At 69.3% G+C, this 56,232-nt stretch carries 48 protein-coding genes (2 of these 48 running past the window's edge); 19 read left to right on the top strand and 29 right to left on the bottom strand.

Annotated elements, in window-relative coordinates; translation table 11 throughout:
- A protein-coding gene (gene lptF, locus RSO68_RS14430) for an LPS export ABC transporter permease LptF (RefSeq protein WP_175535132.1) crosses the window boundary here: on the bottom strand, positions 1-786 show its 5' portion. 297 nt of this gene lie to the left of the window's left edge; only the first 786 of its 1,083 coding nucleotides appear in the window; its start codon is at positions 784-786; its stop codon lies beyond the left edge, outside the window.
- A 137-nt stretch (positions 787-923) separates the two neighbouring features.
- Here lptF and RSO68_RS14425 point away from each other — a divergent pair, with 137 nt between their 5' ends.
- From RSO68_RS14425 to RSO68_RS14410, 4 genes are all read left to right on the top strand, one after another.
- Positions 924-2,450 (top strand): leucyl aminopeptidase, encoded by a 1,527-nt coding sequence (locus RSO68_RS14425; RefSeq protein ID WP_315587092.1) that lies wholly within the window; start codon positions 924-926, stop codon positions 2,448-2,450.
- 146 nt (positions 2,451-2,596) lie between these two features.
- On the top strand, positions 2,597-3,697 hold the full coding sequence (locus tag RSO68_RS14420; RefSeq protein WP_315587091.1) for a branched-chain amino acid aminotransferase: 1,101 nt from the start codon (positions 2,597-2,599) through the stop codon (positions 3,695-3,697).
- A 192-nt stretch (positions 3,698-3,889) separates the two neighbouring features.
- On the top strand, positions 3,890-4,327 hold the full coding sequence (locus RSO68_RS14415; protein ID WP_089852027.1) for a DNA polymerase III subunit chi: 438 nt from the start codon (positions 3,890-3,892) through the stop codon (positions 4,325-4,327).
- A 125-nt stretch (positions 4,328-4,452) separates the two neighbouring features.
- Positions 4,453-7,314: a valine--tRNA ligase gene (locus tag RSO68_RS14410; protein WP_315587090.1), complete on the top strand. Its 2,862-nt coding sequence runs from the start codon at positions 4,453-4,455 to the stop codon at positions 7,312-7,314.
- A gap of 106 nt (positions 7,315-7,420) precedes the next feature.
- Here RSO68_RS14410 and RSO68_RS14405 read toward each other — a convergent pair whose 3' ends face one another.
- Both RSO68_RS14405 and RSO68_RS14400 read right to left on the bottom strand, forming a co-directional pair.
- A complete protein-coding gene (locus RSO68_RS14405) occupies positions 7,421-8,890 on the bottom strand; it encodes a DUF3360 family protein (RefSeq protein WP_315587089.1) in 1,470 nt (489 codons plus the stop codon).
- Positions 8,891-9,065: 175 nt separating this feature from the next.
- A complete protein-coding gene (locus RSO68_RS14400) occupies positions 9,066-9,518 on the bottom strand; it encodes an META domain-containing protein (protein WP_390882415.1) in 453 nt (150 codons plus the stop codon).
- Between the two features lie 95 nt (positions 9,519-9,613).
- Between RSO68_RS14400 and RSO68_RS14395 the strand changes: the two genes are divergently transcribed.
- Complete coding sequence (locus tag RSO68_RS14395; RefSeq protein WP_315587088.1) at positions 9,614-10,018, top strand: DoxX family protein; 405 nt, start codon at positions 9,614-9,616, stop codon at positions 10,016-10,018.
- Positions 10,019-10,040: 22 nt separating this feature from the next.
- On the opposite strand, the gene RSO68_RS14390 is transcribed toward RSO68_RS14395, so the two are convergent.
- Both RSO68_RS14390 and RSO68_RS14385 read right to left on the bottom strand, forming a co-directional pair.
- Positions 10,041-10,481, bottom strand: coding sequence for a VOC family protein (locus tag RSO68_RS14390; protein WP_315587087.1), 441 nt, complete (start codon positions 10,479-10,481; stop codon positions 10,041-10,043).
- Positions 10,482-10,498: 17 nt separating this feature from the next.
- Positions 10,499-10,951 carry a DUF411 domain-containing protein gene (locus tag RSO68_RS14385; RefSeq protein WP_315587086.1) on the bottom strand — a complete coding sequence of 151 codons (453 nt, stop codon included), beginning with the start codon at positions 10,949-10,951 and terminating at the stop codon, positions 10,499-10,501.
- 76 nt (positions 10,952-11,027) lie between these two features.
- On the opposite strand from RSO68_RS14385, the gene RSO68_RS14380 reads away from it, so the two are divergent.
- Entirely contained in the window at positions 11,028-11,564 is a 537-nt protein-coding gene (locus RSO68_RS14380; RefSeq protein ID WP_315587085.1) for a DNA-3-methyladenine glycosylase I, read from the top strand.
- Between the two features lie 147 nt (positions 11,565-11,711).
- Here RSO68_RS14380 and RSO68_RS14375 read toward each other — a convergent pair whose 3' ends face one another.
- Positions 11,712-12,083: a VOC family protein gene (locus RSO68_RS14375; protein WP_315587084.1), complete on the bottom strand. Its 372-nt coding sequence runs from the start codon at positions 12,081-12,083 to the stop codon at positions 11,712-11,714.
- A gap of 185 nt (positions 12,084-12,268) precedes the next feature.
- On the opposite strand from RSO68_RS14375, the gene RSO68_RS14370 reads away from it, so the two are divergent.
- On the top strand, positions 12,269-13,336 hold the full coding sequence (locus RSO68_RS14370; protein WP_089852002.1) for a metal-dependent hydrolase: 1,068 nt from the start codon (positions 12,269-12,271) through the stop codon (positions 13,334-13,336).
- A 96-nt stretch (positions 13,337-13,432) separates the two neighbouring features.
- Here the strand turns inward: RSO68_RS14370 and RSO68_RS14365 are convergent, their stop codons facing one another.
- From RSO68_RS14365 to metE, 3 genes are all read right to left on the bottom strand, one after another.
- Positions 13,433-14,041, bottom strand: a complete 609-nt coding sequence (locus RSO68_RS14365) for an FMN-dependent NADH-azoreductase (RefSeq protein WP_315587083.1) — start codon at positions 14,039-14,041, stop codon at positions 13,433-13,435.
- Positions 14,042-14,161: 120 nt separating this feature from the next.
- On the bottom strand, positions 14,162-14,917 hold the full coding sequence (locus RSO68_RS14360; protein WP_315587082.1) for a COG3650 family protein: 756 nt from the start codon (positions 14,915-14,917) through the stop codon (positions 14,162-14,164).
- Between the two features lie 183 nt (positions 14,918-15,100).
- Positions 15,101-17,407, bottom strand: coding sequence for a 5-methyltetrahydropteroyltriglutamate--homocysteine S-methyltransferase (metE, locus tag RSO68_RS14355; RefSeq protein ID WP_315587081.1), 2,307 nt, complete (start codon positions 17,405-17,407; stop codon positions 15,101-15,103).
- Positions 17,408-17,510: 103 nt separating this feature from the next.
- Between metE and RSO68_RS14350 the strand changes: the two genes are divergently transcribed.
- A complete protein-coding gene (locus RSO68_RS14350) occupies positions 17,511-18,425 on the top strand; it encodes a LysR family transcriptional regulator (protein ID WP_315587080.1) in 915 nt (304 codons plus the stop codon).
- Here RSO68_RS14350 and RSO68_RS14345 read toward each other — a convergent pair.
- Positions 18,412-20,028: an ATP-binding protein gene (locus RSO68_RS14345; RefSeq protein ID WP_089851863.1), complete on the bottom strand. Its 1,617-nt coding sequence runs from the start codon at positions 20,026-20,028 to the stop codon at positions 18,412-18,414. The two genes, RSO68_RS14350 and RSO68_RS14345, sit on opposite strands and share 14 nt — an antisense overlap.
- A gap of 3 nt (positions 20,029-20,031) precedes the next feature.
- On the bottom strand, positions 20,032-20,745 hold the full coding sequence (locus RSO68_RS14340) for a winged helix-turn-helix domain-containing protein (protein WP_315587079.1): 714 nt from the start codon (positions 20,743-20,745) through the stop codon (positions 20,032-20,034).
- 357 nt (positions 20,746-21,102) lie between these two features.
- On the opposite strand from RSO68_RS14340, the gene RSO68_RS14335 reads away from it, so the two are divergent.
- From RSO68_RS14335 to RSO68_RS14300, 8 genes are all read left to right on the top strand, one after another.
- Complete coding sequence (locus tag RSO68_RS14335; protein WP_315587078.1) at positions 21,103-24,006, top strand: ribonucleoside-diphosphate reductase subunit alpha; 2,904 nt, start codon at positions 21,103-21,105, stop codon at positions 24,004-24,006.
- A gap of 85 nt (positions 24,007-24,091) precedes the next feature.
- Positions 24,092-25,336: a ribonucleotide-diphosphate reductase subunit beta gene (locus tag RSO68_RS14330; RefSeq protein ID WP_315587077.1), complete on the top strand. Its 1,245-nt coding sequence runs from the start codon at positions 24,092-24,094 to the stop codon at positions 25,334-25,336.
- Between the two features lie 218 nt (positions 25,337-25,554).
- Positions 25,555-27,246, top strand: coding sequence for a sensor domain-containing diguanylate cyclase (locus tag RSO68_RS14325; RefSeq protein ID WP_315587076.1), 1,692 nt, complete (start codon positions 25,555-25,557; stop codon positions 27,244-27,246).
- Between the two features lie 60 nt (positions 27,247-27,306).
- Complete coding sequence (gene mgrA / locus RSO68_RS14320; protein WP_315587075.1) at positions 27,307-28,335, top strand: L-glyceraldehyde 3-phosphate reductase; 1,029 nt, start codon at positions 27,307-27,309, stop codon at positions 28,333-28,335.
- Between the two features lie 149 nt (positions 28,336-28,484).
- Complete coding sequence (locus RSO68_RS14315) at positions 28,485-29,645, top strand: efflux RND transporter periplasmic adaptor subunit (RefSeq protein ID WP_315587074.1); 1,161 nt, start codon at positions 28,485-28,487, stop codon at positions 29,643-29,645.
- A gap of 7 nt (positions 29,646-29,652) precedes the next feature.
- Positions 29,653-32,757, top strand: a complete 3,105-nt coding sequence (locus RSO68_RS14310; protein ID WP_315587073.1) for an efflux RND transporter permease subunit — start codon at positions 29,653-29,655, stop codon at positions 32,755-32,757.
- A 4-nt stretch (positions 32,758-32,761) separates the two neighbouring features.
- On the top strand, positions 32,762-33,430 hold the full coding sequence (locus RSO68_RS14305) for a CerR family C-terminal domain-containing protein (protein ID WP_315587072.1): 669 nt from the start codon (positions 32,762-32,764) through the stop codon (positions 33,428-33,430).
- A 9-nt stretch (positions 33,431-33,439) separates the two neighbouring features.
- Positions 33,440-33,655 carry a DUF3565 domain-containing protein gene (locus tag RSO68_RS14300; protein ID WP_315587071.1) on the top strand — a complete coding sequence of 72 codons (216 nt, stop codon included), beginning with the start codon at positions 33,440-33,442 and terminating at the stop codon, positions 33,653-33,655.
- A gap of 137 nt (positions 33,656-33,792) precedes the next feature.
- Here RSO68_RS14300 and RSO68_RS14295 read toward each other — a convergent pair whose 3' ends face one another.
- Positions 33,793-33,972 (bottom strand): PLDc N-terminal domain-containing protein, encoded by a 180-nt coding sequence (locus RSO68_RS14295; RefSeq protein WP_315587070.1) that lies wholly within the window; start codon positions 33,970-33,972, stop codon positions 33,793-33,795.
- Between the two features lie 181 nt (positions 33,973-34,153).
- Positions 34,154-34,819 carry a cupin domain-containing protein gene (locus RSO68_RS14290; protein ID WP_315587069.1) on the bottom strand — a complete coding sequence of 222 codons (666 nt, stop codon included), beginning with the start codon at positions 34,817-34,819 and terminating at the stop codon, positions 34,154-34,156.
- Between the two features lie 137 nt (positions 34,820-34,956).
- On the opposite strand from RSO68_RS14290, the gene RSO68_RS14285 reads away from it, so the two are divergent.
- Positions 34,957-36,783 (top strand): monovalent cation:proton antiporter-2 (CPA2) family protein, encoded by a 1,827-nt coding sequence (locus tag RSO68_RS14285; protein WP_089851092.1) that lies wholly within the window; start codon positions 34,957-34,959, stop codon positions 36,781-36,783.
- Here the strand turns inward: RSO68_RS14285 and RSO68_RS14280 are convergent.
- From RSO68_RS14280 to RSO68_RS14220, 13 genes are all read right to left on the bottom strand, one after another.
- Positions 36,734-39,085: an ATP-dependent DNA helicase gene (locus RSO68_RS14280; RefSeq protein ID WP_315587068.1), complete on the bottom strand. Its 2,352-nt coding sequence runs from the start codon at positions 39,083-39,085 to the stop codon at positions 36,734-36,736. The genes RSO68_RS14285 and RSO68_RS14280 overlap by 50 nt on opposite strands.
- The gene (locus tag RSO68_RS14275) at positions 39,078-40,892 is read right to left on the bottom strand and encodes a VRR-NUC domain-containing protein (RefSeq protein ID WP_315587067.1); all 1,815 of its coding nucleotides are present in this window, start codon (positions 40,890-40,892) and stop codon (positions 39,078-39,080) included. Before RSO68_RS14275 ends, RSO68_RS14280 begins: the two co-directional genes overlap by 8 nt.
- Positions 40,893-40,924: 32 nt before the next feature.
- A complete protein-coding gene (locus tag RSO68_RS14270; RefSeq protein ID WP_315587066.1) occupies positions 40,925-41,968 on the bottom strand; it encodes an NAD(P)H-dependent flavin oxidoreductase in 1,044 nt (347 codons plus the stop codon).
- A 32-nt stretch (positions 41,969-42,000) separates the two neighbouring features.
- Positions 42,001-42,309 carry a monooxygenase gene (locus tag RSO68_RS14265; protein WP_315587065.1) on the bottom strand — a complete coding sequence of 103 codons (309 nt, stop codon included), beginning with the start codon at positions 42,307-42,309 and terminating at the stop codon, positions 42,001-42,003.
- Positions 42,300-42,563: a hypothetical protein gene (locus tag RSO68_RS14260; protein ID WP_315587064.1), complete on the bottom strand. Its 264-nt coding sequence runs from the start codon at positions 42,561-42,563 to the stop codon at positions 42,300-42,302. Before RSO68_RS14260 ends, RSO68_RS14265 begins: the two co-directional genes overlap by 10 nt.
- Before the next feature lie 69 nt (positions 42,564-42,632).
- A complete protein-coding gene (locus RSO68_RS14255; RefSeq protein ID WP_315587063.1) occupies positions 42,633-43,658 on the bottom strand; it encodes a YihY/virulence factor BrkB family protein in 1,026 nt (341 codons plus the stop codon).
- 1 nt (position 43,659) lies between these two features.
- Positions 43,660-44,184, bottom strand: coding sequence for a retropepsin-like aspartic protease family protein (locus RSO68_RS14250; protein ID WP_089851079.1), 525 nt, complete (start codon positions 44,182-44,184; stop codon positions 43,660-43,662).
- A gap of 84 nt (positions 44,185-44,268) precedes the next feature.
- The gene (locus RSO68_RS14245; RefSeq protein ID WP_315587062.1) at positions 44,269-45,624 is read right to left on the bottom strand and encodes an MFS transporter; all 1,356 of its coding nucleotides are present in this window, start codon (positions 45,622-45,624) and stop codon (positions 44,269-44,271) included.
- Between the two features lie 50 nt (positions 45,625-45,674).
- Positions 45,675-47,708, bottom strand: a complete 2,034-nt coding sequence (locus RSO68_RS14240; protein WP_315587061.1) for a CocE/NonD family hydrolase — start codon at positions 47,706-47,708, stop codon at positions 45,675-45,677.
- A gap of 45 nt (positions 47,709-47,753) precedes the next feature.
- Positions 47,754-49,058, bottom strand: coding sequence for an ATP-grasp domain-containing protein (locus RSO68_RS14235; protein WP_089851074.1), 1,305 nt, complete (start codon positions 49,056-49,058; stop codon positions 47,754-47,756).
- 99 nt (positions 49,059-49,157) lie between these two features.
- The gene (locus RSO68_RS14230) at positions 49,158-50,342 is read right to left on the bottom strand and encodes a toxic anion resistance protein (protein WP_315587060.1); all 1,185 of its coding nucleotides are present in this window, start codon (positions 50,340-50,342) and stop codon (positions 49,158-49,160) included.
- 68 nt (positions 50,343-50,410) lie between these two features.
- Entirely contained in the window at positions 50,411-51,355 is a 945-nt protein-coding gene (locus RSO68_RS14225) for a cobyrinic acid a,c-diamide synthase (RefSeq protein ID WP_089851070.1), read from the bottom strand.
- A gap of 40 nt (positions 51,356-51,395) precedes the next feature.
- The gene (locus tag RSO68_RS14220; RefSeq protein ID WP_089851068.1) at positions 51,396-51,587 is read right to left on the bottom strand and encodes a hypothetical protein; all 192 of its coding nucleotides are present in this window, start codon (positions 51,585-51,587) and stop codon (positions 51,396-51,398) included.
- A 196-nt stretch (positions 51,588-51,783) separates the two neighbouring features.
- Between RSO68_RS14220 and RSO68_RS14215 the strand changes: the two genes are divergently transcribed.
- Together RSO68_RS14215 and RSO68_RS14210 are read left to right on the top strand one after the other, a co-directional pair.
- Positions 51,784-52,779 (top strand): LLM class flavin-dependent oxidoreductase, encoded by a 996-nt coding sequence (locus tag RSO68_RS14215; RefSeq protein WP_315587059.1) that lies wholly within the window; start codon positions 51,784-51,786, stop codon positions 52,777-52,779.
- 163 nt (positions 52,780-52,942) lie between these two features.
- Complete coding sequence (locus tag RSO68_RS14210; protein ID WP_315587058.1) at positions 52,943-53,356, top strand: hypothetical protein; 414 nt, start codon at positions 52,943-52,945, stop codon at positions 53,354-53,356.
- 57 nt (positions 53,357-53,413) lie between these two features.
- On the opposite strand, the gene RSO68_RS14205 is transcribed toward RSO68_RS14210, so the two are convergent.
- The 3 genes from RSO68_RS14205 to glnE all read right to left on the bottom strand — a co-directional run.
- Complete coding sequence (locus RSO68_RS14205; RefSeq protein ID WP_315587057.1) at positions 53,414-54,211, bottom strand: M48 family metallopeptidase; 798 nt, start codon at positions 54,209-54,211, stop codon at positions 53,414-53,416.
- 92 nt (positions 54,212-54,303) lie between these two features.
- Positions 54,304-54,735, bottom strand: a complete 432-nt coding sequence (gene aroQ, locus RSO68_RS14200; RefSeq protein ID WP_315587056.1) for a type II 3-dehydroquinate dehydratase — start codon at positions 54,733-54,735, stop codon at positions 54,304-54,306.
- 59 nt (positions 54,736-54,794) lie between these two features.
- Positions 54,795-56,232 carry the final stretch of a bifunctional [glutamate--ammonia ligase]-adenylyl-L-tyrosine phosphorylase/[glutamate--ammonia-ligase] adenylyltransferase gene (gene glnE, locus RSO68_RS14195; protein ID WP_315587055.1) on the bottom strand. 1,568 nt of this gene lie beyond the right edge of the window, so the window shows 1,438 of its 3,006 coding nt (coding positions 1,569-3,006); the start codon falls outside the window, past its right edge — the gene reads right to left on this strand; its stop codon occupies positions 54,795-54,797.

The following is a 56,232-nucleotide window of genomic DNA, read 5'->3' as shown; positions in this document are numbered from 1 at the left end:
CTCGGCGCCGAACAGTGCGGCGGTGGTGGCGTACTCGGGGGAATCGAGTTCGGGGCTCTGGGCGGCCCCGGAGAGACGCACGGCGTAGGTGCCGAACTCGAGGCGCTCGGCCTCGGCGCGGCCGGGGTCGACGCTGTAGCGCTCGCCCTCTTCCAGTACCAGGAAACGGCTGCCGGTCTCCTCATCGACGGTCTGATAGCCACTTCGCGCCCGGGTCACCACGCTTTCGGGGGTCGTGTCGCTGCGCGACTGGCGCTCGCTGATGAAGACCTCCTGCATACGCGTGCCGTCGTCGTTGAAGCCCTCGGTGTAGGCCGTGCGACCGCCGCCGAAGTCCTGGAAGCGTCCCGGCGCCAAGGCCGTGAAGTCGAGCTGGCTGCGCTGCTCCTCGAGCATTACCTCGTTGTGCAGAGCACCCGCCGGGGTCAGCCACAGGCTGCAGATGCCGACCAGAATCGCCACCAGAGTCGCCGGCACCAGGCTGACCTGCAGCAGGCGATGGGGACTCGTGCCGCAGGCCACCAGCACGGTGATCTCGCTGTTGAGATAGAGCTGCCCGTAGGCCAGCAGGATGCCCAGGAAGAAGGCCAGCGGCAGAATCAGCTCGAGAAAGCCCGGCAGGTGAAAGAGCATCAACGTGCCGAGGATGCTCACCGGGATCTCCCCTTCCGCCGCGTTAGAGAAGTAGCGGATGAAGCGGCTGCCCATGATCACCAGCAATAAAACGCCGGCCACGGCGGACATGGTCAGCAGGATTTCGCGGGTCAGGTAACGGAATATGATCAACGTTGTCTCCTGGCTGGACACCCCCTGGTGCCCGGCCATCTTCCATGCAATGACGCCTTGCCTTGGGTACACTGGAATGACTCGGCAACGTGCCGGCATTATCCAGAATCCCCCCTCGATTGTCTTGTGGAGACTCCATGGAATTCCCCGTTCAGACGGCCAATCCCGCCAAGGTCGAGACGGCCTGTCTCGTGGTCCCGGTATTCAAGGACGGTGAGCTGTTGCCCGCCGCCGCCAAGCTCGACAACGCCAGCGAGCGGCTGATCGGCCAACTGATCGAGCGCGGCGATTTCGAGGCCACGCTCGGCAATGTCCTGATGGTGCCCTTCGCCCCGGGCCTCAACACGGACCGACTGATGCTGGTGGGACTGGGCGAGCGCGGCAAGTGCCAGGAAGGCGCCTTCCGCAAGGCCGTGGACGCCGCCTTTACCGCGATCGCGCCGCTGCCCGCCGAGGACGTCGCCGTGGCCTTCACCGACGTGCCGGTCGCCGACCGCGGCTGCGACTGGAAGGCCCGCATGGTCGCCGAGGCCACCCATCGCGCCGTCTACCGCTTCGACGACTTCAAGTCCGAGAAGGCGCCCGCCCCGCGCCTGGAGAAGGTCACCCTGCTGATCAGCGAGCAGGGTGACGCCGACGCGGCCCGCCGGGGTGCGCACGTGGGTGATGCCATCGGCCAGGGCGTGGCCACCACCCGCACCCTGGGCAACCTGCCGGGCAACGTCTGCACGCCGAGCTACCTGGCCGAGCGCGCCGAGCGGCTGGCCGCCGAATCCGGCGGCGAGCTGACCGCCGAGATCCTCGACGAGGCGGCGCTGGAAGAACTCGGCGCCCACAGCCTGCTTTCCGTGGGTCGCGGCAGCGCCGAGCCCTCGCGGCTGATCGTCATGCGCTACCAGGGCGCCGAGGAGGCCGACGAGGCTCCCCACTTGCTGGTCGGCAAGGGCATCACCTTCGACACCGGCGGCATTTCGCTCAAGCCCGGCGAAGGCATGGACGAGATGAAGTTCGACATGTGCGGCGCCGCCAGCGTGTTCGGCACCGTCACCTCGGTGCTCGCCATCAAGCCCAGGATCAACCTGGTGGCCATCGTCGCCGCCGCCGAGAACATGCCCGACGGCCGCGCCACCAAGCCCGGCGACATCATCCAGACGCTCAAGGGCCTCTCCGTCGAGGTGCTCAACACCGATGCCGAGGGCCGCCTGGTGCTGTGCGACGCCCTGACCTACGCCGAGCGCTTCGAGCCGGCCAGCGTCGTCGACATCGCCACCCTGACCGGCGCGGCGATCATCGCCCTGGGCCACCACGCCACCGGCCTGCTGTCCAACGATGACGATCTGGCGCTGGACATCCTGGACGCTGGCGAGACCGCCTGGGACCGCGCCTGGCACCTGCCGCTGTGGGACGAGTACCAGGAGCAGCTCTCCTCCAACTTCGCCGACTTGGCGAACATCGGCGGCCGCCCGGCCGGCACCATCACCGCCGCCTGCTTCCTCTCGCGCTTCGCCGACAAGTTCCCCTGGGCGCACCTGGACATCGCCGGCACGGCCTGGACCTCCGGCAAGCAGAAGGGGGCCAGCGGTCGTCCCGTCGGTCTGCTGACCCAGTACCTGCTGGACCGCGAGGCCGACGGCGAGGTCGAGGTCGAGGTCGCGGACGACTGATCGCCGCCAACGGGGTTGCCTTTTCCCTACGCGGACCTTTTCATGTGAGGTGACGACTTTCATGCACCGGGCCCTTGCCGGCCCGGTTCCCTTTTTCGTGCCGAGGGCGCCCGACGGCGCCCCGCCAGAAGCGGAGACCCCTCGCCGTGTCCACCGAACGCTTTTCCGTGCTGTCCACGACCCAGCCCACCGCGCCGCAGATCCGTGAACAGATCCTCGCCAACCCCGGCTTCGGTCGCTACTTCACCGATCACATGGCCCATGTGCGCTGGACCCTCGACGACGGCTGGCATGGCCACGAGGTGCGCCCCTACGGTCCGCTGACCCTGGATCCCGCCGCCGCCGTGCTCCATTACGGCCAGGAGATCTTCGAGGGGGTCAAGGCCTACCGCCACGCCGACGGCTCTGTCTGGACCTTCCGTCCCGAGAAGAACGCCGAGCGCTTCCGGCGTAGCGCGCGTCGCCTGGCGCTGCCGGAACTCTCCGACGAGGACTTCATCGACTCGCTCAAGGCGCTGCTGGCCAAGGACCAGGCCTGGGTGCCTACCCCGACCGACGAGACCGACGAGTCGAGCCTCTACCTTCGCCCCTTCATGATCGCCAGCGAAACCTTCCTCGGCGTGCGCCCCTCCCACGAGGTCGACTACTACGTCATCGCCTCGCCGGCGGCGGCCTACTTCCAGGGCGGCGTGAAGCCGGTCTCGATCTGGCTCTCCTCGCACTACAAGCGCGCCGCCGCGGGCGGCACCGGCTTCGCCAAGTGCGGCGGCAACTACGCCGCCTCGCTGGCCGCCCAGAAGGAAGCCGCGGCGCACGACTGCAGCCAGGTGGCCTTCCTCGATGCCGCCGAGAACAAGTGGATCGAGGAGCTGGGCGGCATGAACCTGTTCTTCGTCTTCAAGGACGGCCGCATCGTCACCCCGCGCCTCACCGACACCATCCTCGAGGGCGTGACCCGCGATTCGGTGCTGACCCTGGCCGGCGACGAGGGGCTGACCCCGGAGGAGCGGCCGATCAGCATCGACGAGTGGCGCGAGGGCGCGGCCTCCGGCGAGATCACCGAGGTCTTCGCCTGCGGCACCGCCGCGGTGATCACCCCGGTGGGCGAGCTGGTCACCGAGGACGGCAGCATCCGCCTGGCCGCCGAGGGCGACAACGAGGTGGCCAAGCGCCTGCGCACCCGCCTGCTCGACCTGCAGTACGGCCGCAGCGAAGACACCCGCGGCTGGCTGACCCGACTCGCCTGAGCCCCGACAACCGTGCGCTGACCGCCGGGGGCAGGACATAGCGAGGGTCCTTTGCCATGGAGGGCAAAGGTAGCGCCCAGGGATGGGTTCACAGCGCCCTCGCGGGGTCCTGCCGCCGGCGAGTCCGGCACCCTGAAGCTGAGGACACTTTCCCGGCACGGGCAAGCGAGCACCAGTCCCCTTCGAGATCCCATGACCCGCATCGACTTCTACATCCTGCCCGACACCACCCTGGAGGCCCGCTTCGGCTTCGCCTGCCGGCTGGCCGAAACGATCTACCGCAAGGGCTACCGACTGCACCTGCACGCCGAGGACGAGGCCATGGCCCGCGAACTCGACGACCGGCTCTGGACCTTCCGTCCCGACGCCTACCTTCCCCACGCCATGCTGGGCAGCGACCAGGAGGCGACGGTGCCGGTGACCATCGGCTGGGAGGGCCCGCCGGAGCCCGGCGCCCAGGCGCTGCTCAACCTGCACCCGGGCATCCCCGAGTGGTTCTCGCGTTTCGAACGCGTCGCCGAGATCATCAACCAGCACCAGGACGTGCTCACCGCCAAGCGCGAGTGCTGGCAGACCTACAAGAAGCGCGGCTACCCGGTCACCCCGCACCACCTGCGCGGCCAGGGCTGAGCCGCCTCGCCCATGACGCCGGCCCGCTCGGCAGGCTATAATCGAGCCCATTTTTCGCGCCCTGCGGCGCCGCCAAGACGCGGCTTGCCGTGCCTCGACGCCACCCTGAACACCCGGAAGCCCCCATGGACAAGACCTACCAACCCGAGCAGATCGAAACCCGCTGGTACGAGCGCTGGGAAGCCGACAACCGCTTCGCCCCCGCAGGCGCGGGCGAGCCCTTCTCCATCATGATCCCGCCGCCCAACGTCACCGGCAGCCTGCACATGGGCCACGCCTTCCAGGACACCATCATGGACACCCTGACCCGCTGGCGGCGGATGCAGGGGCGCAACACCCTGTGGCAGATCGGCACCGACCACGCCGGCATCGCCACCCAGATGCTGGTCGAGCGCAAGGTCGCCGCGGAAGAGGGCAAGAGCCGCCACGATCTCGGGCGCGAGGCCTTCACCGACAAGATCTGGGAGTGGAAGCAGGAGTCCGGCGGCGAGATCACCCGTCAGCTGCGCCGCATGGGGGCCAGCGTCGACTGGAGCCGCGAACGCTTCACCATGGACGACGGCTTCTACAAGGCCGTGCAGGAGGTCTTCGTCCGCCTCCATGAAGACGACCTGATCTACCGCGGCAAGCGGCTGGTCAACTGGGACCCGACCCTGCACACCGCCATCTCCGACCTGGAGGTGGAGAACCGCGACCAGCAGGGCAGCTTCTGGCACTTCCGCTACCCGCTGGCCGACGGCGTCACCACCGACGCGGGCCTCGGCTACCTGGTGGTCGCCACCACCCGCCCCGAGACCCTGCTCGGCGACAGCGCCGTGGCGGTCAACCCCGAGGATCCGCGCTACGCCTCGCTGGTCGGCAAGTTCGTCGAACTGCCGCTGGTCGGCCGTCGCATCCCGGTGGTGGCCGACGAGCACGCCGACATGGAGAAAGGCTCGGGCTGCGTGAAGATCACCCCGGCCCACGACTTCAACGACTACGAGGTCGGCAAGCGCTGCGGGCTTCCGCTGATCAACGTCTTCACCCAGAACGCCGCCGTCCTCGAGCGCGCCGAGGTCTTCGACCTCCAGGGCCGGCCGCTTGCCGACGTCGATCCGAGCCTGCCCACCGCCTACGCGGGCCTGGGTCGCTTCGAGGCCCGTGAGCGCATCGTCGCCGACATGGACGCCGCCGGCTTGCTCGAGCAGGTGGAGACGGTCAGCAACACCCTGCCCTACGGCGATCGCTCCGGCGACGTCATCGAGCCGCTGCTCACCGACCAGTGGTTCGTCGCCGTGGAGGAGCTGGCCAAGCCGGCCATCGAGGCCGTCGAGAACGGCGACATCGAGTTCGTGCCGAAGAACTACGAGAACATGTACTTCGCCTGGATGCGCGACCTCCAGGACTGGTGCATCTCGCGCCAGCTGTGGTGGGGCCACCGCATCCCCGCCTGGTACGACAGCGAGGGCAACGTCTACGTGGCCAGGAGCGAGGCCGAGGCCCGCGAGAAGCACGGCCTGCCCGCCGACCTCGAACTCACCCAGGACGAGGACGTGCTCGACACCTGGTTCAGCTCCGGGCTCTGGACCTTCGGCACCCTGGGCTGGCCCGAGCAGACCCCGGAACTGGCCACCTTCCACCCGACGAGCGTGCTGGTCACCGGCTTCGACATCATCTTCTTCTGGGTCGCCCGGATGATCATGATGACGCTCAAGTTCACCGGCGAGGTGCCCTTCCGGCAGGTCTACGTGCACGGCCTGGTGCGCGACGGCCAGGGCCAGAAGATGTCCAAGTCCAAGGGCAACGTGCTCGATCCCATCGACCTGATCGACGGCATCTCCCTCGACACCCTAGTGGACAAGCGCACCGGCAACATGATGCAGCCGCAGAAGGCCAAGGCGATCGCCAAGGCCACCCGCGCCGAGTTCCCGGAGGGCATCGAGCCCCACGGCACCGACGCCCTGCGCTTCACCTTCCTCTCCCAGGCCACCACCGGCCGCGACATCAAGTTCGACATGGGCCGTCTGGACGGCTACCGCAACTTCTGCAACAAGCTCTGGAACGCCTCGCGCTACGTGCTGATGAACGCCGAGGGCGAGGACACCGGCATGGGTAGCGAACCGGTGGAGCTGTCGCTGGCCGACCGCTGGATCGTCTCGCGCCTGCAGCAGACCCAGGCCCAGGTGACCAGGGCGATGGAGGAGTTCCGCTTCGACCACGCCTCCCAGGCGCTCTACGACTTCGTCTGGAACGAGTACTGCGACTGGTACCTGGAGCTCTCCAAGCCGGTGCTGTGGGACGAGGGCGCCAGCGCCGCGGCCAAACGCGGCACCCGCCAGACCCTGGTGCGGGTGCTCGAGGCGATCCTGCGCCTGGCCCACCCGATGATGCCCTTCATCTCCGAGGAGATCTGGCAGCGCGTCGCGCCGCTGGCCGGCACCCTCTCGGCCGAGGGCGGCTCAGAAGAGAGCGGCTCGATCATGAACCAGCCCTGGCCGCTGGCCGACGAGACCCTGGTCGACGAACGCGCGACCCGCGACATCGAGTGGCTCAAGGGCGTGATCGTGGCCGTGCGCAACATCCGCGCCGAGATGAACATCGCCCCGGGCAAGCCGCTGGAGGCGCTGCTCACCAAGGGCGGGCCGGAAGACGCCGAGCGCCTGGCGGCCAACCGCCTGTTCCTCTCCAAGCTGGCCAAGCTAGAGCGCGTCGAATGGCTCGACGACCCCGCCAAGGCGCCGCTCTCGGCGACCCAGCTGGTCGGCGAGATGGAGGTGCTGGTACCCATGGCCGACCTGATCGACAAGGACGCCGAACTGGCACGCCTGGCCAAGGAGATCGACAAGCAGGAGAAGCTGATCGGCGGCATCGAGAAGAAGCTCGGCAACGAGAGCTTCGTCGCCAAGGCGCCGGCCGCAGTGGTCGAGAAGGAGCGCGCCAAGCTCGCCGACTTCGAGGCCGCGCGCCGGCTGCTGGTCGAGCAGCGCGAGAAGATCGAGGCGCTCTGATCCAGCGGGTCGTGATCTAGCGGGTCATGATCCAGCGGGTCGATCGCTGACGACAAAGGGGCCGGGCGCTAAGCGCCCGGCCCCTTTCGTTGTGCAACGCCTGGGATCACAGTCCGCGGAAGCTCTCCCACAGCGCCGGCACGCCCGGGAACATCCCGATGCCCGCCATCACCGTGCAGAGGACCGCGAACACCACGCCAGGGATGATCCAGCGCCCCATGTGGCCCAGCTCGCGGCCGCGCTCCTTGCAGCCGATCAGCCCTAGGTTGTCCAGCAGCACCGTCAGCGACCAGCCGAACACCGGATTGACCAGCGCCGAGGAGAAGATCACCACCGCCGCGGACTGGGTGGTCTTGCCCTTGCGGGTCATCTGCATGCCCGCCTCCAGCAGCGGCACGTAGACCCCGACCATCAGCGCTACGCTGAGCACCGGCTGCCACACCGCCAGGTCCATCGGATAGCCCCAGAGGGCGGCCACCACGCACAGCAGGCCGGTCAGCACCGCCCCAGCGGGGATCGGGCGACGGGCGATCGCCGCCGGCACGATGTAGGTGCCCCAGGAGGAGCTGATGTTGCCGCCGCCCAGGAGGCTGCCGGCCACCTGGCGGGCCGAGGCGGTGACCATGGTGTCGTCCATGTTCATCACCACCCGGTCGGTCTTCGGCGGGTAGTTGAGCTGCTGGAAGACCCGATGACCGACGAAGTCCGGCGACCACATGGCCACCGCCAGCACCGCGAAGGGCGCCACGGCGACGAAGTGATGGAAGGACGGCAGGCCCAGCTGCCAGCCGGTGTCTTCTCCCCACCAGTAAAGCGGGTTCAGGTTGGGCATCCCCGGCTCGGTGGTGAACTCGAAGGGCGCGCCCATCGCGAACGACAGCACGCCGGCCAGCAAGGCCCCCAGCGGAATCGCCAGCCAGCGCATCTGGACGTGCTCCAGATAGGCGTACATGAGGATCGTGGCGATGATCACCACGAACGCCAGGTAGGCCATGTCGAAGCCTTCGGCCCAGGCGAACAGGCTTTCGATCTGGCCGCTGATGCCAATGAAGCCCAAGTAGAGCAGCAGGCCGCCGCAGACCCCGTTGCCGGTCAGCCGGGCCAGCAGGCTGCCGCCCTTGCTAATGCCCAGCAAAAAGCCCAGACCGCCGATCATCAGGCCCAGCGCCATGGGGTGTCCGCCCGAGGCCACGATCAGCGGCACCAGCGGGATCAAGGGCCCGTGGGTGCCGGCCAGATTGCTGGTCGGATTGAGGAAGCCCGAGACCAGCACCACGAACAGCACCGCGGCGATCAGCATCTCGTAGCGGACGTTCTCGATGACGAACTCGTCGGAGAGGCCAAGCTGGCCGGCGAAGGCGGCGACGATGGCGGCGACCATCACGATCTTGCCGATGGTGGCCGCCATGGCCGGCACCCAGTCCTCGATTTCGAAGCGGTAGTCGCGCCCCGGCAGGTTGGGGCGCCAGCGCCGCGGCGCCATGCTCTGCAGCTCATGCTCCAGGTAGTCGGCCCGGGAGGCGAAGGCCGAGCGTGGCTTGCGGCGTTGGCGATACTCGTCGTGGGTGTCGGTCATGGGCTCACTTGCGGGTGGAGACAGAGAATGGCGAAAAAAAGCTCGCCCACTCTAGGGAGGCCCGACCCGAGCCACAATCTGACATTCGGCTAATATAAAGAAGCGCCCGGTCCGTGGCAGGAGACACCCCCCGCGGCCGCACAAAACACTCACTCGACGCGCTTACTCAACGCGCTTACTCAACGCGCAGGAAGCCCCCCAGCACCCGCTGATCGGGGCCGAAGAACACCAGTCGATCGTGATCGATCAGGTAGCGATAGGCGTTCTCCAGAAGCGCGGTCACCCGGGCGGCGTCCTCTGCCCGGGGGCAGGCGCGCCGCGTGGTGGCAAGCTCGGTGAAGGCGATCCGCTGATTGTCGCCCAGCGCCGCCCGGCCGGTCAGCCGGTTGCAGCCGTCGCTACCACTCACCCGCCCCTCGTCGTCGATCACGAAGTAGGGGCGCGTGGGCATGTCGAGGCGCTCGCTGGTGCCCACCAGCAGAAGGTTCCAACGCTGCTCGACCACCGGCCCCTCGAGGCGGGCCGAGGGCTCCTCGACGATCCCCGGGGCCTGTCCACCGCGACACGCGGCGAGCAGCAGGGCACCGGCGGTGAGCAGGGCAATGTTGCGTAACATTTTGATCATCATGGTATCTTCCTTGAGGCGCAGGGCGGTGGTCCGGCGCCAAGCTTGCCCCAGCCGGGGCATCGAGACAATTCTTCGCCGGACCAGGAGGTCCCTGAATGCTTCACGCGCTTCACAACGATGCCCTCGGCAAGCTGATCCTGCGCCTCACCGTGGCCGGACTGATGCTGCCCCACGGCCTTGCCAAGCTGCTCAATCCGGGCAACCTGACCTGGATCGGCAACACCCTGGCCGCCCAGGGCCTGCCGACCGTGCTCGCCTATGGGGTGCTGATCGGCGAGGTGGTGGCGCCGCTGATGGTGCTGATCGGCTGGCGCAGTCGCGTGGGGGCCCTGCTGATGGTCGCCAACATGCTGGTGGCCATCTTCCTGGCACACATGGGCGACTTGACCGTCTTCAAGGACTCCGGCGGCTGGGCCCTGGAGCTGCAGGGCTTCTTCCTGTTCGGCGCCCTGGCGCTGGTCTTACTGGGCAGCGGGCGCATGGCCTGGCGGCCGGACTGATCGCGCCCGGCCGCCACGACACCTACCAGGTGCCGGTGTTCTCCATGGACGCCCACGGCTCCCTGGGCGGCTGGGCGTCGCCGGCCTGCAGCAGCTCCACCGAGATGCCGTCGGGGCTTTTGACGAAGGCCATGTGGCCGTCCCGCGGCGGGCGGTTGATGGTCACGCCGTTCGCCTGGAGGTGCTCGCAGAGGGCATAGATGTCGTCCACCCGGTAGGCCAGGTGGCCGAAGTTGCGCCCACCGCCGTACTCTTCCGGGTCCCAGTTCCAGGTCAGCTCGATCTCAGGCGCCTGGAGCTCGGCCGAGCGCGCCTCGTCCTGGGACGCGGTCAAGAAGACCAGCGTGAAGCGGCCCTTCTCGTTCTCCTTGCGGCGCACTTCCTTGAGACCCAGCAGGTCGCAGTAGAAGTGCAGCGAGGCGTAGAGGTCGCTGACGCGAACCATGGTGTGCAGATACTGCATGGGGAACTCCTGTCGCTTCAGTCGTGGGTGTACTCGGCGAAGACCGACGGCGTGCGGTCGTCGTGGCGCCAGCCCAGCACGGCGTAGTCGTCGTGACGCCCGGTCTCCATGCCGGGAGAGCCATGGGGCATGCCCGGCACCGCCAGGCCTGCCAGGTCGGGACGCTCGTCGAGCAGTCGGCGAACGTCCGACGCCGGCACGTGTCCCTCGATCACGTAGCCGTCGATCACCGCCGTGTGGCAGGAGGCGAGCCCCGGCGTCAGGCCGTGCTCGATCTTCACCGCGCGCATGTCGTGGGTCTCGTGCTGTCGCACCTCGAACCCCGCCTTCTCCATGTGCTCGGCCCAGGCCGTGCAGCAGCCACAGTTGGGATCCTTGTGCATCTCCACCACCGGCGCCTCGGCCCAGGCGGGGCTGGCGGCGGCGGTCAGCAGGACGCCGGCGAGGGCCAAACGTTGCAGTGGTGTCATGGCAGGCACTCCTAGGGTTAAGGTGTCGTCGATTGTCGGGTATCACCCGGCTCCTCTGCCACCCCGGAGCGACAGCATGAGCCACTACTGCGACCTGGCCCCCGGGCATCCGTTCCACGGGCCCTATCACGACCATGAATACGGTTTCCCGGTGGAGGACGATTGCGCCCTCTTCGAGCGCCTGGTGCTGGAGATCAATCAGGCGGGGCTCTCCTGGCTGACCGTGTTGAAGAAGCGCGCGGCCTTCCAGGCCGCCTTCGAGGGCTTCGACGTCGACCGGGTCGCGGCCTATGGCGAGGCCGAGCGGGCGCGACTGCTGGCGGATGCTGGCATCATCCGCAACCGCCTGAAGGTCGATGCGGCGATCCACAACGCCGGCGTGATCCAGGCCCTGCGCGCCGAGCACGGCAGCTTCAAGGCCTGGCTGGATCACCATCATCCCCTCGAACATGGCGGCTGGGTGCGCCTGTTCAAGCGCACCTTCCGCTTCACCGGCCCCGAGATCGTCGGAGAACTGCTAATGAGCAGCGGCTACCTGCCCGGCGCCCATCGCGACGACTGCCCCGTTCAGGCGAGCGTCCTCGACGCACGCCCCCCGTGGGCCGGCCGGTAGGATGACAGGCTCGCGACACATGGCGCCAACGGCCGAGCGGAGGCTTCACCCTTGCCAGCACAAGCGCTCAACGCAGCGGTGGGTGACCGGTTTCCAGCGCCGGCCACCCATCACTAGCACTCGCGCTGATAGTTCAGCGCAGCGGGATCAACCGAACACGTAAAACGCCAGCTTGTTGCCGTCGGGATCTTTCACGTAGGCACCGTAGAACTGGTCCTCGATCCGCTGGCCCGGCTGACCGTCGCACACGGCTCCCAGTGCAATGGCTTTCTGATAGTACGCGTCCACCGCCTCTTTACTGCCGACGGAAATGGCGACCATGTTGCCGTTTCCGGGATGGTTAGGCGCTTCATTGAAAGGAATGCACACCGCAAGCATGGGAGTGCTCATGCTCTCGCCGATAAACGCGATGCGGCCCATATCCAGCAGCACCTTGGCGCCCAGGTCGTGCAGCAGCTCGCTATAGAAGGTCTTGGCCTTGTCCATATCGCTGACACCCAGGGTGACGTATCCGATCATGGTGTTTCTCCGTTCAGGATGGTTAACGAGGGATTAGGGTACGCGGTTTCTTACCTGCTCGCGTGATGGGGCGCCACCGTCGCTGACGACGATCCGAGGCAGCGCGGCCCGGCTGGGCCCTGGGGAACCGGCGCCCCGCCTTGCCGTCAGAGCAAGGGCCTGCCGCCGACGAAGGAGCTTTTCACATGGATTCGATGACTCAGGCCGCGCTGGGCGCGGCGATCGGCGGTGCCGTGCTCGGCCGGCGGCTGGGCCGCAAGGCGGTGCTGATCGGCGCGGCACTGGGCACCCTGCCCGACCTGGACGTGATCATCGACTACGGCGACGCCGTGGCCAACGTCACCCAGCACCGCGGCTTTTCCCACTCGCTGTTCGTGCTGGCGGGGCTCGCCGCCCTGCTCGCGCTGCTGTCGACCCGCGTCGCGAAGGCGCGGGACATCTCGCTTCCCCGCTGGGGGCTGTTCTTCGGGCTCATCCTGCTGACCCACCCGCTGCTCGACGCCCTGACGACCTACGGCACCCAGCTCTGGTGGCCGCTTGACACGCCGCCCGTGGCCTGGCCGCACGTCTTCATCATCGACCCGCTCTACACCCTGCCGCTGCTGGTGGGCGTCGGCATGGCGCTGATAAGCGGCCGCGCGGCCCGCCCCGCGACCTGGGGGCTGACGATCGCCTGCGCCTACCTGGTGCTTGCCGTCGGCGCCCGACAGCTGGTCGAGGCGCGCATCGAGCCGGTGCTGGCCGAGCGCGGCCTCGAGCAGGCCCCGCGGCTGATCCAGCCGACGCCCTTCAACATCCTGCTGTGGCGAGTCACCGTGGCCGACGGCGGGCGCTACCACGAGGCCCTGGTGGGGGTGTTCGATGGCGACAGCGCCCCGTCGCTCGAGACCTATGCCCGCGGCGCCGAGCTGGAGGCGGCGGCGCTCGACAGCCGACGCGGCCAACGGCTCGACTGGTTCGCCGGGCCCTTCCTGCGCTATGAGATGCGCGAGCGTGACGGCCGCGATACCCTGGTGGCCACCGACCTGCGCCTCGGCTTCCCGGGCTTTCACCCCTTCGCCTTTACCCTGGCGACCCGCGAGGGCGACGACTGGCGGCCGGTGCCGGTCTCCGAACAGCTCACCTCTCCGGGAAAAAACAGCCGCGCGGCGCTGTCCCGGCTCGGCGGGCGCATCTTGAGCCCGGAGCCACGGCTCTGCACCAGCGACTTCGTCGCTCGCCAGTGGCTCATCGGCGCGCCCGGTTCGTGCTGAGATACTGAGGGACTGAGATGCTGAGCCCCGGCACGCAAACGGGGTGGCCGACGCCACCCCGTTTGCGGGTTTTCGATCAGCGCCGCGTCGCGGCGTTCAGAGCGCCTGCACCAGCCCCTCGATGGCCTGCTTCGCCTCCTTGAGCGCCGCCTCGCGGTGGGATTCCCCCATGGCGAGCCCCTCGGCGAAGACCACCTCAACCTCGGCGATGCCGATCAGGCCCAGCATGCCCTTGAGGTGCGGGGTCTGGCTGTCCATCGCGGTGCCGGCATATTCACCGCCCCTGGCCGCCAGGATCACCGCTCGCTTGCCCTCGATGAGCCCCACTGGCCCATTCTCGGTGTAGCGGAAGGTCTCGCCGGCCCGCAGTACGCGGTCGAACCACGCCTTGAGCTGGGACGGCACGCCGAGGTTGTACATCGGCACCGCCAGCACCACAACGTCGTGCTCAAGGAGCTCGCGAATCAGGTCGTCGGAGCGAGACGCCAGCTCGCGCTGCTCGGCGCTGCGCTCGCCGGCCGGCACCTGCCAGCTGGCGAGCTCCGGCTGGGTCAGGTGCGGCAGCTCATCGGCCACCAGGTCGCGAGCGGTGATCTCAAGATCGTCGCGGCCGGCGGCCAGGGACCGGAAGTGCTCGGCCAGGGCGATGGACTGGCCGTTCTCGCCGAGGATCGATGAGGTGAGAATGAGGGCGCGAGTGGTCATGGCAATCTCCTTGAACCGTTAGCGGACAATGCGTGCCATTCTACGTGCACTAAATGCAACGAAAAGCGCAAAGATCCGCCGTCTTCTTTCGATAAAAACGAAAGAAGCGCCCTCACCGCCTCAGGGCGCGATGCCCTGACCGCAACCCCGGTAGACCTGGTCGTTGAGGGAAAGCGTCACCCGGGCCGGCCAGGGCTGGCCGCTCATGTCATCGAAGCAAGCCTTCGCCTCGATGCGCAGGGTAAAGGGTCGCGCCGCCTGGCCGCTGGCCAGGATCACCCGCCCAGCGTCGTTGTCCAGGGTGGTCACCCGGTAGGGCAGGGTTACCTCCCGGCGGCCATAGTCCAGCGTCATGGTCAGCTCGGGAACGTCGTTGGCGAGCGCCACATGCCAGCCCGGCTCGTTGCCCTGGCCGCGGAACATCACCCCGGGGTGTTCCTCGCGGGTCAGGGCATCCCGGGTGACGTCAACCCGGCAATCGAGCCGGCCGCGCTGGCTCTCGACCAGCGCCTCCCGCCCCTTGTTCCAGAAGCTGAGGTCGCCCTGCTGGTAGCGGGCGCCGCTGGCCACTACGGCGGGGGCGAGACGCGTGCCCCCCTGGGCCGACCACAGCCGCAGCTCCTCCTTGGTGGCGGCGGTGACCAGGTCCTGAGCCGGCGTGCAGCGCCAGCCGGCCAGCTCGTCGGCCTCGCCGGGAAACAGCATCGAGGGCAGCAGCGGCGCCCTGGCCGAGGCCTCGTCCTGCGCCGGGTCGGCTTTCTCCAGGGAGGACGGGGCCGGCTCGGGCGCCGGCGCGCTCACGTAGGTGACGCAGCCGGACAGCCCCAGGGCCAGCAGCAGCGGCAGGGAGAGACGAAGGGGGACATGGCGGGACATGGCAGGGCTCCTTGGCAGACGATTCCTTGACGCGCGCTTACGTGGCGTGCGCTGTCGTTACCTCAGGATACCAGCCGCCGGACGGCTTGGCGCCGCCCGGCCGTCAGCCCCCTTTGGACATGACTCGAGGAACCGGAGACAGGTCGTAGAGGAGATACCGTCTCTCCTGACCTGCCCCCTACCTCAGCCGTGGCGCTGACGCAGCACCCGTGCCGCCTCCACCATGTTGGCGAGCGCCGGCTCCACCTCGGCCCAGCCCCGGGTCTTGAGGCCGCAGTCCGGGTTCACCCAGAGCCGCTCGACCGGGATGCGCTCGGCAGCCTTGTCCATCAGCGCCACCATCCAGTCCACCTCGGGAATATTCGGCGAGTGGATGTCATAGACGCCGGGCCCGATGGCGTTGGGATAGGCGAAGTCCTGGAAGGCGTCGAGCAGCTCCATGTCCGAGCGCGAGGTCTCGATGGTGATGACGTCGGCATCCAGGGCCGCGATGGCGGCGATGATGTCGTTGAACTCCGCGTAGCACATATGGGTGTGGATCTGCGTCTCGTCACGCACCCCCGCCGAGGCCAGCCGGAAGCACTCGACGGCCCAGTCGAGGTAGCCCTGCCACTCGGCACAGCGCAGCGGCAGCCCCTCGCGCAGCGCGGGCTCGTCGATCTGGATGGCGCGAATGCCCGCCGCCTCGAGGTCGAGCACCTCGTCGCGCAGCGCCAGGGCGATCTGCCGGCAGGTCGTCTCGCGGGGCTGGTCGTCGCGCACGAAGGACCACTGCAGCACGGTGACGGGCCCGGTGAGCATGCCCTTCATCGGCCGTTCGGTAAGCGACTGTGCATACTCGCTCCAGCGCACCGTCATGGCCGCCGGGCGCACCACATCGCCGTAGAGGATCGGCGGCTTGACGCAGCGCGTCCCGTAGCTCTGCACCCAGCCGAAGCGGGTGAAGGCGAAGCCGTCGAGCTGCTCGCCGAAGTACTCGACCATGTCGTTGCGCTCCGGCTCGCCGTGCACCGGCATGTCGATGCCGAGTGTCTCCTGGCGCGCCACGGCCCCGGCGATCTCCTCGCGCATCTGCGCCTCATAGGCCTCGCGAGAGAGGTCACCGGCCCTGAAGGCGCGCCGCGCGGCGCGGATCTCCCCGGTCTGGGGGAAGGAGCCGATGGTGGTCGTGGGGAACAGCGGCAGGGCGAGATGGCGCTGCTGGGCCACGGCGCGCTCGGCGTAGGGCCGCCGACGGCGCGCATCGTCATCGCTGACGCCGGCCAGCCGCGCGGCCACCGCGGGGCGATGCAGCCGCTCGGCCTCGCGACGCGCCTGCAGGGCACGGCTGGCGACCTCCACGCGCTCGCGGTCGATGGCGTCGGCGCGGCCGTCGAGCAGACGGGCCAGGGTGGCGACCTCATCCAGCTTCTGCCGGGCGAAGGCCAGCCAGCTTTTCAGTTCGAGCGAAAGATCGGTTTCCGCCTCTAGGTCCACCGGCACGTGCAGCAGCGAGCAGCTCGTCGCGATCCACAGCCGCTCGCCCAAGCGCATGCGCGCCACGGCCAGGCGCTCGCGCCACAGGGCCAAGTCGGCTCGCCAGACGTTGCGTCCGTCGATCGCCCCCACCGAGAGCACCTTGTGGGGCAGCAGGCGGTCGAGCACCGCTTCCAGCTCGTCCGGGGCGCGCACCCCATCGATGTGCAGGCCGGCCACCGGCAGGCTTACCGTCAGGGAGAGGTTGTCCCCCAGGCCGCCGAAGGGGCTGGCCAGCAGCAGCTTGACCGGGGCGGCCTGCAGACGGTGATAGGCGCGCTCATAGGCCTGCCGCCAGGCGAGCGGCAAATCCTGCACCAGCGCCGACTCGTCGAGCTGCACCCACTCGACGCCCTGCCCGGCCAGCCGCTGGAGCACCTCGGCGTAGACGTCGAGCAGGCCGTCGAGCAGCGCCAGGCGATCGAAGTCCTCGGGCACGTCGCCGCGCCCCTTGCCCAGCCACAGCCAGGTCAGCGGGCCGGTCAACGCCACCTTGACCGCATGACCGGCGGCCTTGGCCTCCTCCACCTGATCGAACAGCCGCTTGCTGGAGAGCCGGAAGCGCTGCCCGGGATGCAGCTCCGGCACCAGGTAGTGGTAGTTGGTATCGAAGTACTTGGTCATCTCGCAGGCCGCGGCCGGCGCGCCGCTGGGGGCGCGCCCCCGGGCCATGCGAAAGGCGGTGTCGAGATCCACCTCGCCGCGCGCCACCTCGTCCTCGGCGGCGAAACGCGGCGGCACCGCCCCGACCATCACCGAGACGTCGAGCACCTGATCATAGAAGGCGAAGTCGCCCACGGTCACCAGGTCGAGGCCAGCCTCGCGCTGGGCCGCCCAGTTCGCCAGGCGCAGCTCGCGTCCGGTGGCCTCCAGGGCCTGCCGGTCGAGGCTGCCCTGCCAGTAGGCCTCGGTGGCGCGCTTCAGTTCGCGATCCGCGCCGATGCGCGGATAGCCGGTAACATGAGCCATCGTCATGATGACATCCTTTGTTCATGAATGATGCTGAGGAGTCTCGCTGGCCATGGGAGGTGAATCAAACTAAACTTTCACATCTTAAAGATGAATCAGGCTCACCCTCATGCTCGAACTTCGCCACCTGCGCACCCTGGTTGCCCTGCGCGATGCCGGCTCACTGGTGGAGGCGGCCGAACGCGTGCACCTGACCCAGTCGGCCCTCTCCCACCAGATCAAGGACCTGGAGGAGCGCCTGGGCAGCCCGCTGTTCCTGCGCAAGACCCGGCCGGTGGAGTTCACCCGCGCCGGACTGCGCCTGCTGACCCTGGCCGAGCAGGTGCTGCCCCAGGTGCGCATGGCCGAGCGCGACCTGGCGCGGCTGGCCGGCAACGAGCAGGGCCGGCTGCACATGGCCATCGAGTGCCACAGCTGCTTCCAGTGGCTGATGCCCACCGTCGATCACTTCCGCGATCACTGGCCGGAGGTGGAGATCGACATTCCCGGCGGCCACCACTTCGACCCGCTACCGGCATTGGCCCGCGAGCAGCTCGACCTGGTGATCACCGCCGACCCCCAGCCGCTGCCGGGGGTGCACTACGAGCCGCTGTTCCGCTACGAGGGGCTCTTGGCAGTGGCTCGCCAGCACCCGCTGGCGAGCCGCCCCTTCGTCACGCCCGAGGATCTCGGCGAGGAGACACTGATCACCTATCCGGTGGAGCACTCCCGGCTGGACGTCTTCACTCAGTTCCTCGACCCCGCCGGAGTGCGCCCCCAGGAGGTCCGCACCGCCGAGTTGACCATCATGATGATGCAGCTGGTCGCCAGCGGTCGGGGCGTCTGTGCGCTGCCCAACTGGGCGCTGACCGAGTACCTGGAGCGCGACTACGTGAAGGCCGTGTCGCTGGGCGATAAGGGGGTGTGGAGCACGCTGTTCGCGGCGATCCGCGAGGAGACCCGCGGCGCGCCCTGGATGGAGGACTTCCTGCGCACCGCCCGGGAGACCTCCTTCGCGGTGCTGGAGGGGATCAGGCCGGCATAGGCAGGCGCCGCGGCAGCAGCAGGGTGAAGCGGGCGCCGCCCAGCTCGGTGCCGGCATCCAGCACCACGCTGCCGCCGTGCCAGGCCATGACCTTCTGCACGATGGAGAGCCCGAGACCGTAGCCGCCAGAGCGGCGAGTGCGGCTGTCGTCGAGGCGAGCGAAGGGCTTGAAGACCTCGGAGCGCGACGCGGCGGGGATGCCGGGGCCGTCATCCTCCACGTCCACGCGCACCAGCCGCGGCTCGCCCTGCAGGCGGATCACCACCCGACCGCGGGCATGACGGCAGGCGTTGGCCACCAGGTTCTGCAGGGCACGCTGCAGGTAGCGGGGCTCGGCCTGGATCTCCACCTCCGGCCCCTCGACCAGCTCGATGCGGATATCGCCATGCAGCGGTCGCAGGGCCTCGATGACCCGCAGTGCCATGGCGCGGCAGTCGACCAGCGAGGTCTGCAGCTCACCGCCGTTGGCGGTCTCGCTGCCCAGCCGGGCGTAGGTGAGGATCTCGTCGATCAGTTCGTCGAGCTCGGTGATATCGCCGTCGACGCCCTCGAGCTGGCGGCGGATCGCCGGATCGTCGGTCATGTCCTCGACCATCTGCACCGCGAAGCGGATGCGTGCCACCGGGGTGCGCAGCTCGTGGGAGACGGCGCGGATCATGTCCTGCTGGGCGCGCAGCAGCGACTGAACCTGGGCCGCCATGCCGTTGAAGGCCATGCCCAGCCGGCCCAGGAAGTCGCCGCTCTCGACCTTGACCCGGGTGTCCAGGCGGCCACCGGCGATGCGCGTGGCGGCCAGCTCGAGGCGCGCCATGCGGGCCTCCACGCCGCGCACGATCAGGTAGATGATCGCTGCCAGCACGCTGAGCAGCAGCATCAACAGCGTCAGCTGCAGCGGCAGCGGCAGCGGCTCGAAGGCCTTCACCGGGCCGATGGAAAGCCAGCTCGCCCGGGAGCCGTTGCCGGGCAGCAGCCGATACATCGCCATGGAGAGGCGCCCGGGAATCAGCCGGATGACCACCTCGCCATCCGCCAGTCGCACCAGCTGACGGGTATCCAGCCCCTCGGGAGCCGTCGTCAGCAGTTCGAGGGGGACGGCGGCGCCGGCCATGCGCTCGAGCTGCGCCTGGCGCTCGCCGGCGGGCACCTGGACGAGCCACTCGGCGAAGAGCTCGGTGAGCCCGCGCAGCTGCTGCTCGCTGAGGGTCGCCACGTCCACCTCGAGCAGCCGTTGCTGATTGGCCAGCAGGTGCCAGAGCCGCCAGCCGTCCTCCTCGCGGGGCACCACCAGCACGCGGCCCTCCAGCAGGCGCGTGCGCGAGAAGTAGTTCAGGGAGCGCGCCTCGACCGGCACCACCCGCAGGGTCATGTCGAGCTGCTCGGAACGCGCCAGCAGCCACGCCTCGCGCTCTGCCTCGGGCAGCGACTCGATCCAGCGGGTGAGCACGCGCATGGGGGGCTCGACCAGCTGCTCGCGATAGTGCTCGCGGCGCACCTGGTCGACAAGGGCGAGGCCCAGCAGGGCCAGCCCGAAGGTCAGCAGCAGCGCCAGGGCCAGCAGCACATAGACGCGCAGGAAGGTGCTGTCGGCCAGCATCCGACGCATGGTTCAGCCGTCCCTGACGAAGAGGTAGCCCTTGCTGCGCACCGTCTTGATGCGGTGCGGCTGGTTGGGATCGTCGCCGATCTTGGGCCGGATGCGCGAGACGCGCACGTCGATGGAGCGGTCCTGACCGTCGTAGCGTATGCCGCGCAGGCGATCGAAGATCTCCTCCCGGGTCAGCACCCGGCCGGCGTTGCTGGCCAGCAGCCACAGGAGGTCGAACTCGGCGCTGGTCAGGTCGATGCGCTCGCCGTCGAGCCAGGCCTCGCGGGTCGCGTTGTCGATCAACAGGTCGCTGAAGGTCAGGCGCGTCTCCTCGCCGGCGGCCCCCGGCTCGGCGCGGCGCAACAGGGCGCGCATCCGCGCCAGCAGTACCCGCGGCTGCACCGGCTTGGGGACGTAGTCATCGGCGCCCATCTCGAGCCCCAGCACCTGATCCATGTCGTCGGTGCGGGCGGTCAGCATCATGATCGGGCCGGCATAGTCGCTGCGCACCCGGCGACAGATCGACAGGCCATCCTCGCCGGGCAGCATCAGGTCGAGGATCACCAGGTCCGGCTGCAGGGAGAGGATCCGCTCGACGCCACGGGCGCCGTCGGCCTCGACCGTGACCCGAAAGCCGTTGGCCTCCAGATAGTCGCGGGTCAGCCCGGCCAATCGCTCGTCGTCCTCGATGATCAGCACGTGATCCAGTTCCTGGGCTTGCAAGCTGTCGTCCATCCTTCTGTTCCATCCTGGCGAGCAGGTGAGCGGGGCGGGCTCCCGGGGCCGGGAGCCGACGCCATTCTCTAAAGGATACCCGAAAACCGGGTTCTCGCCTTCCCGTCGCCATACGGCGACAGGGGCATCGCCAGGCCCAACCACGGGGCCTGGCGCCACGTCCGATTCTACCCCACGGAAGGTCACAGCCCATCCACAGGTTATCCACTTGATGAAGCCGAGAAAGCACACTATCTTGTGCCTCGATCCGGCACGAGCACTACATCATGTGCCGCTAGCAATCACACCCACAGCTGTCAACCGTCGCCTATGCGGCGGCCTTCACCACACGTTTCACCGAGTCAGGGACCCGGCGCCATGGATACCAATGTCACACCGGACGAGTCGTCCGTTTCCGTCACCGCACCCAAGGCCCTGCGCGTCATCAAGCGCAACGGCGACGTCATGCCCTTCGATGCCGACAAGATCGCCGTGGCCATGAGCAAGGCCTTCATCGCAGTGGAGGGCGACAACGCCGCCGCCTCCTCCCGGGTCCGCGACTTCGTCCGCCAGTCCACCGAGGCGATCGAGCACGCCTTCGTGCGTCGCATGCCCGACGGCGGCACCCTGCACATCGAGGACATCCAGGACCAGGTCGAGCTGGCGCTGATGCGCGGCGGTGAGCAGAAGGTCGCCCGCGCCTACGTGCTCTACCGCGAGGAGCACGCCAGGGCCCGCGCTGCGGCCGGTGACGCTATCCAGAAGCCCCACCCGAGCCTCAACATCACCCTGCCCGACGGCAGCGTCCGTCCGCTGGATCTCGGTCGCATCGAGACCCTGGTCTATGAGGCCTGCTCGGACCTGCCCAACACCGAGCCGCAGAAGATCGTCGACGACTCGGTGCGCAACCTCTACGACGGCGTGAGCGCCGACGGCGTCTCCCAGGCACTGACCATGACCGCGCGCACCCTGGTCGAGAAGGACCCGAGCTACACCTACGTCACCGCCCGCCTGCTGCAGGACAGCATCCGCCGCGAGGCGCTCTCCTTCCTGGGGGTGGCCGAGGAGGCCACCTACAGCGACATGGCCGAGCTCTATGCGCCGGCCTTCAAGGCCTACATCGAGAAGGGTATCGAATTCGAGCAGCTCGACGAGGCGCTGGCCGAGTTCGACCTGGAGCGCCTGGCCGCGGCGCTGGACCACACCCGCGACAACGCCTTCACCTACCTGGGCCTGCAGACCCTCTATGACCGCTACTTCATCCACCGTGATGATGTGCGCTACGAGCTGCCCCAGGTGATGTTCATGCGCGTCGCCATGGGCCTGGCGCTCAACGAGGACGACCGCGAGGCGCGGGCCATCGAGTTCTACGAGCTGCTCTCCAGCTTCGACTACATGGCCTCCACGCCGACCCTGTTCAACGCCGGCACCCAGCGCAGCCAGCTCTCCAGCTGCTACCTGACCACCGTGCCGGACAACCTGGACGGCATCTACAGCGCCATCCGCGACAACGCCATGCTCTCCAAGTGGGCCGGCGGTCTCGGCAACGACTGGACGCCGGTGCGCGCGCTGGGCTCCTACATCAAGGGCACCAACGGCAAGTCCCAGGGCGTCGTGCCCTTCCTCAAGGTGGTCAACGACACCGCCGTGGCGGTCAACCAGGGCGGCAAGCGCAAGGGCGCCGTCTGCGCCTACCTCGAGTCCTGGCACCTCGACGTCGAGGAGTTCCTGGAGCTGCGCAAGAACACCGGCGACGACCGCCGCCGCACCCACGACATGAACACCGCCAACTGGGTGCCGGACCTGTTCATGAAGCGCGTCTTCGACGACGAAGAGTGGACGCTGTTCTCGCCGGCCACCTGCCCGGATCTCCACGACCTCTACGGCGCGGCCTTCGAGCAGCGCTACCAGGAGTACGAGGAGATGACCCGCAACGGTCAGCTCAAGCTCTTCAAGCGGGTCAAGGCCAAGGACCTGTGGCGCAAGATGCTCTCGATGCTGTTCGAGACCGGCCACCCCTGGATCACCTTCAAGGATCCGTGCAACCTGCGTAGCCCGCAGCAGCACGCCGGCGTGGTGCACAGCTCCAACCTGTGCACCGAGATCACCCTGAACACCTCGGTCGACGAGATCGCGGTCTGCAACCTGGGCTCGGTCAACCTCGCCCAGCACATGACCGACGGCGAGCTCGACGGCGAGAAGCTCAGGAAGACCGTGCGCACCGCGGTGCGGATGCTCGATAACGTCATCGACATCAACTACTACGCGGTGCCCCAGGCCAAGAACTCGAACCTCAAGCACCGCCCGGTGGGGCTTGGCATCATGGGCTTCCAGGATGCCCTCTACGCCCACGGCATCGCCTACGCCTCCGAGGACGCCGTCGAATTCGCCGACCGTTCCATGGAGCTGGTCAGCTACCACGCCATCGAGGCCTCCTCGGATCTCGCCGCCGAGCGCGGCCAGTACCAGAGCTACGAGGGCTCGCTGTGGAGCCAGGGCGTGCTGCCCATCGACTCCATCGAGAAGCTGAAGCAGGAGCGTGGCGAGCAGTACATCGAGGTCGACACCTCCATGACCCAGGACTGGTCGCGCATCCGCGAGAAGCTGTCCGAGCAGGGCATGCGTAACTCCAACGTCATGGCCATCGCCCCGACCGCGACCATCTCCAACATCTGCGGCGTCTCGCAGTCGATCGAGCCGACCTACCAGAACCTGTTCGTCAAATCGAACCTGTCCGGCGAGTTCACGGTGGTCAACTCCTACATGGTCAACGACCTCAAGGCGCGCGGCCTGTGGGACGAGGTGATGATCAACGACCTCAAGTACTACGACGGCAGCGTGCAGCCCATCGACCGCGTGCCGGCCGATCTCAAGGCCCGCTACGCCACCGCCTTCGAGGTTGAGCCCAAGTGGCTGGTCGAGGCCGCCTCGCGTCGCCAGAAATGGATCGACCAGGCGCAGTCGCTGAACCTCTACATCCAGGGCGTCTCGGGCAAGAAGCTCGACGTGACCTACCGGATGGCCTGGTACCGCGGCCTGAAGACCACCTACTACCTGCGCGCCCTGGGCGCCACCTCGGTGGAGAAGTCCACCGTGGAGCGCGGCACCCTCAACGCGGTGAGCAACGCAGCACCTGGCGCCGCGCCGGCACCGGCGCCGACCCCGGAGGCCAAACCCGAGCCGAGGGGCGTCGAGGACTTCCTGTCCGGCAAGAGCGGCAGCGGTTCCCGGGCGCCCTCCGCGGGCGAGATTGACGAGCTGGGCTGCGAGGCCTGCCAGTAACGCCGCGGCGCGAGCGCCGATCCCCCTTACAAGCCCGGAAGGCCCCCGAGGCCTTCCGGCCCCACGACACATCGAGGAACACGACATGCTGAACTGGGACGAATTCCACGAAGATGACAGCGCGGTGGCCGAGCAGCCGGCCGCGGCCCAGCCCGCCCCGGCAGCGGCGCCCAAGCCCGCGCCCGCACCGGACGCGGTGGCGGAGAGCGCCGGCGCCTACCAGGTCGCCGACGAGGACCGCATGGCCCGCGCCAAGCGCTCGCTGGAGGAGCTCGACGTGGCCGCCGGTCTCGAGGAGCTCGAGATGGGCGCGGCGCGCATCGAGGTCGACGACAAGCAGATGATCAATGCGCGCGCCGACCTCAACCAGCTGGTGCCCTTCAAGTACGAGTGGGCCTGGCAGAAGTACCTGGACGGCAGTGCCAATCACTGGATGCCCCAGGAAGTGAACATGAACGCCGACATCGCCCTGTGGAAGAGCGCCGAAGGCCTCACCGCGGACGAACGGCGCATCGTCGAGCGCAGCCTGGGCTACTTCTCCACGGCGGATTCGCTGGTCGCCAACAACCTGGTGCTGGCCCTCTACCGCCTGATCACCAACCCCGAGTGCCGCCAGTACCTGCTGCGCCAGGCCTTCGAGGAGGCGATCCACACCCACGCCTACCAGTACTGCGTGGAGTCGCTGGGCATGGACGAAGGCGAGGTCTTCAACATGTACCGCGAGGTGCCCTCCGTCGCCGCCAAGTCGGCCTGGAGCCTCAAGCACACTCAGTCGCTCTCCCGCCCGGACTTCAACACCGGCACCCCGGAGACCGACCAGGAGCTGCTGCGCAACCTGATCGCCTTCTACTGCGTCACCGAGGGCATCTTCTTCTACTGCGGCTTCAGCCAGATCCTCTCCATGGGTCGCCGCAACAAGATGACCGGCGTCGCCGAGCAGTTCCAGTACATCCTGCGCGACGAGTCCATGCACCTGAACTTCGGCGTGGACATGATCAACCAGATCAAGATCGAGAACCCGCACCTGTGGACGGCCGAGTTCCAGGACGAGGTCACCCAGATGATCCTCGAGGGCACCGAGCTCGAGATCGCCTACGCCCGGGACACCATGCCCCGCGGCGTGCTGGGCATGAACGCGGCGATCATGGAGGAGTACCTCCATTTCATCTGCAACCGTCGCCTGGCCCAGATCGGCCTCAAGGAGCAGTTCCCCGGCGCGAAGAACCCCTTCCCGTGGATGAGCGAGATCATCGACCTGCGCAAGGAGAAGAACTTCTTCGAGACCCGCGTCACCGAGTACCAGGTGGGCGGAGCCCTGAGCTGGGATTGATACCCGCTGGAGCCCGCGGAGAAGGCGCTTGGAAAGGCCTTTCGGGACGGAGCTTTGAGACAGGCCCTTGACGGTGCTTCGCATCACGGCCAATGCCCCTAGGCATTGGCCGTTTTTCGTTTCCGGCCATACCCCAACATCGCTTTTTCGTGGACATCCTCCCCGGCTTGCGGCAGCGTGAAATGCCGGAGTCACATGAGCGAGAGGCAATTCACTGCATGATTTCACCATCATGGCGCGAGGAGGTCCTGACGCTTGCGCGCACCGTCCACCTGCAGGTCGACCGCGAGGGACGCATCCTGGATGCCATCGGCGACAGCGTCACGCTGCTCGGCGAGCCCCGGGAGGCGTTGATCGATCGCCCCCTTCACGAGTTGGATGACTCACGCGTGCGCCTTGCCGCCACGCTGATCGAGCAGTTCAGCTCCCTGGCGCTCGAGCCCGGCCAGAGCCGGGCCGTGGAGGCCGACGCCTGCGGCGTCTATGCGCTCACCGACGGCAGCGTAGCCCTGCGGCTGACCGCCGAGGCCTCGGACGACGACGGCGTAATCCGGCGACTCGCCGACCGGCTGCCGGTGATGGTCGCCTACATCGACCCGGACGGCTGCTTTCGTCTCAACAACCAGGCCTACCTGGACTTCATCGGCCTCAGCCGCGAGGCGCTCTACGGCCGACCGGTGTCGTCGGTGCTCGACGAGGCCTCCTACGCCAAGGTGGCGCCGCGCTTTCGTCGCGCCCTGGCCGGCGAGGAGGTTAAGTACGAAGACCGGCTGACGCTGACCGACGGCCGCACCTACTACTTCAAGGTCCACTACGTTCCCGACTATATCAACGCCGAGGTCGCGGGGTTCTACGCCATCATCCAGGACATCTCCGAGTACGGGGCGATGATCCAGCTGCTGCGCGACGTGCACACCGGCATCAACCGCACCGATATCGGCACCCGGGAGATCGTCGAACGGCTGCTGGATGACGCCCTCGCCTACCTCTCCCTGGAGGTCGGCCTGATCAGCCGCATCGAGGATGAGCGCTACACCATCTGGTGGGCCGCCTCCCGCGGGCCCGAGATCATGCCGGGCACCACCTTTCCGCTGGGCGACACCTACTGCCGACTGATGCTCGACGAGGCGGACGTCTTCCATACCGTCCAGGCGAGCGAGGATCCACGCATCAGCGGCCACCCCTGCTACCGGACGTTCGGCCTGGAGAGCTATATCGGCATCCCGCTGCGCGTCGACGGCCGGGTCTGGGGCACCCTCAACTTCTCCAGCACCGCCCCGCGCGGGCGACCCTTCAGCGAGATCGAGGAGGAGCTGCTGCGGCTGATCGCCAACGCGGCGGAGCGCGTCATCACCCACGAGGCCGAATTCGAGAGGGTGCGCCGCGAGCGCGACCGCATGACCGACCGGGCCATGACCGACCACCTCACCGGCCTGCCCAACCGCTCCGCCCTGGAGCGCCACATCGAGCGCCTGATGCAGGCGCGGGCCGACGGCGCGCCGCCCTTCTCGCTGGCGGTGCTGGACATCGATCACTTCAAGGTCATCAACGACACCCACGGCCACGATATCGGCGACCGCGTGCTGTGCTGGCTCGCCGAGCGCATGGCCCAGTGCCTGCGCGACGGCGACATCGTGGCGCGCGCCGGCGGCGAGGAGTTCGTGATCGTGATGCCGGGCGCCAGCCAACGGGCGGCTCGGGAGATCGTCGAGCGCGTGCGGACCCACGTGCGCCGCGGGCGAATCCCGCTGGGCGACGGTCAGGAGATCGGCGTGACCGTCAGCGGCGGCATCGGCGAGCACCAGCCGGGCGAGCCCTACCCGGGCCTCTTCCGGCGCGTCGACACCGCCCTCTATGCCGCCAAGCGTGCCGGACGCGACCGCACGCACCTCGCCGCCTGCCCGGCATGACGCCCACGTTCTCGCCCGTGCCCACCAACGGGCACAACACAAAATAACGAGGAGCCCTCGATGCCCTACGCCCCCGCGGAAAACCGCTACGAACGCATGCCCTACCACCGCTGCGGACGCAGCGGCCTGAAGCTGTCGGCGTTGTCGCTGGGGCTGTGGCAGAACTTCGGCGAGACCGGAAGCGTCGACAACGCCCGGGCGATCTGCCGCACCGCCTTCGATCACGGCATCACCCACTTCGACCTGGCCAACAACTACGGCCCGCCTCCCGGCAGCGCCGAGACGCTGTTCGGGCGCGTCCTGGCGACTGACTTCGCCGGCTACCGCGACGAGCTGGTGATCTCCACCAAGGCCGGCTACCGCATGCACCCGGGGCCCTATGGCGAGTGGGGAAGCCGCAAGTACCTGCTCTCGAGCCTCGATCGAAGCCTCGAGCGCCTGGGGGTCGACTTCGTCGATATCTTCTACTCCCACCGCTTCGACCCCGAGACGCCGCTCGAGGAAACCATGGGCGCCCTGGACCAGGCGGTGCGCCAGGGCAAGGCGCTGTATGCCGGCATCTCCTCCTACAACGCCCAGCGCACCCGCGAGGCGGTCGAGATCCTGCGCTCGCTGGGCACCCCCTGCCTGATCCACCAGCCCAGCTACTCGCTGGTCAATCGCTGGATCGAGGACGACGGCCTGCTCGACACCCTCGACGACCTGGGCATGGGCTCCATCGTCTTCTCGCCGCTGGCCCAGGGCCTGCTGACCGACAAGTACCTGGACGGCATCCCCGAGGACAGCCGGAGGGTCCGGGGCAAGGCGCTCAAGGACGCCCACCTGTCGCCGGAGAACCTGGCGCGGGTGCGGGCGCTTAACGAGATCGCCCGACGGCGCGGCCAGACCCTCGCCCAGATGGCCATTGCCTGGACGCTGCGCGGCGGCCGGGTGACCTCGGCGCTGATCGGCGCCAGCCGGCCCGAGCAGCTGGTCGACAGCGTGGGCGCCCTCAGCGGTCCGGCCTTCAGCGACGAGGAGCTCGCCGAGATCGATCGCCATGCGGTGGAGGGCGGCGTGAACATCTGGGCGGCCTCCTCGGAAAGCTGAGGCGACGACTAGGTACAAGACGGTCGACACAATGCACGGCCATATACGGCATGCCACCGGCGGCGTTGCGATTTAATCAGCTGATTAATACACTGCGGCATGGCGTCGGGCGTGCCCGATGCCCATCGCTCGCCGTCGAGGATCCCTCCATGCCGCTCCCCCGTCGCCTGCCGGCCCTCTGGCTCCTGCTGGCCGGCCTCACATGGCTCGCCGCCGGCTGCTCGCCGGAGGCAGGCGCGCCCGCCGCGCCGCCGCCCACGGTGGTGGACAGCCACGTCATCCAGGCAGGCAACGGTGCCGCCGTCACCCGCCTCTCGGGACGGGTCAAGGCCGCCGAGCGCACCTCGCTGAGCTTCGAGATCCCCGGCGAGATCCGCCGGCTCAATGTCGACGTGGGCGAGCGCTTCGCCGACGGCGACGTGCTGGCCGAGCTCGACGACGCCCGCTATCGCCTGGTGGCCGACCAGCGCCGCGCCGAGCTGCAGGAGGCCGAGGCGGTGCTGCGCGAGAAGCGCGAGGACTTCCGCCGCCACGCGAGCCTCGCCGAGAAGGGCTACGTCAGCCAGACGCGCCTGGATGCCGCCCGGGCCGCCCTGGGCACCGCCGAGTCCCGCCGGGCCTCGGCCCGCGCCGCCCTCGAGCTCGCCGAACGCGACCTCTCGCTGACCACCCTCGCGGCCCCCTTCGACGGCTCGGTAAGCCGACGCCAGGCCGAGCCCTCTCAGCGGGTCGGGGCCAGCCAGCCGGTGCTCGAGGTGATCTCTGACCGCGAGGGCTTCGAGGTGGAAACCAGCATTCCCGAGACGCTGGTCGGCACCCTGGCGGCGGGCTCGACCCATCGCGTGATCCTGCCTGCCCTGGGCGAGGCCGAGAGCGCGGCCACCCTGCGCCACCTGGGCACCCAGCCCCGCTCCTCCAACGACTATCCGGTGATCCTCGGCGTGGATACCCCGCCGCCCGGCCTGCGCTCGGGCATGACCGCCCGGGTCGAGCTGTCGCTCGACGCGCGCGAGGCCGCAAGCGTGGATGCACCGCTGCTGCCGGTACCGATGACCGCGCTGGTATTCGGTGACAAGCGCGACGCCGAGAGCGAGGGCGATAGCGGACAGAGCCGCGCCCACGTGCTGCGCATCACCGAGGAGCTGACCCTCGAGCGGGTCGCGGTGGAGGTGGTGAGCATGGGCGAAGGCCGGGCCAGCGTGCGCGGCGCGCTCTCGCCGGGGGAGCGCATCGTGGCCCGCGGCGTGGAGTTCGTGCGCCCCGGCCAGACCGTGAGCCTGCTCGGCCACGGCCCCGAGCGCTACCACTGAGGCCGCCATGAACCTGAGCGAACTCGCCCTCAAGCGTCGTCCAGTCTTCTTCCTGGCCACCGTGGTGGCCATGCTCTTCGGCCTCTACAGCTACGCCACCCTGCCGGCAAGGGAAGACCCCGAGATCACCGTGCGCGAGGCGGTGGTGACCACCGCCTTCCCCGGCCTGCCGGCCGCCCAGGTGGAGGAGAACATCACCAAGCCCCTGGAGGAGAGCATTCGCACCATCGGCGAGGTGGAGCGGATTCGCTCCACCTCCATGCGCGGCCGCTCGATCCTCCACGTGGAGATCCAGGACCGATATTTCGACCTGGAGCAGATCTGGGACGAGGTGCGCCAGCAGGTCGAGGCGGCGACGCCGGCCCTGCCCGCCGGCACCCAAGACCCGGTGCTCGACGACGACTTCGGCGATGTGGCGGTGGTCACCGCGGCGCTCACCGCCGCCGACTTCCCCCAGGCCGAGCAGCAGGAGATCGCCGAGCATATCCGCACCCGCCTCTACGGCGTCGCCGGCATCAAGCGGGTCGAGCTGCTGGGCGTGCAGGCGCAGCGCATCTTCATCGACATCGCAGAGGCGCGCCTCGCCGAGCTCGGCCTCTCCCCGACCGAGCTGGCCGGCCAGATCCAGCGCCGCAACATCTTCCCGCCCGGCGGCATCGTCGAGGCCGGCGAGCAGCGCCTGGCCCTGGAGGTCAGCGGCGAGTTCGCAAGCCTCGAGGCGCTGGGCGACACCGAACTGCGCCTGCCGGACGGCGGCACCCTGCGCCTGCGCGACCTGGGCGAGATCCGCCGCGGCTACGAGGATCCGGCGGACAAGCCCGCCTACTTCAACGGCCGGCCGGCCATCGTCTTCGCCGTCTCGATGCTCGAGGGCGAGAGCGTGCTGGACGTCGGCCGCGCCATCAAGGCGCGCCTGGACGAGATTCGCACCACTCTGCCGGCCGGCTACCGGCTCGACATCATGACCTACCAGCCCGAGCAGGTGGCCAACGCCGTCTACGGAGTGACCGCCAGCGTCATGCAGACGCTGGCCATCGTGCTGGGGGTGGTGATCCTCTTTCTGGGGCTGCGCACCGGGCTGATCGTCGGCTCGATCATTCCCGCGGTGATGCTGGTCACCCTGGCCATCATGGGCCTGGCCGAGCTGACCCTGCAGCGGGCGAGCCTCGCCACCCTGGTGATCGCCCTGGGCCTGCTGGTCGACAACGCCATCGTCGTCGCCGAGGACTTCAAGACCCGGCTGGAGGCCGGCAGCGACCGCGACGAAGCCCTGCGCGAGACCGGCGCCGAGCTCGCCCTGCCGCTGCTCTCCTCGAGCCTGACCACCATTCTGGTGTTCCTGCCGCTGATGCTCGCCGAGCACGCCTCCGGCGAGTACACCCGCTCGATCTCGATCGTCATCGCCATCACCCTGCTCGCCTCCTGGTTCCTGTCGATGACCGTCACCCCGGTGCTGTGCCATCGCTTCCTCAAGGCGCCATCGGCGAAGCGGCGGGACGCGCACGGAGCTCATGACACTCCCCGGCTCTCCGATCGCGCCTTCGGCTGGGTCGCCCGGCGCTATGGCCGCGGGCTCGCCGGGCTGCTCCACCACCGGGTGCTGTTCCTGGCCGTCATGGCCCTGACTCTGGTGGCCGGGGTGGCCATGATGCAGCTGGTGCCCAAGAAGTTCTTCCCCGACTCGGACCGCAACCAGGTGCTGGTGACCATCGACTTCCCCTCGGACATCGCCGAGAACCTCACCGGCCAGCGCGTCCAGGCGCTGAGCGATGCCCTGCTCGACGCCCCGGCGCTCGCCGAGGACGTCACCGGCGTGGCCGCCTACGCCGGCTTCGGCGGGCCGCGCTTCGTGCTCTCGCTCACGCCGCTGGACCCGGCGCCCAACAAGGGCTTCATGGTGCTCAACGTCGCCGACCGCGAGCGGGTCGAGGCGGTGATCCAGGCGACCCGCACCTTCCTCGCCACCCGCCACCCGGACCTCTCGCCCCAGGTCACGCGGATGTTCCTCGGTCCCTCCGACAGCACCCTGCTCGAGGTGCAGGTCAAGGGCCCGGATCGGGAGGTGCTGTTCGCCACCGCCAAGCGGGTCGAGGGCATCCTGCGCGACCTGGACGGCGCCCGGGACGTGCGCCAGAGCTGGGAGGCGCGGATCCCGTCGCTGGCCATCGAGGTCGACCAGGCCCGGGCGCGCAGCGCCGGCATCACCTCCGAGGACATCGCCCGCTCGCTCACCGGCGCCATCGACGGCTACCACCTGAGCCACTATCGCGAGGGCGACGACATCATCCCGGTGGTGATGCGCTACGCCGACGCCCAGCGCGGCAGCGTCGAGCGACTCAAGTCGCTGATCGTCTATCCGCTGGGTACCCCCGGGGCGGGCGTGCCCCTGAACCAGGTGGCCGAGGTGCGCCTCGAGAGCGGCTACTACCGCATCGACCGCGAGAACCTGGTGCGCACCATCACCGTCGAGGGGCGCAACCGCTACTACACCGCCGAGGACATGGTGCCGCGGGTGGAACCGGCCCTGCGCGAACTGGAGGCCACGCTGGCCCCGGGACACTGGATCGAGTTCGACGGCGTGGTGGCGGAGTCCCGGGAGGGCCAGGCCGCCCTGCAGGCCAACCTGCCGCTGTGCATCGGGCTGATCTTCATCCTGCTGGTGGGGCAGTTCAACTCCTTCAAGCGCCCGCTGGTGATCGTCGCCACCATCCCGCTGGTGATCGTCGGCGTGGCGCTGGGGCTGCTCGCCACCCGCGCCGACTTCGGCTTCATGGTGCTGCTCGGCATCTACAGCCTGGCCGGCATCATCATCAACAACGCCATCGTGCTGATCGACCGCATCGACATCGAGCGCGCCGACCCCGAGCTCTCGGGACGCGATGCCGTGATCAAGGCCTCGGCCCGGCGCCTGCGGCCGATCCTGATGTCGGCGTTCACCACCATCCTCGGCTTCCTGCCGCTGATCCTGGGCCGAGACCCGCTGTTCTACGGCATGGCCGCGGCCATGGCCTTCGGCCTGGGCATCGGCACCGTCATGAGCCTGGGCGTGGTGCCGGTGCTCTACACCCTCTTCTTCGGCATCGACACCCGCGCACCGGCCAGGGAGGCGTGACGCCATGGTGTCCCGTCCTGCCTCCCTCAATACCCGCGAGCGGCTGATCCAGGCCGGCATCCGGCTGTTCGGCGAGCAGGGTTTCGAGGCCACCACCACCCGCGGGCTGGCCGAGGCGGCGGGGGCCAACATCGGCTCCATCGCCTACCACTTCGCCAACAAGCGCGGGCTCTATCTCGCGGCGGCGCGCTATATCGCCGAGCAGCTGAGGACGCGGTTGGCGCTCGACGAGACCGCCGCGCAGGCGCCCGTCGCGGATCGCGACGCCGCCCTGGCCGCGCTGCGCGCCCTCGCCCGGCGCATGGTGCGCACCTTCGCCGAGGACGAGGAGTGCCGCCAGTGGCTGCTGCTGGTGATGCGCGAGCAGGTGCGTCCCGGCGAGGCCTTCGAGATCCTCCAGGCCGAGGCCTTCGGCCTGGTCCAGGCGACGCTGGGCGGCTTGATCGCCCGGCTCACCGACCGGGCGATCGACGATCGCCGGGTGATACTGGAGACCCACACCCTGGTCGGCCAGATCGTCTTCTTCCTGATCGGCCGCGAGCCGCTGCTGCGCCGCCTGGAGATCGAGGCCTTCGACGAGACGATCCTGGCCGAGATCGAGGCGGTGATCGACGCCCACCTGCGCCTCTATGCGGCGCCAAACGCTGATCCGACGCCAACACGTCCGACCTGAGGAGGCCGCATGCAACAGCCGATCGTTGGCTATCATCGCGACGAGGAGGGCCACTGGGTGGCCGAGCTCGCCTGCGGCCATAATCAGCACGTGCGCCATCAGCCGCCCTGGGCCGAGCGGCCCTGGGTGCTCACCGAGGCGGGCCGACGCTCGCGACTCGGCCTGGCTCTTGAGTGCGTGAAGTGCGACCGGGGCGAGCCCCCCGACATCCCGCCGGAGGCGTGAGCCTGGCATCGACGCCGTCGCGGCCTCTGTTCCGTCGTGCAGACCACCCCAAATGAAGGCGGGCCGCCAGAAGGCGGCCCGCATCGATACACGGCTGATTCGAAGCTGATTCGAAGCTTGTTCGACAATAGGCGGCGCTACCCCTTGGGGCCGAACAGCAGCCAGACGATCAGCCCGATCAGCGGGAAGAACAGCAGCACCAGGATCCAGAGCAGCTTGGCGAGCCCTCCGGCCGCACTCTTGGCCACCTTGACGACGGCCCAGATCACGATGATCAACCAGATGAGGCCCAGCAGGCCACCGACTTCGATACCCATATGACGTCTCCTTGTCCGTAGCCCTTCGGCGAAGGGCGCTCTCGGGAAGGTCACCTCTAGGGGTAGCACAGCGGGCGCGAAACGCACAATCGTCGACCCGCCTTGGTCGACCCAGCGCCATCGCCCCGCCGGCATTGACTCGCCCGTATCCGGCGCTTCCCTCAGGCAGCGGCCGGGCGCCTCACTCGGGCAACAGGTGGCCCACCTTGACGTAGATCAGCGCGCCGTCCTCGCCGGTGAAGGGAGTGTGCTGGCTGCGATGGGGGCTTCGCAGCCAGCTGCCGGCGGGATAGGCGCCGTGCTCGTCGTGAAAGGTGCCCTCGAGGACCAGGATCTCCTCGCCACCCCAATGGGCGTGCGGCTGGAAGCGGGTGTTCGGCGCCCATCGCACCAGCGCCACGTGCTCGCCCTCGACATCATGCAGCGGCAGCACCGAGAGGCCCTCGACCAGCCCCGGCCGCCAGTCGCCGGCCCGGGTGTCGATCGCCTTCTGCGCGGTGTCGTTCGGCGAGAACTGGTGCAGCTTGACGAAGATCAGCGCGCCCTGTTCGCCCACTCGGGGCGCGTGGGCCGTACCGATGGGGTTGCGCAGGTAGTGGCCCGCCGGATAGCGGCCGTGCTCATCGGCGAACTCCCCCTCCAGCACCAGGATCTCCTCGCCGCCGCCGTGCTCGTGGGTCGGGAAGGTGCTGTTCGGCGCGTAGCGCACCAGGGAGGTGGCGCGGGCCACCTCGTCGCCGACGCGGTCGAGCATCATTCGCTCCACCCCAGGGGTGGGCGAGTCCACCCAGCGGTAATCCTCGGGGGTGACTACCGCCCGGCGGTCGAAGTCGGCGTTGAGTCGCATGGCACTGTCTCCTGTCGATCGATGAGGGGCCCGGCGATGACGAGCGCCGAACCCGTCGGTGGTGGCGCCGGCATGACCCGAGGGCGGGCCCATCGAGTAACATGGGGGTCGCCCCCGCCCTTCGCAAGGAGTCACCCTTGGCCACCGACCTGCTGCTCAACGCCCTGATATTTCTCGCCGCGGCGGTGCTGATCGTGCCGGTGTTCAAGCGCCTGGGGCTCGGTGAGGTGCTGGGCTACCTGGCCGCGGGGGTGGCCATCGGCCCCTCGGCCCTCGCCCTGGTGGCCGATGCCGAGGCCGTCCTGCAGTTCTCCCAGGTCGGCATCATCTTCCTGCTGTTCGTGATCGGCCTGGAGCTCAAGCCCTCGCGCCTCAAGCTGATGCACAAGGCGGTCTTCGGCTTCGGCAGCCTGCAGGTCGGCGTGACCAGCCTGCTGCTCACGGCCTGCGGCTGGGCGCTCGGCCTGTCGCCGGTGGCCGCGGCGGTGACGGGTTTCAGCCTGGGGCTCTGCTCCACGCCCCTGGTGCTGCAGCTGCTGGGCGAGCGCCACGAGCTGCAGAGCCGCCACGGCCGAAACGCCTTCGCCCTGCTGCTCTTCCAGGACCTGGCGGCGATCCCGGTGCTGGCCCTCATCCCCATGCTGGCCGCCGAGGACCTGCTGGCGGGGGGATTCATGCCGATGCTCCAGGAGGTGCTGGTGGCCATCGGTGCCTTCGCCGGCCTGATCGTCGGCGGCCGGCTGCTGCTGCGCCCGCTGTTCCGCTTCGCCGCCGGCACCCGCAGCCGCGAGGTGTTCGCCGGCACCGCCCTGCTGGTGGTGATCGGCGCCGCCCTGCTGATGGAGCTCGCCGGCCTCTCCATGGCGCTGGGCGCCTTCATCGCCGGAGTGCTGCTGGCCGACTCGGAGTACCGCCACGGCATCGAGGCGGACATCGAACCCTTTCGCGGCCTGCTGCTGGGCCTGTTCTTCATGGCCGTGGGCATGACCGCCCAGATCGGCCTGCTGGCCGAGCAACCCGGGATGATCCTCGGCCTCACCGGTGCCCTGCTGGTGGCCAAGGCCCTGAGCGTGGTGGTGGCGGCCAAGGCATTCGGCACCGGCTGGCGTGAGGCCCTCAACCTCGGCGTGCTGCTCTCCCAGGGCGGCGAGTTCGGCTTCGTGCTGCTCACCGCGGCCGGCGCCGCCGCCCTGTTGCCCTCCTCGCTGGTCAACCAGCTGGTGCTGGTGGTGTCGCTGTCGATGGCCGCCACACCGGTGATGTTCCTGGCCCATGCCAGGCTGGTGCGACCACTCTTCAAGGCCAGAAAGGCCCGCCCAGACTTCGACCCCCTGCCGGACGAGTCACCGCAGATCATCCTCGCCGGCTTCGGACGCTTCGGCCAGATCATGGGCCGCGCGCTGCAGGGGCTGAAGATCCCCTACACGGTGCTCGACATCAACGCCGACCAGGTGGCCTTCGTTCGTCGCTACGGCAACAAGGTCTATTTCGGCGATGCCTCCCGCATCGACCTCCTCGAGGCCGCCGGCGCCGACCAGGCCCGGGTGCTGGTGGTGGCCGTGGGAGACATCGAGGCCTCGATGCGCATCGTCGCAAGCGTACGCCAGCGCTTCCCCCACCTGCGTGTCTTCGCCCGAGCCCGCAACCGCTACCACGCCCACCTGCTGATGCGGACCGGCGTGAACGACCTGGTCCGCGAGCTGCTGCCGGCGAGCCTGGAGCTGACCCGCGACGTGCTGGTTGGCCTGGGCATTCCCCGCGACCAGGCCCAGCACACCATCGACACCTTCCGGCCCCATGACGAGCAGACACTGCGGCGCCAGCTGGAGGTGTTCGGCAACGAGAAGAAGCAGATTCAGACGGTCCAGGAGGCGGCCCGGGAGCTCGAGGCCCTCTACGAGGCCGACGAGGACGTCACCACCTCGCTGGAGGAGCCCCCCACCAGGCCGGCAGCCGGGCCTTGACCTCGCGCCGGGCAAAGCGGTCGTCCATCAGCACCACCGTGCCGCGGTCATCGGGCCCCCGGATCACCCTGCCCGCCGCCTGCACCACCTTGATCAGCCCGGGGATGTGATAGGCGTAGTCGTCGCCGCGCCCGAAGCGCGCGGCCAGGCGCGCCTTGAGTGCCTCATTGAAGGGGTCCGCCGGCGGCAGCCCCAGGGTGGCGATGAAGGCGCCGACCAGCCGGTCGCCGGGCAGGTCGATGCCCTCCGCGAAGGCGCCGCCCAGCACTGCGAAGCCGATGCCCCGCCCGCCCGGCGAGAACTCGGCCAGGAAGGCATCCCGCGCCTCCTCGCGCATGCCGCGGCGCTGGGCGCGCGTGGGGATCTCGGGATGCGCCTCGCGAAAGCGTGCCAGGGCCGCCTCGAGATACGCGAAGCTGCTGAAGAAGGCCAGGTAGTGGCCCGGCCGCCGGCGGAACTGGCCGGCCAGCTCGGCGACGATGGGCGCGAGCGAGGCCTCCCGGTCGCGCAGCCGGGTGGAGATGTCGGCGCGGATGCGCACCTCGAGCTGCTCGGCGGCGAAGGGCGAGGCCACCTCGCGCCAGACGGTGGCCTCGGGCAGGCCAAGCAGGTCGCGATGGTAGTGGGCCGGGCTCAGGGTCGCCGAGAAGAGCACGGCCGCGTGGGCGGCCGCGAAGCGAGGCGCCAGGAAGTCCGCCGGCACCAGGTTGCGCAGCCCCAGCACGGCCCGCCCGCGACCGTGGCGAGTCAGATCGCACAGCGAGTGATCGCCGAAACGCTCGGCCAGCCGGGTGAAGGCCAGCGCCTCGAAGAGCAGCTCCTGAAGCTCCAGGGAGGCCTGCTCCGGGTGCTCGCCGAGGTGCTCGGTGATGGCGCTGGCGATCCCCTGCAGGGCGGCGACCATGCCCTCCGGCAGCCCCTCCAGCACGCGGTAGGCGGGCCGCCCGGGCTCGCCGGCCTCGGCGAGGCCCGCCTCCTTGACCAGCGCCTGCCACTGGCGGGTCAGGCGACCCAGCGGCCGCTTGAGGGCCCCGGGCGCCTCGCGGCGCAGCCGAGCCAGGCGGCGCTGGTCGAGCTCGGCACTGTACATGCCCCGGGCCCGCTCCACCAGATTATGGGCCTCGTCGACCAGCAGCCCCGTGCGCCAGTCGTTGGCCCGGGAGAGGCCATGCAGCAGGGCGTTGGCATCGAACCAGTGATTGACGTCGCCGACGATCACGTCGCACCAGCGCGCCAGCTCCTGGCCGAGATAGTAGGGGCAGACGCCGTGTTCGCCAGCCACCGCACGCAGCGCCTCGCGATCCAGCCAGCCGCGCGCCACCCCGGCGCGCCGCGCCGCCGGCAGCCGGTCGTAGAAGCCCGCCGCCAGGGGACAGGCCTCGCCGTGGCAGGCCCGGCCGGGGTATTCGCAGGCCTTGTCCCGGGCGGTGAGCTCCAGCACCCGTAGCGGCCGGGGCTCGTTATCCGGATGTTGGGCATCAGAGCATTCGACGTCCGAGCGTTCGGCGTCAGCCGAGACCTCGGCGCCCAGCGCGGCCAGGGCATCCAGTGCCAGCCGGCGCCCGGGGGTCTTCATGGTCAGGAAGGCCACGCGGTCGAGCCCCCGGCGCGGCATCGCCTTGAGCAGCGGGAAGAGCGTGCCCAGGGTCTTGCCGATGCCGGTGGGCGCCTGGGCGAGCAGGCAACGCCCGGTGCTCGCGGCCTTGTAGGCGCTCTCTGCCAGGTCGCGCTGGCCGGGGCGAAAGTCCGGATGGGGAAAGGCGAGCGTGCCCAGTGCCGCGTCGCGGCGAACGCGGTGTTCTGCCTCCTGCTCGGCCCAGGCGAGAAAGCGCCGGCACTGGGTCGCGAAGAAGGCCTCGAGTTCCGCGGCGCTCGCCTTTCGGGTCAGCACGGTCTCGCGGCCGCTGGCGATGTCCAGGTAGACCAGCGCCAGAGTCAGCGAGGCGAGGCCGCGCTCGGCGCAGAGCAGCGCGCCATAGACCGAGACCTGGGCCCAATGCAGGGCGCGCTGATTGTCGGCCATGCGATCGAGCCGACCGCGATGGGTCTTGATCTCCTCCAGACGGTTGGCCGCGGGATCATAGCCGTCGGCCCGACCGCTCACCGTCAGCCCCTCGAGAGTGGCACAGAGCGGCAGCTCGGCCTCATAGCCCTCGCCGCGCCGCGCCGCCACCATGGCGTGACCGGCGATGCCCTCCCGGGCGCTGGGGGCCGGCGTGAAGCGGTGATCGAGATCGCCCTCCCGGGCGGTGAAGTCGCACAGCGCGCGCACCGCCACCCGCCGGGGCGCGGCCTCACCCATCCCCAAGCGCCTCAGGCGTCTGCTGCCAGGCGACATGGCAGACCACCGCGGGCATGCCCTGGGCCCGGAAGAAGGCGAGCCAGCGACGCTGGTTGTCCTGCAGCCGGTCGCCCGGGCCCTTTACCTCGATCAGCCGATAGCGCGGCTCGCCCGCCGGGGCCTCGGGGCGAAACTGGATCAGGTCCGGCAGGCCGGCCCGGTTGGCCTTGAGATCGCCGAGCAGGCGCTCGAAGCAGGCGCGCAGGTGGGCCGGCGGGAGGCAGGCCAGCGCCTGCTCGAGCAGCGCCTCGTCCAGCGCCCCCCAGTGCACGAAGGGCGAGGCCAGCCCCTGCTTCGCCCGCCAGGTGGCGAGTATCGCCTGGCGATGGGTGCCGTCGTCGAGCCGGGCAAGGCAGGCGTCGAAGCGCTCCCGACGGCGGCTGACGAAGTCCTCGCGATAGAGATCCGCCGGCCCGCGATGGAAGGGGTGGAAGAAGGCGCCGGGCAGCGGCGCGAAGAGCGCCTCCCAGCAGAGCAGGCCGAAGAGCCCGGTGAGCAGGGCATTCTCCACGTAGTGCACCGGGGCGGCTTCCGCATGGAGATGATCGCGCACCGCCGCCTCCACCGGGCCGGGCGGCAGGGTCAGCGACCAGCGCTCGTGATCAGGTTCGGGCCGTGGTGTGGGCGGGGCGAGACCGAGACGGCGGCAGAGCCGCGGCACCAGGCGCTCGAGCGCCTGGGCCTCCTCCTCGCTGGCCGGGGAGGCGGTGAGCGGCTCGGCCAGGACCAGCGCCGCGGCGTGCTCGCCGCGACGCTCCTGGAGGCGCAGGTGGCGGATGCGCGCCTCGGCGCTGCCGTCATGCGCTTTTTCCTTGAGCCCCGCCGAAGGCCCTGTCTTGGGCTCCGATGCCGGCCCGATCAACGTTTCTTTCTCCGCTCCTGTCTCCAGCCCTGTCTGCGGCCAGCCGGCCCGGCGGTAGAGCGCGAGGGCCGTTTCGCCCTGCCCTTCGCGCTCCGCCTGACGCCCCAGCGCCACGCAGAGCCGGCGATGCCGCGAGGCCAGCCAGGCGTTGTCCGCCATCGGCTCGGGCAGAGCCTCCATGAGGTCGACGACCGGCTCGCCGGCCGCCAGGCGCTCGCGCAGCCGGTGCAGCGCCAGGTAGGCGTCGAGTTCCTCGCGGCGGCCGAAGGCGCGGGAATCGGCGGTGATCGCCACCCGCTCGTGGTGCTGCAGGCCGAGCTCGGCGAGCACGAAGGCCGACCAGTCCTGGCGCAGGTTGCCGAAGAACATCAGCCGCAGCCGCTCGCAGGTCGCCATGACGGTAAGCCGCACGAGGCGATCCGGCGCCCCGTGCCACCAGTCGGCGAGCCGGCGGGGCGCGTCGAGCCGCGGCGCCAGCGCGTCATAAAGCGCGCCCTTGCCCGTGGCGGCGGGCAGCCCCGCGGCGGCGATCTCAGAGGCCAGGGCGCGACGCAGTTCGGGCAGGCGCAGCTGCTGGAAGAGCATCTCGAGATCGAGTGCCGGGTCGTCCTCGACGAGGCCCGTCTCGACCAGCGGGGCGAGGGCGGCGTCGGCATCGCCGATCTCGGGATAGTCGAGTCGCGCGGTGCGAAAGTGCTCGCCCTTGCGCATCACCATGCGCACCAGCAGCGCCTGGGAGGCCTCGGGCAGGGCCAGGATGCGCGCGACGACCGCGTGCTCGGCCGCGTCCAGCAGGTCGCCGTGACGCTCGACCACCCAGTCCAGCACGAAGCGGAAGTTCGCCAGGTAGTAGCGCGGGTCGTCCAGGGAGGCGGTGACCGGCGCGCCGGCAGGGATACTGTTCATGCATCCATGGTATCAGGGCCCATCGGGCGGCGTCAGCGCGCCACGCCCCGGGCTAACTCACGCACCACCTCGGCCGCCGGCACCGCTCGGCAACGGCTGGCGTTCTGCCCGGCCCACAGCGGCGAGGCGTCACCAAGCCCCCGCGCCTCGGCGGCGGCACGTAGCGGGGCGATGGCCGCGCCGGCCAGCGGGAAGGCCGGCGCCGCCTCGCTGATCGGCCCGAGATCACGCATCAGCCGGGTGACGATCCCGCGGGCCGGACGGCCGCTGTAGAGGTTGGTCAGCGCCGTGTGGCGCGCCGCCTCGCTCATCAGCGCCTCGCGATGGATGGCCGAGGCGCGGGATTCGGGGCAACAGAGGAAGGCGGTGCCGACCTGAATCGCATCGGCGCCCAGGGCCAGCGCCGCCGCCACGCCGCGGGCATCGGCGATGCCGCCGGCCGCGATCACCGGCACGCTCACCGCCTGCCTGACCTGGGGCAGCAGCGCCAGGTTGCCCATCTGGCGTGACAGGTCATTGCTCAAGAAGTGGCCACGATGGCCGCCGGCCTCGAGCCCCTGGACGATCACCGCATCGACGCCGTGGGCATCGAGCCAGCGCGCCTCCTCCACCGTGGTGGCCGTGGAGAGCACCGTCGCGCCCCAGGCCTTGACCCGCGCCAGCAGATCCAGCGCCGGCAGGCCGAAGTGGAAGCTCACCACTTCCGGTCGGAAGGGTTCGAGGACATCGCAGGTCGCATGGTCGAAGGGACGCCGTCCGGGGCTCTCAGGCACCGCCTCGAGGTCGAGGCCGAACTCGTCATACCAGGGCGACAGCGCCCGATGCCAGCGCGCCTGCCGCTCCCGATCGAGGGTCGGCGCCGCATGGCAGAAGAAATTGACGTTGATCGGTCCCGCGCTCGCCGCGCGGATGGCCTCGAGTTCCGCCGCCAGGCCCTCGGGGGAGAGCATCGCGCCGGGCAGCGCCCCGAGCCCGCCGGCCCGGGAGACCGCGATGGCCAGGGCGCTGTCCTGGGCGCCCGCCATCGGGGCCTGGAGGATCGGCCATCGCAGGCCGAGGGTGCTCGTCCATGACATGGGGGACTCCTGATCTAGACGGAATCGATCGCTCAGGCGCCGAGCGGGCCGTGGTTGATCGCGGTCAGGCCCTCGTTGACCTCGAGGATCTGCGCCTGGATGCCCTCGACGCCCATGTTGGCCAGCCGCGCGCTGTGCTTGTCGAGGTAGGCCTCGGCGCTCTCGGCATCGTCGAACAGGTAGACGCCGCCGGCCAGATGGCGCTCCGGCGACTCGGTCCAGACCTTCCAGCGCAGGCCGGGCTCGTCGTTGATGCCCTGGGCCAGCGGCGTCAGGGCCTCGACCATCGCCTCGCCGAAGGGGCCAGGGAAGGGGAAGTGGATCTGCAGGATCACGGCCATGACACGGACTCCAACCTCGGAAATGGGCTCCCAGCATAGCGTCTCGCCGGCCGTCTGCCAGCCATGGCGCCTCGGCGCTTCGCGGAGCGCAGCACCATCTGCTCGATGTCGAAGCGACCAAGGCAGCTCATGCCCAGAAGGACCACCCGCTCGTCGTGCTGCAGGTCGAGCACGAAGGCCGACCAGTCCTGGCGCAGGTTGCCGAAGAACATCAGCCGCAGCCGGTCGCAGGTCGCCATCACGGCGAGACGCACGATGCGATCCGGCGCCTCGGGCCACCCGTCGGCGAGCCGGCGGGGGATGCCTGCGCCGGGCGGAGCGTGTCAGGAGGCGTCTCCACGATCGCCGCCAGGGTGATCAGCGGCGTCGTACGTGCGGCCAACGCGGCGCCATGGCCACTTGCGGCCCAGTGTATCGGCGGCATAGGCGTCTCGCTCCCCCGGTGGGCGGAAGGCGCCAACGGTGGTATCGCGGTAGGTCTGTCGCTCCATTTCCGCGTTGAACTCTGCCCCCAGCAACACCACGAACGCCGACAGCCAGAACCACAGCATCAGCACCACCACCGCCCCCAGCGAGCCATAGATATCACTCGGCTTGATCACGCTGCCGAAATAGAACGACAGCCCGGCCGAGCCGATCAACCACAGCAGCGTTGCGACCACGGAGCCGACGCTGATCCACCGCCAGCGCGGCGACCGTCGACAGGGACCGAAGCGGTAGAAGACGGCGATGACCAGCATCATGATCAGCAGCAGCACCGGCCAGCGCAGCCAGGCGATGATCCTGACCAGCAGGGTATCGAGCGCCAGCATGCCGATGGCCAGGGGAAAGAAGGCGATGAAGGCGATGGTAATCAGCAGCACGAGGATCAACCCAAGCGTCAATGCCGCCACGAGCCCGCCGCGATGCAGCGCCCCCCGGCTGTCTTCCTCGCCGTACACCACGTTCAGCCCTATCACCATCCACAGCACGCCCTTGGAGGCGATGAACATGGCCACCACCACGCTGCCCAGAGCCGTCAGGCTGAGACCGGTGCTGGTGCTGTCGCCTATCCTGCGCGCCTGGTCGTTGATCAGGCTCGAGGCGTCGGGCGGCAGATAGCGGCTGAGTTGCACGATCTGTCCCGCCAAGTCCTGGGGATCCATCACGAGTGCCCAGATCGAGATGATCGCGGCGATCGTCGGGAAGAGCGCCAGCATGGCATTGAAGGCGACGCCGGCCGCCATCAGAGCCACGAGGTCCTGCATGACCTGCTGCTTGACGCGCCATACGATGTCCAGCCACCCGCTCACGGGAATCTGCTGGGGCTCGTCGGCGCAGCGACCACGTTTAAGCTTCGCTCTCACCATCTCAATGGCGCTGTGCAGGGGTCAGGGTCATACGCGAATCACGAATCTCGATATCGAAGCGTTTCAGGAAGCTCATGCCGAGCAGCGCCGCCTCGCTGCCAAGCCCCGCGCTGATCGAGCCGCGTACGTCTCGGGCCACGACGCCACCCAGGCTCACCTCATCGAGGGTCGCCAGGTCGCCGCGCACGCGACCGTTGGCGGTGTTGAACCAGGCGCTGCCGGTACGTTCGAGCCCCAGCCGCTCGGCAATCGCCTCCGGCACCGCCACATAGGTGGCGCCGGTGTCGAGCAGGAACTCCACCGGCTCACCGTTGATGCGCCCGGTGGCCACGAAGTGGCCGGCGCGGTTGCGCTCCAGCACCACCGGTTCGCCATCTCCCACCGAGACCTCGGCGAGATGAGCGTTGGGGTTGCGCTGGGCATCCAGATAGCCCTGGAACCACCAGGCGCCTCCCGCCAGGAAGAACACCCAGAACAGCAGCATCATGCCAAGCCCAGCCCGGCGTGTGGCTCGCTCATCGCTCATGCGCGTTCCTCCCGACGATGGCCCCGTGCGCCGTCATGCCACGGCGGCGGGCCGCTACCGTGTCATGCAGGCTCACCGATCATTCTAGCAGCCGTTGCGGGTCTCCCAGTCGCGGGCCGCCTGCTGACCGCGGGCCTGGTCGACGAACAGGCAGACCAGGATGGCGACGATGAACAGCGCCGCGCAGAGCAGGATCGAGGCCTTGAGCCCCACCAGCGACTGCAGCAGGCCCAGGCCGATGATGCCGATCACCCCGGCGAGCTTGTTGGCCAGCCCCCAGAACCCGAAGAACTCGGCGGCCTTGCGCTGCGGCGAGAAGAGCCCCACCAGGGCGCGGCTGGCCGACTGGCTGGAGCCCAGGGAGAGCCCCGCCAGGCAGCCCACCACCAGGAAGAGATGCTGCGCCTCCCAGGCGAGGCCGAGGCGGGCATTCAGGAAGGCGGTGAGCTCGGGCGTCGCCCAGATGGCGAGTATCGCCGCCACCCAGAGCAGCAGGGTGAAGAGGTAGGTGACGCGCGTGCCGATGCGATCCTGGATGAACCCGAAGCCGAGCGCCCCGACCGCGGCGGTGATCTGCACGATGATGAACATCAGATTGCGGATCGCCTCGTCCCAGCCGATCACCTGGGCGCCATAGATGAAGGCGAAGGCGATGACGATGTAGACGCCGGCCATGGAGAAGAGCAGCGAGACCAGGAAGATGCCGAGATCGCGGAAGCGCTTCAGCTCATGCAGCGTGGTCGCGACCCGCGCCACGGCGATCTCGCGATAGGACTTGCCCGGCGGCTGGGGGGTGCCGCGCTCCCTGACCCACAGGAAGGTGGGCACCGCGGCGACCAGAAAGAAGCCCGCGGCGAAGGGCCCCACCCAGCGGACGCGCTCGAAGTTCTCGACCGTGGCCTCGCCCAGCATGAACAGCGAGAAGCCCGCGGCGAGCAGCCCCCCGACGTAGCCCAGCGCCCAGCCGAAGCCGGAGATCTTGCCCAGATCCTCCGGCGGGCCGAGGTCGGGCAGGAAGGCGGCGATGAACGACTCGCCCATGGAGAAGGCATAGTTGGCGATCACGATCAGCACCACGCCCAGCAGCACCGCCCCCGGCACCACGAAGTAGAGCATCGCCGAGGCCGCCACGGTGGCCAGGTAGCTGGCGAACAGGAAGCGCTTCTTGGCCGCTTGATAGTCCATCACCGCCCCGCACAGCGGGCCGGTGAGCACCACCAGCAGGAAGCTCATGGCCAGCGCCAGGCTCCACAGGAAGTTGGCCAGCCGGAAGCCATCGCCGCGATCGCCGACGATCACCGTGGTGAAGAGCTCGCCGAACACCACGGTGATGATCAGCAGGGTGTAGGCCTGACCGGCGAAGTCGAACATCGCCCAGCCGAGGATTTCCTTGCGCGAGGCGCGCGGCGTCGCGGCCACGGCGGCGGGGGTAAGACTCATCGGCGCGTCCCGGTAGGAATCAGGCCGCCACGATAGCAGCCTCCCCTGCCCTAGACGAGGTCCCGGGGGATCGTCTCGTCCCAGGTCTTGGCGAAGATGCGGGTCTCGCCCTCCCAGGCGTCGAGAGTGGCACGGATGCGGAAGTTGTCGGCGTCACTGGTCAGCAAGGTGCGGGTCAGGGTGCTGACCTCCCAGTCGCCGCGCCGAAAGCTGCGCTGCCACTCGGTCCAGCCACTGACGCTGTCGTAGCTGCCGAAGGCGTAGGCGTAGCGCTCGGTGACCCGGGCGGCGATCTCCAGGTCGATGTCGTCGATCCGGTAGCGCCCCTCGTCGTGGACCACCTCCAAGGTGGTGCGGTCCTGGGCCAGGTCGCGGATCACCCGCCAGCTCTCCTGGCTGGGCTGGATCAGCGTCTTGGGAAGCGCCGGCGCGCCCTCGGGCTCGGCGAAGGCGGGCAGCGCCGCTTCCTCCGCGGGGCGCGGCTCGCGCCGGGGCAGCAGCAACCGACTGGCGCCGGGCCAGAGGGTGATCCGCACCGGCTGGGGCGATGGCCAGGCCAGCGGCCAGTAGCTGGTGGAGAGCGACAGGCGAATGGCGTGGCCCGCCGGGAACTGCTGGGCGATGTGCTTGAGCGGGATGGACACCCGATAGCGCTGGCCCGGCTCCAGCGGCTCGGGATGCTCATTGCTGTCGCGGTGGGTGAGGTTGAGCAGGCCGTAGGAGACGCGAGTGGCCTTGTCGTCCTCGCCGATATCGGAGAGGCGCAGCGCCACCATGGCCACCGGCTGGTCGGCGCTGAGCTCGAGCTCGACCAGCGGCGAGCCGCAGATCTCCAGCGCCGCCTCGAGGCGCGGCGTCTGGAAGACCAGGCAGCCACCATCCTCCTCGCGCTGGTCGTGGGGCAGGTCGGGAGGCGCATTGTAGGAGCACCACTTGCCCGCATAGAGCCCCACCGAGAGCGGCGAGCGGACGTCCAGGGTAGCCTGTGGCGGGTCGTCTCGCGATTCGTCCTCGGCCATCAGATCGTGGCCCGGAGTGAGCCGGTAGGCCTCGGGGGTGATGTTCGGCGACGGCCAGTCGGGCTCGGCGACCCAGCGTCCGGGGCGCTCGTCGTAGCGCGCCGACGGCGGCATCGACTCCTGCATCCAGACGCGCAGCATCGGCTCGTTCATGATCCCGGTATTCTCGCCCTTCAGCCACTGGTCCCACCAGCGCAGCGACTCCTGCAGGAAGCCGATGGCCGGCCCCGGCATGCCGAGGTGCGGATACTTGTGGGCCCAGGGACCGACCAGCCCCTTGCGCGGCACGTCGAGTCCCGCCAGCAGGCGGAAGACGGCGTTGCAGTAGCCATCGGCCCAGCCGCTGACGGCATAGACCGGGCACTGGATCGCCGTGTAGTCCTCGCACACCGAGCCGTGCTTCCAGTACTCATCGCGCCGCTGGTGCTCGAGCCACTGGGCGAGCCACATGCCGCTGCCGTCCAGGCGCTCGAGCCACATGTCGCGCCAGCGCTCGCCCACGAGCTCCGGGTCCGGCGGGCAGGCGTTGCCGTCGAACATGGTCGAGGCCCAGGAGAGGTTGTCGCCCAGCAGGCAGCCGCCCATGTGGTGGATGTCATCGGCGTAGCGGTCGTCGGTGAAGCAGATCGTGATCACCGCCTTGAGCTGGGGCGGGCGCAGAGCGGCGATCTGCAAGCCGTTGAAGCCGCCCCAGGAGATGCCGATCATGCCGACGTCGCCGGTGCACCAGGGCTGGGCCGCCAGCCATTCGAGGATCACCAGGCCGTCGTCCAGCTCGCTCGGCAGGTACTCATCGGTGAGCACGCCGTCGGACTCGCCGGTGCCGCGGATGTCGACCCGCACCCCGGCATAGCCGTGCCCCGCCCAGTAGGGGTGGCTCTGCACGTCACGTTCGGCGGTGAGGTCACGCTTGCGATAGGGCAGGTACTCCAGTATCGCCGGTACGGGATGGATCTCGGCGTCCACCGGCCGCCAGATCCTCGCCGCCAGGCGGCCGCCGTCGGGCAGCGGGATCCAGGTCTCCTCCTCCATGACACGACGCGGGAAGTCGTTGACGATGCGCATGATCCTGCTCTCCTTGTCCCGTGGGGGCCCTCTCTTGGGCCGGGCTCAGCCCTGGATCTGATCGAACTCGAAGGCCAGACGCGCCGCCAGCTGGCCGTAGCGCTCGAGCAACTGCTCCGCCGAATCGGCGCCCATCCAGACGAGGGCCAGGGCGAAGCTGTAGCTGTCCTGCTCGGGCAGCGAGGAGAGCCACTGCCCCTCCGCCACCTGGATATCGATCATCGCGCCGGGGAAGTCGGCCTCGAGGGCGGCGACCTCGTCTTCGGAGGGCACCCGGGTCACCACCGCATCGACGAAGAACACCCGATAGAAGAACTTGGCGGCGATGGCATAGTCGCCCTGGCGATGCGGCATGTCGGGCCGCTGTCCCAGCCCCAGGTCGAGGGTGACCTGCTGGTTGCTGATGCCGTCGACCTTCTCGAACAGGTCGCAGTGGGACTGAGAGATGCGCGTGTTGATCTCGAGCAGCCAGATGCGGTCCTGCACCTCGTCCCAGAAGTACTCGACGTTGAAGGCAGCATTGTCGTAGCCGATATGCGTCATCACCGTCTCGGTCAGCTCGCGCATCTTGGCCTGGATGGGCTCGGGCAGCCCCGAGGGATAGCGGTAGTGGAAGAAGCTCAGCACCTGGGGGTAGCGCAGCGAGTCGACGATCCCGTAGCTGACCACCTCACCCGCGAAGACGTACCCCTCCACCGTGCACTGCCAGCCGCCGATGATCTCCTCGGCCATGCAGAAGTGGCCGTCCACGGCGGCGATCTCGTCGGGCAGTCGTGCCTGCTCCAGCACCGTATTGAAGGGATCGGCGATCAGGCCGATGTCCTCGCGCAGCTTCTCGATGGCATGGTAGAAGTCCTCGGGGGTATCGATGCGAAAGCCCAGCCGCGAGCCCGATGACTTGATCGGCTTGACGAAGAAGGGGAAGTAGAGCCCCGCCTCGCCGATCCGGACCAGCGCCTCGTCGTCGAAGGGATCGAAGGCGGTGAAGCCCGGGATGAAGTCGGGGATGACCTCCTTCTGCGCCCGGCGGCTCCAGTACTTGTGCTCGCACTTGAGCAGGCTCGCGAGGGTTGTGGTGTGGGTGCCGAAGCGCTCGCAGAGGATCGGCAGCATGGTCGAGACGGGGAAGTCCATGTAGCCGACGATGGCATCGATGGTGCCCTCGAAGGCCTCGAGCTGGGCCGTCGCCTCGGCCAGCATGGCGGCGATGTCGAACTCCTCGGTGTCGTAGACCGCCTCGGGCGCGATGATGCCATGGAAGCGCCAGTGCTCGGCGCCGCGCAGCGTCTCGAGCCGCTGGCGATTGAAGTCGTTGAGCCCCACCACGAAGATGTTCTTTGCATCCGCCATGTCTCCGACCCTCTCGCTGCGTACCCGACTGGGCCGCTTCGAGCAGCATAGTTCAGCGCGCGGGCGATGCAGGACCGAATGCCAAGCCGGTTGCCGGGGTCAGGCGTGCCGCGAGGCCTCGTCGTCATCGGTGTCGCGGCCGCGGGCCAGACGATCGATGGCCTGGCCGCCCTGGCCTGCCAGGTTTGCCAGCCGATCGATCTGGTCGTCCAGGCGCGGCAGTGCCTCGCGGCGATAGCGGGAGAGGTCGTCGATGGCCCCGATCACCTCGCCGAAGGCCTCCTCCAGGGCCTGCATGTCGAGCATCGCCGACGAGGCGCGCTGCTGGATGTCCACGCCCTGCTGGCGCAGCGCCCGGGCGGTGCCGCCGATCATCTCCGAGGTGGTGGCGTTGAGCGACTCGATGCGGTCGAGCACCAGCCGCTGGTTGGCCAGCGCCAGGGCCACGGTCACCGCCACGGTCAGCGCCGAGACGGTGACGTTGATGGCGCGATCGACGCCGCGCATCAGCTCGCGGTTGTTGCGGATGATCACCTCGAGGGCCAGCACGCCCTGCTGGCTGACCGCCAGCTGCTGCTGCAGGTCGACGATGCGCTGGCGCAGCGGGAAGAGCAGCTCCTCCTCCAGGAAGCGCCGCTGCGGGTCATCGCCGTCGCGCCGCTCGATGGCGACCTGCAGGCGATCGTCGATGCGCCGCCCCAGGTCGATCTGGCGCGTGAGCTTGGCGAGGGTCTCGCGCAGCGCCTGCTGGTCGTCGTCGAGGGTCAGGTTGTCGCGGCGCAGCATGTCGCGCCCGCCTTCCAGGTCGGCGATGATCGCGTCCAGCGCCTGCTGCGCCGTCTCGAACTTGCGAAAATAGCGCTGCAGGCGGCTGCCGCCCCCCGGGATCAGCGCCCGCACGCGGTCCAGCGGGCCCGAGGCGAGGTTGTGCCGGGCGGGGTCCAGCGACTGCATGCGCCCACGCAGGTCGACCAGCGCCTTGGCCACCGGCCCGCCCTCGTCGCCGTGGTGGGCCAGCTGGCGTAGCGGAGTCTGCAGCATGGCGCTCTGGTGGGCAGCCTGCTGCTGAAGCTCGAGGCCCAGCTCATCGACGGCGCGGCGCTGACGCGCCTGGGCCTCGGCATCGCCGTCATCCAGCAGCACCTCGACGAAGGCATCGGCCTGGGACGCCAGGCTCGCCTCGTCATCGGCGCGAGCGGAGGCTTCCCCGCCCTCCAGGTCGCGGGCGATCTCCTCCACCGGCGGCAGCGCCAGGCGGGCGCCATCTTGGGGTTGCTCGGTCATGGGCACCTCTCGAAAGGATCGGTCGGGGTGAGTTCAGGCTGGGATATCGACATGCGGCCAGGCCGCCGTCATGAGCCACTGCGCCCGTAGCGGTCGGCGCGGGAGACGAAGCGGCTCAGCTCCGCCAGCGCCCGCTCGGCGGTGACCGAGGCCTGGGGGCGGCCGGTCTCGATGCGCGCCAGGGAGACGGCTGTATCGTCGAGCACGGTCAGCGCCGCCTCGTTGCGCGCGGCCAGCTCGCCCAGCCGCCGCTCGGTCTCCTCGAGCAGCTCGAGGCGCCGCCGCAGGGCCTCGCGCTCCTGGGTGCCGAGCCGGCGCCCCTCGCGGCTCAAGCGCCGGCGCACGAAGTCACCGTCCACGTTGACCACGCCGCTGGCCTGGGCGGCCATGGAGTGCAACGTATCCACCGCGCCGAGGCCGACCTGGGACACCAGTTCCCGGGCGCGGGCAAAGGCCAGCTCGCCGCGATCGAAGCGCCCCTCGAGCACGCCCAGCAGGTGGCGATAGCGGCTATAGAGGCGATCGGCCTGAACGGCCAGATCGGGGCGATGCACGTCGAGCAGCGCCTGCTTGGCGCGACACAGCGCCAGCACCAGATCGTCGGCCTCGGCCGGCGGGTGAGCGGGGTCGAGAACCAAAAGTCCCGCCTCGTGGGCATCGCGCTCCTCCTCGGCCCGCCGCCGGGCGGCCTCGGCGGCCAGCCGCTCACGGAAGCGTCGCACCCGCCGCCGCTCCAGAAAGCGACGCAGGCGACGCTCCAGCGGCAGGGCCACGGGAATCGCCACCAGCCCCGCCAGCCAGCCGGTCAGGGTCGGGCCGAAGCCGCCCCACAGCGAGGTCAGCCACAGCAGCAGGCTGATGAAGGGCACCACCAGGCAGTAACGCAGGATGACCTGCAGCCGGCCCGGCGGCTCGATCGGCACGGCCAGGCGCGGATTGATCAGGCCCACCAGCAGCCACGGCAGGCAGGTCAGAAACAGGCCGTAGGAAAGACCCTGGAGGAATCCCAGCATAGGGCTGACTGTCCTTTGTCGGTCGGAAAGAGAGAAGCGACTAGATCAGAAGCGTGAGGAGCAGGGCGATCCCTCCAACCAGCAGCGCCACGCTCAACGCCACGACCACCAGCCGGTCGAGCCAGCGATCGAAGCCGGTCCAGTCGACGCGAGACCAGTCCCACCGTCGCCGGGCGTGTCGGCGGGTGGCGCCGCGACGCCGCGAGTCGCGTCCGGTGCGCATGGAGGGCATGGCCGACCTCCGGTTTCACCTGTGTTCCCCGAGCTTACGGCCTGCCAGGGCCGCTGACCACCATCATCGGCGACGATCGTGCCGATGCTCCCGCGGCGGCACGCAACACGCGAGGCGCGCCCCTTGCATTCCCCCTCGCTCGCCCCGATCTCGGTAGAAACCCAGCAGGCTAATCAATTTCGGAGCGCTACCCGCCATGTCCCGACTCGCCGATACGCCGCTCTCCGTGCTCGACCTGGCCCCGATCCGCGAGGGCGGCGCCATCGCCGACACCTTCCGCGAGAGCGTGGCGCTGGCCCAGCACACCGAGGCGCTCGGCTACACCCGCTACTGGCTCGCCGAGCACCACGGCATCGAGGGCATCGCCAGCGCGGCCACCGCGGTGCTGATCGGCCATGTCGCCGGCGCGACCCAGCGCATCCGGGTAGGCAGCGGCGGTATCATGCTGCCCAACCACCCGCCGCTGGTGGTCGCCGAACAGTTCGGCACCCTGGAGACCCTCTATCCCGGACGCATCGACCTGGGGCTCGGCCGCGCGCCGGGCTCCGACGGCCCCACCATGGCCGCGCTGCGTCGCGATCCCCACGCGGGAGTCGACGACTTCCCCAAGCGGCTGTCCGAACTGCAGGGCTTCCTCGAAGAGGCGCGGCCGGGCCAGCGCGTGCGCGCCGTGCCCGGCCAGGGCACCCGGGTGCCAATCTGGCTGCTCGGCTCCAGCGACTTCAGCGCCCGGCTGGCGGCCCGCGAGGGATTGCCCTTCGCCTTCGCCGCCCAGTTCGCCCCGGCCCGGCTGCTCGAGGCGCTCCGGGTCTATCGCGACAACTTCCAACCCTCGGCGATGCTGGACCGCCCCCACGCCATGGTGGGCCTGCCGGTCATCGCCGCCGACAGCGACCTGCAGGCCGACTATCTCGCCTCTACGGCACGCCGCAAGTTCCTGGGATTGATTCGCGGCGCACCCGGCCGGGCCCTGCCGCCGACGGAGACGCTGGACTGGTCGCCCAGGGAGCAGGCCCAGGTGGAGCAGTTCCTGGAGGCCGCGGTGATCGGCGGCCCCGAGACGGTCCGCGAGGGCCTGGAGCACTTCCTGGCGCTGACCAGCGCCGACGAGCTGATGCTCCACACCGACGTCTACGCCGCCGAGGATCGCCTGCGCAGCTACGAGCTGGTGGCCGAGGCGTGGCGCGCATAATTCGACACCGAATGCCGATCGCTTCCCCCGCCGTGCGCCGAGGCGCACGACGGGGCCGACATCGGGGTAAGACTGGAACGATTGCCCCGCCCCGGCCTCCAAGGGGCAGCCATTTCCGACGTGCCGGTGCCGCCGACACGCCCCACCGACCGCGGAGCCCTGCATGCCCGATTCTCGTGACCCCCGAAACAATGCCGCCTGGCGCGCCGCCCAGCAGTGGCAACAGCGTGCCCGTCAGACCCGTGCGGGCGGCCCCCTGGGCGGTCTGAAGCTGCTGTTCACCTGGCTGCTGTTCGGCGCCATGATGATCGTCGCCATGGTGCTGGGGCTGTTCTTCCTGCTCGTGGGCTGGGCGATGATGCCTTTCCTGCGTCACCGCATGAAGAAGCGCATGGAGCAGATGCGCGCCGATCAGGCCGAAGACGTGGGCGGCGGCGTTCACTATCGCGAAACGGGCTATCGTGAGACCGGCCATCGCCAGGGCCGCCGCGGCGACGGGCGTCCCCACGAGCAGCAGGTGCTCGAGGGCGACTACGAGGTCAGGGACGAGGAGCGTTCGAATCGCCCCCGCGAGTAAGTTGTCGCATCGCAGGAGAATAAATGTGATAGCGCGCGTTGCGACAGGCGGCGGCGACTAGCCGGTGCAGCGCGCCTCCGAGGCCGCGCGGAAGGCCGCCATGGCATCGCTCATGTGGCTCTCGAGAGCCTCGATGCGAGAACCGTGCGCCGGGTGCGTGGAGAGGAATTCCGGCGGCTGACCGCCGCCCGCCTTCGCCATGTTGCGCCACAGAGCCACGCTGTGGCGCGGGTCGAAACCGGCCTTGGCCATGATGGCGAGCCCCATCTGGTCGGCCTCCTCCTCATGGGCGCGACTGAACGGCAGGGCGATGCCGAGGCGCGCACCGATCCCCAGCGCCTGCCGAAGCCCCTCCCCGGCCAGCTCCCCCTCGCTGACGAGCCCTACCACCAGCAGCACCGCCTTGATGCCGAGCTGCTGGGTGAAGCGCTCGTTACCGTGGTCGGCCAGCACGTGAGCGACCTCGTGACCGATCACCGCGGCCAGCTGGTCGGGGGTCTCGGCCACCTGCAGCAGCCCGGCATGCACCCCGATGCGCCCGCCCGGCAGGGCGAAGGCGTTCGGGCTGGGGTCGTCGAACACCACCACCTCCCAGGCCTCGGACATGCCCGCCTCGGGGTAGCGCGCCTCGGCCGCCGCGATCACCTCCCGCGCCACGCACTGCACGAGCCGGTTGGCGGCCGGGTCGCGGGCGACCGGGCGGCTCCGGCGCATCTCGGCGAAGGCGTCGCCGCCCATCTCGGCCATTAGCGCCTCGGGCACCAGGGCCAGCTGGGAGCGGCCGGTCGGCGTCTCGCCGCAGCCGGCAAGCGTCAGCATCGCCAGCAGGGCGACGAGGCCGCCCCAGCTCTTCATGCGCCAGCGCCTTTCCTGCCTGCTCCTCACTTTTCCGCGCCTCACTAGCCGGATCGTCGCTCGCCACGGATGTGTCGTATGCCGCATCGGCCCTACCCCGCCATCACCGCGTCCAGCGCGGCCCGGTAGCCCTGGCTGCCGAGTCCCGCGATCACCCCGTCGGCGCGCAGCGAGACGTAGGAGTGGTGGCGAAAGGCCTCGCGCCTGTGAACGTTGGAGAGATGCACCTCGATAACCCGGCCGTCGAAGGCGTTCAGGGCATCGAGGATCGCCACCGAGGTATGGGTGTAGGCGGCCGGGTTGATGATGATCGCCGCGGTGCCGTCCAGGCGCGCGGCCTGGATGAGGTCGATCAGCTCGCCCTCGTGGTTGCTCTGCCGGCAGACGATCTCCCAGCCCCCCAGCGCCGCCTGCTCGTAGAGGCCGTTGTCGATGTCATCGAGGGTCTCGTGGCCGTACACCTCGGGCTGCCGGGTGCCGAGCAGGTTGAGGTTGGGGCCGTGCAGGACCAGTACCTTGTGCATGTCGTCGCCTTCCTTGAGGGTGATGTCGGCTTGAGGATGTCGGTTTGAGAGCGATCCGATCAGGACGCCGCCTCGAGCAGGCGCTGCCAAAGCGCGATGACGGCATCGCGATGCGCCTGGAAATCAGCGTTGCGCCCGCGCGCCGGCTCGCCGGTCAGGGCCGCGCGATGGGCGGCGGTGCGACAGGCCAGGTAGGCCTCGCGCAGTCGCCGACACTCGTCGGCGGACAGCCGCCCGGTTGCCTCGAGGGTCTCGAGGATGCGCATGTTGTCGCTGTAGACCAGCAGGTCGGAGGTCTCGTGACCCATGGAGAGCACCGCGAACTGGCAGAGGAACTCGATATCCACCATGCCGCCGGGGTCGTGCTTGAGGTCGAAGTCGTCGCCCTGGCCCCGGGTGCCCAGGTGGTCGCGCATCTTGTGGCGCATCTTCACCACCTCCACGCGCAGCGCCGCGAGGTCGCGCTCGCGGCCGAGGATCTCGCCGCGCAGCGTGTCAAAGCGCTCGGCCAGCGCCCGGTCGCCGGCCACCACCCGGGCCCGCACCAGCGCCTGGTGCTCCCAGGTCCAGGCCTGCTCGCGCTGGTAGTCGGCGAAGGCGTCCAGCGTCGAGACCAGAAGGCCCGAGTTGCCCGAGGGCCGCAGGCGCATGTCGACCTCGTAGAGGCTGCCCGCCGGGGTCACGGCGGTGAGCAGGTGGATGATGCGCTGGCCGAGCCGGGTGAAGAAGACGGCGTTGTCGATGGGCCGCGCCCCGTCGGTGCTGCCCTGGGTGGCGCCGTCGTGGAGGAACACGAGGTCCAGGTCGGAGCCGTAGCCGAGCTCGATGCCGCCGAGCTTGCCGTAGCCGACGACCAGGAACTCCGGCGCGTTGCCGCAGCGCTTCCCCTCATGACCTTCCCCGCGATTTCCCCTGCGACGTTCCGGGAAGCCGTGCTTGCGGGTCAGATGCTGCCAGGCCATGGCCAGCACTGCCTCAAGCACCACCTCGGCGATATAGGTGAGGTAGTCGCTGACCTTCATCAGGTGGCGGGTGCCGGCGATGTCGGAGGCCGCCACGTGCAGCACCTGGGCGTGCTTGAAGACGCGCAGCGCCTCGAGCTGGGCCTCCTCGTCGTCCTCGGGGATCCGTCCCAGGGCCTGGCGCAGCTCGTCGGCCAGGCGCGCCTTGTCGGCGGGAGTGTAGAGGGTCTCCGGAGTCAGCAGCTCGTCGAGAAGTATCGGATGGCGCGCGAGCTGGGTGGCGATCCAGGGGCTGGCGCTGCACAGCTTCATCAGGTGCCCCAGGGCCTCCGGGTTCTCGCGCAGCAACGCCAGGTAGGCGGTGCGGCGCAGCACCGCCTCGATCAGCGGCAGTACCCGCTCCAGGGCGATATCGGGGGTCTCGCTCTCGGCCACGGCGTCGAGCAGCAGTGGCATCAGGGCATCGAGCCGCTCGAAGCCGATGCGCTGCATGGTCTTCACCGCGCGGGCGTGGCGCAGCGCGCGCAGCCGGCGC

This window comes from Halomonas saccharevitans, from assembly GCF_032333995.1.
GTDB lineage: Bacteria > Pseudomonadota > Gammaproteobacteria > Pseudomonadales > Halomonadaceae > Halomonas > Halomonas saccharevitans.
Note: the sequence above shows the minus strand (reverse complement) of the source record. Positions and strands in the feature narration are given on the sequence as shown.

What these genes read in the sequence shown, in the direction of transcription:
- RSO68_RS14425 (WP_315587092.1), top strand. Translation starts at nt 924, where the DNA reads ATGGAATTCCCCGTTCAGACGGCCAATCCCGCCAAGGTCGAGACGGCC.
- RSO68_RS14415 (WP_089852027.1), top strand. Translation starts at nt 3,890, where the DNA reads ATGACCCGCATCGACTTCTACATCCTGCCCGACACCACCCTGGAGGCC.
- RSO68_RS14410 (WP_315587090.1), top strand. Translation starts at nt 4,453, where the DNA reads ATGGACAAGACCTACCAACCCGAGCAGATCGAAACCCGCTGGTACGAG.
- RSO68_RS14405 (WP_315587089.1), bottom strand. Translation starts at nt 8,890, where the DNA reads ATGACCGACACCCACGACGAGTATCGCCAACGCCGCAAGCCACGCTCG.
- RSO68_RS14400 (WP_390882415.1), bottom strand. Translation starts at nt 9,518, where the DNA reads ATGATGATCAAAATGTTACGCAACATTGCCCTGCTCACCGCCGGTGCC.
- RSO68_RS14395 (WP_315587088.1), top strand. Translation starts at nt 9,614, where the DNA reads ATGCTTCACGCGCTTCACAACGATGCCCTCGGCAAGCTGATCCTGCGC.
- RSO68_RS14390 (WP_315587087.1), bottom strand. Translation starts at nt 10,481, where the DNA reads ATGCAGTATCTGCACACCATGGTTCGCGTCAGCGACCTCTACGCCTCG.
- RSO68_RS14385 (WP_315587086.1), bottom strand. Translation starts at nt 10,951, where the DNA reads ATGACACCACTGCAACGTTTGGCCCTCGCCGGCGTCCTGCTGACCGCC.
- RSO68_RS14380 (WP_315587085.1), top strand. Translation starts at nt 11,028, where the DNA reads ATGAGCCACTACTGCGACCTGGCCCCCGGGCATCCGTTCCACGGGCCC.
- RSO68_RS14375 (WP_315587084.1), bottom strand. Translation starts at nt 12,083, where the DNA reads ATGATCGGATACGTCACCCTGGGTGTCAGCGATATGGACAAGGCCAAG.
- RSO68_RS14370 (WP_089852002.1), top strand. Translation starts at nt 12,269, where the DNA reads ATGGATTCGATGACTCAGGCCGCGCTGGGCGCGGCGATCGGCGGTGCC.
- RSO68_RS14365 (WP_315587083.1), bottom strand. Translation starts at nt 14,041, where the DNA reads ATGACCACTCGCGCCCTCATTCTCACCTCATCGATCCTCGGCGAGAAC.
- RSO68_RS14360 (WP_315587082.1), bottom strand. Translation starts at nt 14,917, where the DNA reads ATGTCCCGCCATGTCCCCCTTCGTCTCTCCCTGCCGCTGCTGCTGGCC.
- metE (WP_315587081.1), bottom strand. Translation starts at nt 17,407, where the DNA reads ATGACGATGGCTCATGTTACCGGCTATCCGCGCATCGGCGCGGATCGC.
- RSO68_RS14350 (WP_315587080.1), top strand. Translation starts at nt 17,511, where the DNA reads ATGCTCGAACTTCGCCACCTGCGCACCCTGGTTGCCCTGCGCGATGCC.
- RSO68_RS14345 (WP_089851863.1), bottom strand. Translation starts at nt 20,028, where the DNA reads ATGCGTCGGATGCTGGCCGACAGCACCTTCCTGCGCGTCTATGTGCTG.
- RSO68_RS14340 (WP_315587079.1), bottom strand. Translation starts at nt 20,745, where the DNA reads ATGGACGACAGCTTGCAAGCCCAGGAACTGGATCACGTGCTGATCATC.
- RSO68_RS14335 (WP_315587078.1), top strand. Translation starts at nt 21,103, where the DNA reads ATGGATACCAATGTCACACCGGACGAGTCGTCCGTTTCCGTCACCGCA.
- RSO68_RS14330 (WP_315587077.1), top strand. Translation starts at nt 24,092, where the DNA reads ATGCTGAACTGGGACGAATTCCACGAAGATGACAGCGCGGTGGCCGAG.
- RSO68_RS14325 (WP_315587076.1), top strand. Translation starts at nt 25,555, where the DNA reads ATGATTTCACCATCATGGCGCGAGGAGGTCCTGACGCTTGCGCGCACC.
- mgrA (WP_315587075.1), top strand. Translation starts at nt 27,307, where the DNA reads ATGCCCTACGCCCCCGCGGAAAACCGCTACGAACGCATGCCCTACCAC.
- RSO68_RS14315 (WP_315587074.1), top strand. Translation starts at nt 28,485, where the DNA reads ATGCCGCTCCCCCGTCGCCTGCCGGCCCTCTGGCTCCTGCTGGCCGGC.
- RSO68_RS14310 (WP_315587073.1), top strand. Translation starts at nt 29,653, where the DNA reads ATGAACCTGAGCGAACTCGCCCTCAAGCGTCGTCCAGTCTTCTTCCTG.
- RSO68_RS14305 (WP_315587072.1), top strand. Translation starts at nt 32,762, where the DNA reads ATGGTGTCCCGTCCTGCCTCCCTCAATACCCGCGAGCGGCTGATCCAG.
- RSO68_RS14300 (WP_315587071.1), top strand. Translation starts at nt 33,440, where the DNA reads ATGCAACAGCCGATCGTTGGCTATCATCGCGACGAGGAGGGCCACTGG.
- RSO68_RS14295 (WP_315587070.1), bottom strand. Translation starts at nt 33,972, where the DNA reads ATGGGTATCGAAGTCGGTGGCCTGCTGGGCCTCATCTGGTTGATCATC.
- RSO68_RS14290 (WP_315587069.1), bottom strand. Translation starts at nt 34,819, where the DNA reads ATGCGACTCAACGCCGACTTCGACCGCCGGGCGGTAGTCACCCCCGAG.
- RSO68_RS14280 (WP_315587068.1), bottom strand. Translation starts at nt 39,085, where the DNA reads ATGGGTGAGGCCGCGCCCCGGCGGGTGGCGGTGCGCGCGCTGTGCGAC.
- RSO68_RS14275 (WP_315587067.1), bottom strand. Translation starts at nt 40,892, where the DNA reads ATGAACAGTATCCCTGCCGGCGCGCCGGTCACCGCCTCCCTGGACGAC.
- RSO68_RS14270 (WP_315587066.1), bottom strand. Translation starts at nt 41,968, where the DNA reads ATGTCATGGACGAGCACCCTCGGCCTGCGATGGCCGATCCTCCAGGCC.
- RSO68_RS14265 (WP_315587065.1), bottom strand. Translation starts at nt 42,309, where the DNA reads ATGGCCGTGATCCTGCAGATCCACTTCCCCTTCCCTGGCCCCTTCGGC.
- RSO68_RS14255 (WP_315587063.1), bottom strand. Translation starts at nt 43,658, where the DNA reads ATGGTGAGAGCGAAGCTTAAACGTGGTCGCTGCGCCGACGAGCCCCAG.
- RSO68_RS14250 (WP_089851079.1), bottom strand. Translation starts at nt 44,184, where the DNA reads ATGAGCGATGAGCGAGCCACACGCCGGGCTGGGCTTGGCATGATGCTG.
- RSO68_RS14245 (WP_315587062.1), bottom strand. Translation starts at nt 45,624, where the DNA reads ATGAGTCTTACCCCCGCCGCCGTGGCCGCGACGCCGCGCGCCTCGCGC.
- RSO68_RS14240 (WP_315587061.1), bottom strand. Translation starts at nt 47,708, where the DNA reads ATGCGCATCGTCAACGACTTCCCGCGTCGTGTCATGGAGGAGGAGACC.
- RSO68_RS14235 (WP_089851074.1), bottom strand. Translation starts at nt 49,058, where the DNA reads ATGGCGGATGCAAAGAACATCTTCGTGGTGGGGCTCAACGACTTCAAT.
- RSO68_RS14230 (WP_315587060.1), bottom strand. Translation starts at nt 50,342, where the DNA reads ATGACCGAGCAACCCCAAGATGGCGCCCGCCTGGCGCTGCCGCCGGTG.
- RSO68_RS14225 (WP_089851070.1), bottom strand. Translation starts at nt 51,355, where the DNA reads ATGCTGGGATTCCTCCAGGGTCTTTCCTACGGCCTGTTTCTGACCTGC.
- RSO68_RS14220 (WP_089851068.1), bottom strand. Translation starts at nt 51,587, where the DNA reads ATGCCCTCCATGCGCACCGGACGCGACTCGCGGCGTCGCGGCGCCACC.
- RSO68_RS14215 (WP_315587059.1), top strand. Translation starts at nt 51,784, where the DNA reads ATGTCCCGACTCGCCGATACGCCGCTCTCCGTGCTCGACCTGGCCCCG.
- RSO68_RS14210 (WP_315587058.1), top strand. Translation starts at nt 52,943, where the DNA reads ATGCCCGATTCTCGTGACCCCCGAAACAATGCCGCCTGGCGCGCCGCC.
- RSO68_RS14205 (WP_315587057.1), bottom strand. Translation starts at nt 54,211, where the DNA reads ATGAAGAGCTGGGGCGGCCTCGTCGCCCTGCTGGCGATGCTGACGCTT.
- aroQ (WP_315587056.1), bottom strand. Translation starts at nt 54,735, where the DNA reads ATGCACAAGGTACTGGTCCTGCACGGCCCCAACCTCAACCTGCTCGGC.